Source organism: Cupriavidus sp. 96C5-1, assembly GCF_057798855.1.
In genome coordinates, this window is record NZ_JBYOJU010000039.1 from 56331 (window position 1) to 96927 (window position 40597).

General features: G+C 66.1%; 43 protein-coding genes and 2 rRNA genes (1 of these 45 running past the window's edge). 9 read left to right on the forward strand and 36 right to left on the reverse strand.

From position 1 onward, the window contains the following. Positions 1-95, reverse strand: the beginning of a protein-coding gene (locus AC3FOF_RS32760) for a tyrosinase family protein (RefSeq protein ID WP_488728981.1). Its footprint begins 1507 nt before the window's first position; 95 of the gene's 1602 nt are visible here — the first part of the coding sequence; its start codon is at positions 93-95; its stop codon lies off the left edge, out of view. 485 nt (positions 96-580) lie between these two features. On the opposite strand from AC3FOF_RS32760, the gene AC3FOF_RS32765 reads away from it, so the two are divergent. Continuing rightward, positions 581-1549, forward strand: coding sequence for an aliphatic sulfonate ABC transporter substrate-binding protein (locus tag AC3FOF_RS32765; protein ID WP_488728982.1), 969 nt, complete (start codon positions 581-583; stop codon positions 1547-1549). 105 nt (positions 1550-1654) lie between these two features. On the opposite strand, the gene AC3FOF_RS32770 is transcribed toward AC3FOF_RS32765, so the two are convergent. From AC3FOF_RS32770 to poxR, 16 genes are all read right to left on the reverse strand, one after another. Further along, positions 1655-2311, reverse strand: a complete 657-nt coding sequence (locus tag AC3FOF_RS32770; RefSeq protein ID WP_488728983.1) for a DUF1266 domain-containing protein — start codon at positions 2309-2311, stop codon at positions 1655-1657. Between the two features lie 16 nt (positions 2312-2327). Then, entirely contained in the window at positions 2328-3605 is a 1278-nt protein-coding gene (locus AC3FOF_RS32775; RefSeq protein ID WP_488728984.1) for a hypothetical protein, read from the reverse strand. Continuing rightward, positions 3602-5950: a hypothetical protein gene (locus AC3FOF_RS32780; RefSeq protein WP_488728985.1), complete on the reverse strand. Its 2349-nt coding sequence runs from the start codon at positions 5948-5950 to the stop codon at positions 3602-3604. Before AC3FOF_RS32780 ends, AC3FOF_RS32775 begins: the two co-directional genes overlap by 4 nt. A 368-nt stretch (positions 5951-6318) precedes the next feature. Further along, the gene (gene thmT, locus AC3FOF_RS32785) at positions 6319-6543 is read right to left on the reverse strand and encodes a 2-hydroxymuconate tautomerase (protein ID WP_276268043.1); all 225 of its coding nucleotides are present in this window, start codon (positions 6541-6543) and stop codon (positions 6319-6321) included. Positions 6544-6608: 65 nt separating this feature from the next. Beyond that, positions 6609-7397, reverse strand: coding sequence for a 2-oxo-3-hexenedioate decarboxylase (dmpH, locus tag AC3FOF_RS32790; protein ID WP_017227966.1), 789 nt, complete (start codon positions 7395-7397; stop codon positions 6609-6611). Positions 7398-7427: 30 nt separating this feature from the next. Then, positions 7428-8210 carry a 2-oxopent-4-enoate hydratase gene (gene dmpE / locus AC3FOF_RS32795; RefSeq protein ID WP_276268044.1) on the reverse strand — a complete coding sequence of 261 codons (783 nt, stop codon included), beginning with the start codon at positions 8208-8210 and terminating at the stop codon, positions 7428-7430. A gap of 8 nt (positions 8211-8218) precedes the next feature. After that, entirely contained in the window at positions 8219-9673 is a 1455-nt protein-coding gene (locus AC3FOF_RS32800) for a 2-hydroxymuconic semialdehyde dehydrogenase (protein ID WP_017227964.1), read from the reverse strand. A 127-nt stretch (positions 9674-9800) separates the two neighbouring features. Next, entirely contained in the window at positions 9801-10733 is a 933-nt protein-coding gene (locus tag AC3FOF_RS32805; protein ID WP_017227963.1) for a catechol 2,3-dioxygenase, read from the reverse strand. A gap of 99 nt (positions 10734-10832) precedes the next feature. Continuing rightward, positions 10833-11168: a 2Fe-2S iron-sulfur cluster binding domain-containing protein gene (locus AC3FOF_RS32810; RefSeq protein WP_017227962.1), complete on the reverse strand. Its 336-nt coding sequence runs from the start codon at positions 11166-11168 to the stop codon at positions 10833-10835. Between the two features lie 13 nt (positions 11169-11181). Beyond that, complete coding sequence (locus tag AC3FOF_RS32815; RefSeq protein ID WP_017227961.1) at positions 11182-12249, reverse strand: NADH:ubiquinone reductase (Na(+)-transporting) subunit F; 1068 nt, start codon at positions 12247-12249, stop codon at positions 11182-11184. A 56-nt stretch (positions 12250-12305) separates the two neighbouring features. Further along, complete coding sequence (locus AC3FOF_RS32820; protein ID WP_017227960.1) at positions 12306-12665, reverse strand: phenol hydroxylase subunit P4; 360 nt, start codon at positions 12663-12665, stop codon at positions 12306-12308. A 56-nt stretch (positions 12666-12721) separates the two neighbouring features. Then, positions 12722-14236 (reverse strand): aromatic/alkene/methane monooxygenase hydroxylase/oxygenase subunit alpha, encoded by a 1515-nt coding sequence (locus tag AC3FOF_RS32825; protein WP_276268046.1) that lies wholly within the window; start codon positions 14234-14236, stop codon positions 12722-12724. Positions 14237-14303: 67 nt separating this feature from the next. Beyond that, positions 14304-14588: an MmoB/DmpM family protein gene (locus AC3FOF_RS32830; protein WP_017227958.1), complete on the reverse strand. Its 285-nt coding sequence runs from the start codon at positions 14586-14588 to the stop codon at positions 14304-14306. A 10-nt stretch (positions 14589-14598) separates the two neighbouring features. Beyond that, positions 14599-15594, reverse strand: a complete 996-nt coding sequence (locus AC3FOF_RS32835) for an aromatic/alkene monooxygenase hydroxylase subunit beta (RefSeq protein ID WP_488728986.1) — start codon at positions 15592-15594, stop codon at positions 14599-14601. A gap of 72 nt (positions 15595-15666) precedes the next feature. Then, complete coding sequence (locus tag AC3FOF_RS32840) at positions 15667-15885, reverse strand: phenol hydroxylase subunit (protein ID WP_017227956.1); 219 nt, start codon at positions 15883-15885, stop codon at positions 15667-15669. Between the two features lie 456 nt (positions 15886-16341). After that, positions 16342-18057: a phenol degradation transcriptional regulator PoxR gene (gene poxR / locus AC3FOF_RS32845; protein ID WP_488728987.1), complete on the reverse strand. Its 1716-nt coding sequence runs from the start codon at positions 18055-18057 to the stop codon at positions 16342-16344. A gap of 176 nt (positions 18058-18233) precedes the next feature. Here poxR and AC3FOF_RS32850 point away from each other — a divergent pair, with 176 nt between their 5' ends. Both AC3FOF_RS32850 and AC3FOF_RS32855 read left to right on the forward strand, forming a co-directional pair. Next, positions 18234-19205, forward strand: coding sequence for a patatin-like phospholipase family protein (locus tag AC3FOF_RS32850; RefSeq protein ID WP_488728988.1), 972 nt, complete (start codon positions 18234-18236; stop codon positions 19203-19205). A gap of 82 nt (positions 19206-19287) precedes the next feature. After that, entirely contained in the window at positions 19288-20505 is a 1218-nt protein-coding gene (locus AC3FOF_RS32855) for a CaiB/BaiF CoA transferase family protein (protein ID WP_488728989.1), read from the forward strand. 224 nt (positions 20506-20729) lie between these two features. On the opposite strand, the gene AC3FOF_RS32860 is transcribed toward AC3FOF_RS32855, so the two are convergent. The 11 genes from AC3FOF_RS32860 to AC3FOF_RS32910 all read right to left on the reverse strand — a co-directional run bounded on the left by AC3FOF_RS32860 (position 20730) and on the right by AC3FOF_RS32910 (position 29754). Beyond that, positions 20730-21383, reverse strand: a complete 654-nt coding sequence (locus AC3FOF_RS32860; protein ID WP_488728990.1) for a peroxiredoxin — start codon at positions 21381-21383, stop codon at positions 20730-20732. Positions 21384-21593: 210 nt separating this feature from the next. Further along, complete coding sequence (locus AC3FOF_RS32865; protein WP_488728991.1) at positions 21594-22820, reverse strand: polyhydroxyalkanoate depolymerase; 1227 nt, start codon at positions 22818-22820, stop codon at positions 21594-21596. 115 nt (positions 22821-22935) lie between these two features. After that, on the reverse strand, positions 22936-23136 hold the full coding sequence (locus AC3FOF_RS32870) for a DUF2905 domain-containing protein (RefSeq protein WP_017227949.1): 201 nt from the start codon (positions 23134-23136) through the stop codon (positions 22936-22938). A 120-nt stretch (positions 23137-23256) separates the two neighbouring features. Continuing rightward, positions 23257-23577 (reverse strand): Rieske (2Fe-2S) protein, encoded by a 321-nt coding sequence (locus AC3FOF_RS32875; protein WP_017227948.1) that lies wholly within the window; start codon positions 23575-23577, stop codon positions 23257-23259. Position 23578: 1 nt separating this feature from the next. Next, a complete protein-coding gene (locus tag AC3FOF_RS32880; protein ID WP_017227947.1) occupies positions 23579-23947 on the reverse strand; it encodes an SUF system Fe-S cluster assembly protein in 369 nt (122 codons plus the stop codon). Positions 23948-23951: 4 nt separating this feature from the next. Continuing rightward, on the reverse strand, positions 23952-24395 hold the full coding sequence (gene sufU / locus AC3FOF_RS32885; protein WP_017227946.1) for a Fe-S cluster assembly sulfur transfer protein SufU: 444 nt from the start codon (positions 24393-24395) through the stop codon (positions 23952-23954). Next, positions 24395-25663 (reverse strand): cysteine desulfurase, encoded by a 1269-nt coding sequence (locus AC3FOF_RS32890; RefSeq protein ID WP_017227945.1) that lies wholly within the window; start codon positions 25661-25663, stop codon positions 24395-24397. Before AC3FOF_RS32890 ends, sufU begins: the two co-directional genes overlap by 1 nt. Continuing rightward, entirely contained in the window at positions 25660-26988 is a 1329-nt protein-coding gene (gene sufD / locus AC3FOF_RS32895) for a Fe-S cluster assembly protein SufD (protein WP_051078510.1), read from the reverse strand. The genes AC3FOF_RS32890 and sufD overlap by 4 nt, the downstream gene beginning before the upstream one ends. Continuing rightward, the gene (gene sufC / locus AC3FOF_RS32900; protein ID WP_017227943.1) at positions 26985-27755 is read right to left on the reverse strand and encodes a Fe-S cluster assembly ATPase SufC; all 771 of its coding nucleotides are present in this window, start codon (positions 27753-27755) and stop codon (positions 26985-26987) included. The genes sufD and sufC overlap by 4 nt, the downstream gene beginning before the upstream one ends. Positions 27756-27810: 55 nt before the next feature. Further along, positions 27811-29259, reverse strand: a complete 1449-nt coding sequence (gene sufB, locus AC3FOF_RS32905; RefSeq protein WP_017227942.1) for a Fe-S cluster assembly protein SufB — start codon at positions 29257-29259, stop codon at positions 27811-27813. Between the two features lie 24 nt (positions 29260-29283). Further along, positions 29284-29754 carry an SUF system Fe-S cluster assembly regulator gene (locus tag AC3FOF_RS32910; protein WP_017227941.1) on the reverse strand — a complete coding sequence of 157 codons (471 nt, stop codon included), beginning with the start codon at positions 29752-29754 and terminating at the stop codon, positions 29284-29286. A 368-nt stretch (positions 29755-30122) separates the two neighbouring features. Here AC3FOF_RS32910 and AC3FOF_RS32915 point away from each other — a divergent pair, with 368 nt between their 5' ends. The 3 genes from AC3FOF_RS32915 to AC3FOF_RS32925 are packed head-to-tail and all read left to right on the forward strand — an operon-like array spanning position 30123 to position 32305. Then, positions 30123-31181, forward strand: coding sequence for a D-alanyl-D-alanine carboxypeptidase family protein (locus AC3FOF_RS32915; protein WP_488728992.1), 1059 nt, complete (start codon positions 30123-30125; stop codon positions 31179-31181). 50 nt (positions 31182-31231) lie between these two features. Further along, entirely contained in the window at positions 31232-31579 is a 348-nt protein-coding gene (locus AC3FOF_RS32920) for a hypothetical protein (protein WP_017227939.1), read from the forward strand. Between the two features lie 15 nt (positions 31580-31594). Next, entirely contained in the window at positions 31595-32305 is a 711-nt protein-coding gene (locus tag AC3FOF_RS32925; protein WP_017227938.1) for an SDR family oxidoreductase, read from the forward strand. Positions 32306-32320: 15 nt separating this feature from the next. Here AC3FOF_RS32925 and AC3FOF_RS32930 read toward each other — a convergent pair whose 3' ends face one another. Next, positions 32321-33349 carry a ribonuclease Z gene (locus AC3FOF_RS32930; protein WP_488728993.1) on the reverse strand — a complete coding sequence of 343 codons (1029 nt, stop codon included), beginning with the start codon at positions 33347-33349 and terminating at the stop codon, positions 32321-32323. A gap of 6 nt (positions 33350-33355) precedes the next feature. Further along, entirely contained in the window at positions 33356-34537 is a 1182-nt protein-coding gene (locus AC3FOF_RS32935; protein ID WP_276265382.1) for an FIST signal transduction protein, read from the reverse strand. A 366-nt stretch (positions 34538-34903) separates the two neighbouring features. On the opposite strand from AC3FOF_RS32935, the gene AC3FOF_RS32940 reads away from it, so the two are divergent. Together AC3FOF_RS32940 and AC3FOF_RS32945 are read left to right on the forward strand one after the other, a co-directional pair. Further along, complete coding sequence (locus AC3FOF_RS32940) at positions 34904-35152, forward strand: hypothetical protein (protein ID WP_017227935.1); 249 nt, start codon at positions 34904-34906, stop codon at positions 35150-35152. A gap of 126 nt (positions 35153-35278) precedes the next feature. Then, positions 35279-35611, forward strand: a complete 333-nt coding sequence (locus AC3FOF_RS32945) for a hypothetical protein (protein WP_017227934.1) — start codon at positions 35279-35281, stop codon at positions 35609-35611. Here the strand turns inward: AC3FOF_RS32945 and AC3FOF_RS32950 are convergent. Further along, a complete protein-coding gene (locus AC3FOF_RS32950; protein ID WP_276265383.1) occupies positions 35608-36228 on the reverse strand; it encodes a tripartite tricarboxylate transporter substrate-binding protein in 621 nt (206 codons plus the stop codon). The genes AC3FOF_RS32945 and AC3FOF_RS32950 overlap by 4 nt on opposite strands. A gap of 181 nt (positions 36229-36409) precedes the next feature. Between AC3FOF_RS32950 and AC3FOF_RS32955 the strand changes: the two genes are divergently transcribed. After that, positions 36410-37225, forward strand: coding sequence for an MBL fold metallo-hydrolase (locus AC3FOF_RS32955; protein ID WP_488728994.1), 816 nt, complete (start codon positions 36410-36412; stop codon positions 37223-37225). Here the strand turns inward: AC3FOF_RS32955 and AC3FOF_RS32960 are convergent. From AC3FOF_RS32960 to AC3FOF_RS32980, 5 genes are all read right to left on the reverse strand, one after another. Further along, on the reverse strand, positions 37222-38196 hold the full coding sequence (locus AC3FOF_RS32960; protein WP_488728995.1) for a GlxA family transcriptional regulator: 975 nt from the start codon (positions 38194-38196) through the stop codon (positions 37222-37224). The genes AC3FOF_RS32955 and AC3FOF_RS32960 overlap by 4 nt on opposite strands. 159 nt (positions 38197-38355) lie before the next feature. Next, the gene (locus AC3FOF_RS32965; RefSeq protein WP_035813096.1) at positions 38356-39369 is read right to left on the reverse strand and encodes a CBASS cGAMP-activated phospholipase; all 1014 of its coding nucleotides are present in this window, start codon (positions 39367-39369) and stop codon (positions 38356-38358) included. Positions 39370-39635: 266 nt separating this feature from the next. After that, positions 39636-40019 carry an RNA chaperone Hfq gene (gene hfq, locus AC3FOF_RS32970; protein ID WP_017227929.1) on the reverse strand — a complete coding sequence of 128 codons (384 nt, stop codon included), beginning with the start codon at positions 40017-40019 and terminating at the stop codon, positions 39636-39638. 264 nt (positions 40020-40283) lie between these two features. Beyond that, positions 40284-40396 (reverse strand): 5S ribosomal RNA (rrf, locus tag AC3FOF_RS32975). Positions 40397-40509: 113 nt separating this feature from the next. Continuing rightward, positions 40510-40597: ribosomal RNA gene (locus tag AC3FOF_RS32980) — 23S ribosomal RNA — on the reverse strand; the annotation flags it as partial.

Consider the following 40597-nt stretch of genomic DNA (forward strand, 5'->3'; position numbering starts at 1 on the left):
ATCAGATCTTCCAGCGGCTTCTTGTCGCCCCGCATGTAGTCGTCCTGCAACGCCTCGAGCGAGCGGCGAACCTTGAGTCCCATTGCTTGCGCCATGATACGTCGTGCCTCCTTTGGGGGGGCGGAGCTTGCGGCCGGTGCGCCGGCTTCGATCGGCTCCGCGTTGATCATTATTTATGGTGTTGCAATAAATCCGTCCGCAAAAAAACTACCCGTCATTTAAATCGTATCTTTCAAATAAACGGCGACACCTCTCCGCGCGCCGTGCGATGGGTGCATCGATTAATCCCCTTGCTTGAAATACACGAGAAGACAGCGGCCCGGCATGCTTACCGTGAAACCGCACGCGGAAAAACGCAGATATTGATACACGATTCTACTTTTGGAACCAGAAACATCAAGGTAACGTTGCTAACATCAGAAGTAAGAAGCCATGCGCACCATGCGCACCATGCGTACTGGCGCGGCCAAGGCCAGACATCTCCCCGCATAAGCAAGCGCGAATTTCTTCCTTCCCGGCCGCCGTGAGCTGACCTACCCTGTGCGCTCATCGCACCTATGAATGCACTGGAGGAATGGCAATGGCGAAGGGCCTCGACAAGCGGCGGCGGCGAATCGTGGCGGGAGGCATGATCGCCACGGGCATGGCGGCGCTGCCGCTGCACGCGCAGACGGCAAGGCACACGCTGCGCATCGGCTTCCAGAAATCGTCGACGCTGATGATCCTGCTCAAGTCGCGCGAGACGCTGGAAAAGGCGCTGGCGCCGCTGGGCGCGTCGGTGCAATGGTATGAATTCACCTCCGGCCTGCCGCTGCTCGAATCCCTCAACATCGGCAATCTGGACCTGAGCGCCGACGTGGCCGACGCGGTGCCGCCCTTCGCGCTTGCCGCGGGCGCCAACCTGACCTACTACGCCATCGAGACGCCCTCGCCCGAGGCGCAGGCCATCGTCGTGCGGCAAGACTCCCCGATCAGGGAGATCGCGCAACTCAAGGGCCAGCGCATCGCCTTCGCCAAGGGCGCCGGCGCGCATTACCTGCTGCTCGAAGCGCTGGCCGGCGCCGGGCTGTCGATCCGCGACATCGAGCCCGCCTACCTGAGCCCGGCCGACGCGCGCGCCGCATTCGAGCGCGGCAGCGTGGCTGCCTGGGTGATCTGGGACCCTTTCCTGGCGGCGGTGCAGCGCCAGGCCAATGCGCGCATCCTGCGCGACGGCAAGGGGCTGTCCAGCTACCGGCGCTTCTACCTGGCCGCCACGCCCTATGCGCAGCGGCATGGCGCCGTGCTGGCGGCGGTCTACGACGAACTGCGGCGTGCCGGGGAATGGGTCAGGCAACATCCCGCTGCAGCCGCGCAATGGCACGCGCCGCTCATCGGGCTCGACGCGCCCACCGTGGAAGCGGCCAATCGCCGCCGCACCTACCAGGTGCAGACCGTGGACGCCGCTTCGCTCGACGAGCAGCAGCGTATTGCCGATGCCTTCGGCAGCCAGAAAATCCTGCCGCGCAGGGTGGTGGTGGCCGATTCGCCGGTGTGGCGGCGTACCTGAGGCTTGCCGGGAACGGCTGCGGACAAGGCCTGCTGGCGTTCGGAGCGCCGCCGCGGGCGATCCGTGGAGATGACGGCGGCGCAGGCCTGAGGGGCCGCGCCAGCCTCACAGCGGCTGCGGGCTGAATGCCGGCAGGACCGGCCATGCCAGCGTCGCCCAGACCCCTTTCGGCGGGGCCAGCAACTGGCGCAAGGCCGCCTCGTCGAAAGGCTTGCCCAAGGGGTCCGCCCGGAATGCCGCGACCCATTGCTGGCGGCCGGCGATAAAGGCATGCCCGAAGTCCTCCCAGCTGGCAAAGCAGTCCTGCGCGCGCTGGGCATTGAGCAACAGCACGCGCCATGCGGCCATGGGTTCGACCCACCCCATCAACATGACGTTGCGAGCGAAGAACGCCATCCGGACGCAGGCGAACGCCAGCGCGGCGCGAGGATCGTCGGTCGGCAACAGCGCATGCAGATCGGCGCGAAACCATCGCGACTCGAATACCTGGGCCAGATGCTGGCGCGCCTCGTCATCCGTTGCGTTGGCGCGGAATTCCATCTGGTGCAGCAATTGCACGCGGAAGAACTCGCGCGCATTGTCCGTCATATGGTCGGACGCAGGGTCGAAGAAGCCGGTCATGCCCGTGGCATCGACCATGGGCTGCGCCAGGGTCAATGCCCATTGCTTACGCGGGGTGAAAACGGCCGGACGCGAGGGGCGCAGGTAACGGTAGACCCGCCACAGCACAAAGCCCCCGAGAAGCAGGTAGAAGACGTTCATCAGCTTCGATGCTCCATTACCATCCCGGTTGCGAACCCCATTGCGAACCCGATTGCTGCCCCGCTTGCAATGCCATGATCTCCGCCGCCCGCGATAGCGACAGTTCCGGCCATGGCACGCCTTCGGTGGCGACTCCCGGGGCAATGCCATGCAGGCCGGGACCGTCTCCGTTCTTCATCAGCGCCTGCCTGGCGGCATAGCCGACCGCCGCCGCCCGTGGCGGACGCTCCGCCAGCAAGCCCGGCTGGCGCGCGGCGACCAGCCACTCCACCATCGGCGTCGGCGAGCGCAGCCTGACGAAGAGCTGCGGATGGCGCGCAACCAGGCGGGTCTGGGTTGCCGCATCGGTCACGTTTTCAATGCGCTCCCAGCCTGCCGGCGTGCGCACCACGCCGATGGCGATGCAGTCGGCCGGCGTTTCCTCGACGGTATCCAGCGCATTCAGGCAGGCCAGCACGTCTTCGACGTAGCGGTCGATGGGCGGCCGGTTCTGCTTGCCCTTGACCTGATCGATGGCGAGCGCGCCATTGGCCAGGACATCCACGCTGATCGTGATATGCGGCTGCCCGCCGGCATCGCGGAAACTCAGCAAGCGCATCCGCCGGTGCGCCACCGCTTCGGCATACCGCTCGCCGTAGCCACCGGCCAGCTCGCGCCGGTCGGCGAATTGTCCCAGGCAATGCCGCATGACATAGCTTTCGAAGGCCATTTCGGCACGCAGCGACGCGCTCTCCGGCAGGAACTCCACGAACACGCCATTCGGCGTCGGCAGCAAGGTGCGCAGCGCCTCGGGCTGGCTCTGGCGGTAGCCACGCTCGATACGCATGGCCATCTCGGCGTGTTCCCTGTCCCACAGCGCCAGTGCCTGCGGGCAGTTGATGCGGTCGAGCTTGCCGGCCAGGGCCGTGCCTTTGCGCGACATCAGGAATTCGACGAGCCGGGCTTCCAAGGCCAGCAGCTGCGGATCGGCGGGATCGACCCAGACCACGGGCGCCAGCGGAAGCGGCGTTGCCGCTGCGCCGCTGCCCGCCTTCGCCGAAGAAGCGAAACGGGCCACAACCCATTCCGGTATGGCCTCGGATCCCAAGGCCTGCCGTGCATCCGCGAGCGACTCCATCCTTCTTGCCGGCTCGAAGTTGGCAACGAGATGGCGATAGAAGTGGTTGAGCAGCCAGGCCCGCACAGCGGCATCGTCGCCGCGCGCCTGGCTGCGCGCGGCGATCCCCGATTTCAGCGCAGCGGCATTGAGCGCGTTGCGCGGCGCGTAGCCGACAGTCCGTGTGGCGGCGCTCATTTCCAGAATTTCCACCAGCCCTTGGCGGGAGCCTGTGCTTCGGCCCGGTAGCGCGCCAGCTTTTCCTCTATCGCCAGGGCGTCGGCGCGCTGGTCTTCGTTGCTGCGTGGATTGAGGACGAGTGTGCGCTCGTAGAGCACGATGGCCTCGGCCCGGCGCTGCAGCGCATCGAGCGTGGCGGCGCCCAGGCCGACAATCCAGGACGCCTGGCTGGCATTGACCTGCCGCTCAAGACGGCTCCACAAAGCCGAGGCTTGTTCCGGACTGCCATACGCCAGATTGAACGCCAATTGCAGACGTACGCCCAATGCGTCGGTGGACAGGTTGTCCTCGTCCAGGCCCTCGTCCCGCTGCCACTTCACCAGGCGCTCAAGCCAGATCGGGATCTCGCGGTCGCGATCGAGAGCGTATAGCGCCCGGGACACCGAGCCCAGGTACTCGTTGGGATCATGCCGGCTGTAGCCATGGTCGGCGGCGAAGTGCCAGAGCTGCTCGGCCGCGCTCACGGTGCCTTCCTGGTCGCCCATCTGGATCCGCACGTTCAGGACACCGGCATAGTGTTCGGCGAACGGGCTGGCCGCGATGCCCCGCAAATGCAGCTCGATGGCGTCCTGGTACCGCTGATCGTGGTAGCGATAGTTGATGGCCAGGTTGTTGCACAGCATGGAGTAGAGGTGCGCGCAGGCGTCGTACGGATGCCCGCTGCCGCTGGCGAAATAGCGCTCCATGCACCCCAGCGCCTGTTCGTAGGCAGCGGTCTGGAGCTTGATGAGATCGGCGTATGCCTCGTCCCGCGACCCCGCCGGGACACTGTCCAGGCCATCCTCCTCGAATGACCCGAACCAGACCCCGAGGTTGTAGCCCCACAACCCGCTCGGCAGGGAAGGGGGCGGCAGCTTCAGCGCCTGCACCGGCCCAAGCGACTGCACCCGTGCCATGAACAGCGAATAGGCCGTCCGGTTGTCCTCCATGCCGCCTTCCTGCGCCGCCGCATAGAGCAGGGCCGACTTCGTGGTGGCATCGATGCGTCCGGCATCGGCATCGTTCATGGCCGCCAGCCGCACGATCCACGGATGGCGTGGCGAACGCTGCTCGGCCAGCAAGCGCGCCGCGGCGAACACCGCTTGCAGGCCTTGCTCCTTGGCCCCCTCGCCAAAACCTTCAAAGGCGCCAAAGAGCGCCTCATGCACCGGCGAGAGGGCTCGCAGGTCCTGCCCGTTTTCCTGCGCCGCCGACACGAAGGCTTCCAGGGTCTCCGGCGTGTTGCAGGCCCGCATGACGCACAGGGGCCACCAGACGGAGTCGTCGGCCGCATCGGCCAGCCGCGCGTGCACCAGCCGCGCGGTGCCGTCCCACATCTCGGCTTCCAGCTGATAGATGTCGAAGAAGGCCCGGCGGCCCGCGTCTTCCGTACGCCGGTCCTCCATCAGCCACGGCAGTTCATATTCGATGAAGTCATCGCCGCCGTCCGAGGACAGGCTATAGCGCGCGGCGGCGCAGGCGCCCAGCGCGCCCGGCAGGTCTCCCTGCGCATACAGGGCGCGCGCCGCAAGCCTGGCCAGGCGCACTTCGATTTCGCGGCGCTGCGGCAAGGACCGCTCCGCCGTCAGCGCCGTTACGGCCTGCTGGAAGACCGCAAGACGCTCGGGCACGATCTCGATCAGGGTGCTGCCCAGGCGCAGCCAGTCGTCATCGTCGACATCCTGATCCGCATCGGTGGTCTGCAAGGCCTCGATTGCCGCGCCCGCCGCTGCGCGCGCCTCGTCGCGGCAGCCATTGCGCGAGAAGGCCCAGGCGCGCCGCCGCTGGTAATCGGCGTGGTCCCACGCACGGAAGGCAGCACGCTGCGCGACGGCCCCGTTCAATGCATTGCGCAACTCGACCGTCGCCAGCGCAATGTCCAGCTTGCCCAGCCCCAGGCTATCGAACAGACGGAGCTGCCGATATTCGTCTGCGTCCAGGTCCGGCATTTCCGCAACGATGGCGCGCATCTCCCCGAGCGCCAGCAGGGTGGCCTCGTCCTCGTCGAGATAGTTGGCGATCTGGAGGCGATAGAGTGCCAGGCGCATCCTGAGTTCGGCCCGCGCCTCGCGCGGCGCGGCTTCCAGCACGGCGGCGCCATCGTCATTGACCACCGCCCGCGCTGCCGCCGAATCTCCCGCGCGCATCCACAGCGCGTGCAGCCGGCCGATGGTGTCGAGCGAATCCGCCCGCAAAGGCCTGGCGCGCAACCTGGCCAGCAAATCGGACGCTTCGGTTGCATTGCCTTCTTCCAGATCGGCGTCGAGGCGGTCCAGCAATTGTTCAAGCTGAACACCTGTCAGCGCGTTGTCATTGAGATCCATATTCTTTTGCATTGTCCAGGGATTGCCTGAATAACCACGCGCTGGCCTTCCCTCTTCACGGCGTTTCCTCAATGCCGGCGCTTCGCTGCAGACGCCATAGAACGCCAGCTACGGGCGTTGCGGCGAATCCCCAGGGTTTCCTCTTACCTTCCCGGGCGCGGCTCGAAACGTCCCGGCCCGGGAAATCCGCCAGTCCAGCGCCAGCGACCCTAGCGGGGAATACCCTGTCAGGGCCCCCGCGGAGAGCATTCTACTGCACAAACGCCATGTTGGTGCTCGCTGGCAACCGATTGGCAAGGCAAGATCCGACCGCCGCTGGACAGCGGCCGCGCATCCGGTTGCGCATCCAGCGGCGCTGGCCGGCCTCCTCAGCGGCCGAGCGCTTTCGCCGTCTTGCCGGCGATGCCGAACTGCGTCTTGGGCACCTCGGTGATCATCACCCGCACCGATTCGATGGGCGCGCCGATCGATTCCACCGCCGCCTCGGTCAGCGCGCTGATCAGCCGGGCTTTCTGTTCTTCCGTCCTGCCTTCGATCAAGAAGACTTGCATGATGGGCATGGCATCGCTCCTGTTCCTGTTGTGTAAAGTCATTCCGGGACCGCTCCCGCGCCGCAGGCGCGGCCCGGAACAAAGCGGCCCCGAGCCACGGATGGCGGTCAGACGAAGCGCATCGACACCGTACCCAGATGCTGATAGCGCACCGTAACGCTGTCGCCCGCCGCCACCGCGATCGCCTCCGTCACCCCGCCGGTCATGATGAACGTGCCCGCCGGCAGCTCCCGCCCGCGTGCACCCAGCATATTGGCCAGCATGGCCACGCTGCTGGCCGGATGGCCCAGCACCGCCGCGCCGGCCGCGGTGGCGACCACCTCGCCGTTCTTCTCCAGCACCACGCCGAGATTCTTCAGGTCGAGCCCCTCGGCGCCGCGATGGGTGCCGCCGACCACGAAGCGCGCCGACGAGGTGTTGTCCGCGATCACGCTCTTCAGGTCGAAGCGGAAGTTCTCGTAGCGCGAATCGATCACCTCCACCGCCGGCAGCACGAAGTCGGTGGCCGCCAGCACGTCGCCGATATGGCAGCCGGGGCCCTTGAGCGGGTGCTTGAGCACGAAGGCGATCTCCGCCTCCACCTTGGGATGGATCAGCGCGGCGGTATCGATGGCGCCGCCGTCCATGCAGGCGCCGTAGTCGGTCAGGAAGCCGTAGACCGGATCGGTCACGCCCATCTGCCGCATCTTGGCAAAGGACGTCAGCCCCATCTTCAGGCCGGCGATGCGGGTACCCCGCGCTTGCTTGCGAGCCCGGATCGCGTCCTGGATGGCATAGGCGTCGTCCCAGTCCATCTCCGGATGGGTGTCGGTGATCTTGCGCACCGGCTCCCGCCTGAGTTCGGCGTTCTCCAGGTGCTCGGCAAGCTGCTCGATGGTGTCTTGGGTAAGGTTCATGGCAATGTCCCGCGCAACGCGGTAAAGAAATCAAATGAAGCGCACGCCGGCCGAGCCGATGCCGCCCAGGCTGATGCGCAGCTGGTCGCCGGCCTTGACCGGCACCATCGCGGCCAGCGAGCCCGACAGGATCACCTCGCCTTTCTTCAGCCCGATGCCAAGGCGCCCCAGCGTATTGGCCAGCCACGCCACCGCGTTGGCCGGATGGCCGAGCGCGGCGGCGCCGGCGCCGGTGGCGACGATCTCGCCGTTCTTCTCCAGCGTCATGCCGACCGTGCCGAGATCGAGCCCGCGCGGGTCGACCGCGGCATCGCCCAGCACGAACACGCCGGAGGACGCGTTGTCCGCCACCGTGTCCTGGATGCGGATCTTCCAGTCGCGGATGCGCGAGTCGACGATCTCGAAGCACGGCAGCACATAGGCGGTGGCGCGCAGCACATCGGCGTTGGTCACGCCCGGCCCCTCCAGGTCGTCCTTCAGCACGAAGGCGATCTCGCCCTCGGCCTTGGGCGCGATCAGCGTATCGGCGGCAATGGCGGCGCCATCGCCATGCACCATGCCGGACAGCAGGTGCCCGAAATCCGGCTGGCGTACGTCGAGCATGTCCATCACCACCCGGCTGGTGACGCCGATCTTCTTGCCGATGACGCGCTCCCCGGCATCCAGCCGGTGCTGCACCATGGCCAGCTGGATGCGGTAGGCGTCGTCGATGGAAAGCTCAGGCCAAGTCTCGGTCAGTGGCCCCAGCGGCTGGCGCGCGGACAGCGCCCGATGCAGGCTCGCGCCGATTTCGCGGATTTGTTCGGTGTGCATGGCCGGCCTCACAGTTTCACGCAGACGTTGCGCAGTTCGGTATAGAACTCCAGCGAATGCACCCCGCCCTCGCGGCCGATGCCGGATTGCTTGGCGCCGCCGAAGGCGGTGCGCAGGTCACGCAGGAACCAGGCGTTGATCCAGCAGATGCCGACCTCCAGCGCGCGGCCCATGCGATGGGCGGTGCCGAGATCGGACGTCCACACCGTGGCGGCCAGGCCATATGGCGTGTCGTTGGCGAGCCGGATCGCCTCTTCCTCCGTATCGAAGGGGGCGATATGGCAGCAGGGGCCGAAGATCTCCTCGCGGATCACGGCCGAATCCTCCGGCAATCCGGTCCAGATGGTGGGCTGCACCCATGCGCCTTCGGCCAGCGTGCCGGGCATGTCCGGCACGCCGCCGCCGGTGACTACCGTCGCGCCCGCTTCCGCCGCCTTGCGGTAGTAGGACAGCACCTTGGCGCGATGCTCCAGCGACACCAGCGGCCCCATGTTCACGCCCGCATCGCCGGGGCGGCCCAGCCGCAGGCCCTCGGCCTTGGCCTTGAGCGCCGCGACGAAACGCTCGAAGATCGGCCGCTGCACGTAGACGCGCTCCGTGCCCAGGCAAACCTGCCCGCTATTCTCGAAGGCCGAGCGGGTGATGCCGGCGACGGCCTTGTCGAAATCGGCATCGGCAAACACGATGCCGGCATTCTTGCCGCCCAGCTCGAACGAAACCGGGCGCACGCCATTGGCGGCGGCCTTCATGATGGCCTCGCCGGTGCGCGTCTCGCCGGTGAAGGTGATGCCGTCCACGTCCGGGTGCGCGGTCAGGAAAGCGCCAGCGGAATCCGGGCCGAATCCGTGGACCACGTTGTAGACGCCCGGCGGCACGCCGGCCTCGTTCATCACCTCGCCCAGCAGCGTGGCGGTGGCCGGGGTCTCCTCGGACGGCTTGACCACCACCGTATTGCCGCAGGCCAGCGCCGGGCCGACCTTCCATGTCATCAGCAGCAGCGGCAGGTTCCACGGGCACACCACGCCGATCACGCCGCGCGGCGAGCGCACCGCATAGTTGATGGCCTCGCCGCCGTCCGGCGTGGCCATGGCGAAGCTCTCGGTGGGCACGTTCTTGATCAGGTCGGCAAACACCTTGAAGTTGGCCGCGCCGCGCGGGATATCGACGTGGCTGGCCAGCGAGTGCGGCTTGCCGGTGTCGGCGATCTCGGCTTGCAGGAAGTCGTCGAAGCGGCGGTTGATGCCGTCGGCCACGGCGTGCAGCAATTCGACCCGCTGCGCCACGCTCATCTTGCCCCAGGGGCCGTCCAGGGCCTGCCTGGCCGCCGCCACGGCGGCATCGACCTCGGCCTGCCCGGCCTCGTGCACGCGCGCGATCAGGCTGTTGTCGACCGGGTTGCGGTCGTCGAAGTGGCGATTGGTGGCCACCCATTCGCCGTTGATGAAGTTCTTGAAGTCTTTCATGTTGTCTCGCTGGTTGCGGCAAGGGTCTGCCGCGTTGCGTTGCCTGATTGCCTTGCCGCCGGTTTGCGCCCCGCTCCCGCGCAGTGGGAGACGGGCGCAGACAATCGGGATCGGTTCTCTCCCGCGCTCAGGTCAGCACGCTCAGGAACGCATCATTCAGTTTGCGGTCGTGATAGAAGATCGCCCGTCCAAGTTCGTTGTCGGTCCAGGTGATGGTGGGCTTGTCCGGATAGTGGATATAGCCGCCGGAGAACACCTCGTTGCGGTTGCCCGAGGGATCGAAGAAATAGATGGTGGCGCCGCGCGTGATGCCGTGCCGGGTAGGCCCGATGTCGAGCGACACATCCTTCTTGGAGATGATGTCGGCGGCCTTCAGCACCTCGCCCCAGTTGTCGAGATTGAACGAGGCATGATGGAACTTGTTCTTCTCGGCGTGCCGGATAAAGGCGATGTCATGCGCCTTGTTGGAGCAGGTCAGGAACGCGCCGATCATCATCTTGTCGGGGCCCGCCACCACCTCCTCGGCCAGCGTGAAGCCGAGCACATCACGGAACAGCCTGACCGTGCCATCCAGGTCGTCGCCGTACAGCAGGCAATGATCGAAGCGGCTCGGCGCCATGCCGCGCAGGTCGTCCGGCCACGGGTCCGGGTTGCTGTCGCCCGTCATGCAGCCGAGCTTGTCCTTGTCGGCAAAGAGCTCTATGGCATGGCCGGTGGGAATGGTGAAACGGAAGCGCACGCCGGTACGCAGATGCTCGCCGGCGGGGATCCACTGGCAGTCCGATGCCAGCCCGGACTGCTCCACCGCCTGCGCCAGCCGCTCCAGCGTGCTTCCGCTATCGACGCGGAAGCCCATATAGTCCATGCCCGGGCTGTCGGCCTCGCGCAGCACCACGCTGTGGTGGTCATGCTCGTCCCACGCCTTCAGGTACACGCGGCCCTTGTCGTCGCGCGCGGTTTCGATCAGCCCGAGTACGTCGATGTAGTGTTTCAGCGCCGGTTCGAGTTCCAGCACGCGCAATGCCACGTGCCCCGGGCGCAATACGCCTGTCAATGCCATGACGGTCTCCTTGATGATGGGGTTATCGGTCCATCTTTTTGTTGCTGCTCTTATTGCTGCTCTTTATTGCTGCTCTTATTGCTGCCTTTGTTCCTGCCGTTATTCCTGTCCGCCGCTGGCCGCCTGCCGCGCCCGCTGCCGGTCCAGGCAGCGCTGCAGCAGCGCCACCGGCCGCAGGCGGATATCGCCGTCGGGATACGTCTTGCAGGCCAGCACCAGGCCTTCGCCCTCCTCCGCCTCGGACAGGCAGGCGCGGCTCATCTTGCCGGTGCGGTAGCGGCCGGCTTCGATGCGCACCTTGCAAACCCCGCAGCCGCCGCCGCGGCAGCCGGCGGGAATGCCGCGCTGGCCCAGCGCTTCCATGGCGCGCAACAGGTTCTGCTCCGGCGCGCAGGGGTAGCACTGGCCGCTTCCCGCGATCTCCACGGTATGCATGCCGCGCCCTCCTTCAGATCTTGAACAGCGGGCTGCGCGCGCTGTTCTGCGCATCGCCCGCCGAGATGAACTTCTCGGTATGGATATCCTCTTCGAACAGCCGCCCCTGCATCAGCGTGCGGATGCACGCCTCGATCATCGGCGGCGGCCCGCACAGATAGGCCTTGTGGCCACGAAAGTCGGCAGCGGCGCCGTTGGCATAGAGCCCATGCAGGACCTCATGCACATAGCCGCGCGCGCCATCCCAGCCGCTGTCGGCGGGCTCGTCGGACAAGGCCGGCACATAGCGGAAATTCGGGTGCGCCTGGGCCAGTGCGCGAAACGCTGCATCGTAGTAAAGCTCCGTGCGATTGCGGGCCCCTTGCACCAGCGTGATCGGCAAGGTCTCGCCTGCCGCCAGCAGGTCCAGGATCATGGCGCGCGGGCTGGACAAACCCGATCCGCCCGCCAGGAAAAGCATCGGCACCCGAGCGGACTTGCGCACGAAGAAACGGCCATAGGGCGCGGAGAAACGCAGCGCGTCGCCCACGGCAAGCCGCTCGTGCAGGTAGCCGGTGGCCTGCCCGCCCTCGACGCGCCGCACGTGCAGCTCCACCAGGTCGTCGCCCGGCCGGTTGGCCAGCGAGAAGGCGCGCGGCTGATCGCAGCCCGGCACCTGCAGGTTGAGGTACTGGCCGGCCTGGAAGGCCGCGGCGGCGGCGCCCTCCACGCGCAGCCAGATGCCGCGGATGGTCGGCGTCAGGTCCCGCGTCTCCACCACTTCGGCGCGATAGTCCGCCAGCGGCAGGCCAAGGGCGTCGGCATCTTCCTCGATGTCGGCCTCGATCACCATGTCGGACTGCGCGGTGGCGCAGCAGGCCAGGCACTGCCCGCCGTCTCGCTCGAAATCCATCAGCGCGAAGCTGGAGGCCTCGCCATGCTCGAATTCGCCCTCCACCACCTGCACCTTGCAGGTGGCGCACAGCCCGTGGCAGCAAGCGTGAGGCAGCCACACACCATTGCGCAGGCAGGCATCCAGCACGGTCTGGCCCGGCGCGATCGGGATGGTCTGTCCGATCGGTTCAATGGTCAGGGAATACATCTTGGTCTCCTTCTGGTCCTTCTGGTCCTTCTGGTCGTTCCAGCCGCGGCGGCGGATCAGCTGCAGCTGCCCGCGATGCCATCCAGCCCCGGCGTGCGGAAGCGGATCACCGCCTTGTGGCCCAGGCCGTTCTCCTCCAGCGTGCGATCGAGGTCCGGCTGCCAGGGCTCGCTGCCGCGCAGCCATTCCACGCGGCTCCAGTCGATGCGGGCAAAGTCGGGGTGGTAGCCATAGACGCCGGGCAGCACGTTCTCCACCACGTCGCGCATGCGCATCGCCGGAGGAAAGGGGAAGCAATGCGGCGCGCAGAACAGTAGGTGGCGGTCCCAGCCGATATAGAGCAAGCGGTTGCCGTGGAATGCGGATTCACGGTCCGCCGCCTCGAACGCGTAGGGGCCAATGGATACGACTGACATGGTTGTCTCCTTATCTCTTGTTTCGTCTTGTCTTTTATTTCCGGCCTGCCCGCCGCTCAGGCGGCGGTGCCCGGCACGCCTTTCCACGCATTCCAGTTCTTCTGGTCCTGCGAGCCCTCGAAGTCGAGGTTGTCCGCGCCGGGGTTGAGGCGGTACCACTTGAGCACGTCCTCCAGCGAGGCGCCGCCGCAGTTGCCCTGGTAGATCTGGTGCACGGGCAGCCAGGCCTGGGCGTACTTCTCCGGCTCGCCGTCGAAGATGTCCTTGCAGCCGTCCGAGCAGAAGTGGAACTTCATGCCGTGGTAGCTGCTCTCGCGGTAGCAGGTCTGGGTGGGGTCGTCGGGCTCCGAGAACACCATCGGGATCTGGCAGGTCTGGCAGAGCATCGGCAGCGTACCGTTGTAGAACCGCTCGCCGGCCTGCTGGCGCTCCTGCCAGTAATCGAGCCGCGGCTTGTAGTAGCGCGCGAAGGTGTCGGGATACTTCTCGGTGAGCCATGCCATCTCGTCGGCCTTGGGCACCCAGGTATGGAAGCCGGCCGCGCCGGCATAGTTGTAGAAGGTGCCCCACGCTTCGTGCGTGATGCGGTCCTTGGTCTTGGTCGCCGTCTCGTGGTACTTGGGCATGCGCAGGCCGTAGCGCTCCAGGTCCTTGAACAGCGCCCCGCCGGCCTGCTCGAAGTACATCTCCCAGGCCTCGGCCCACGACATCACGCGCTTGGGCAGCATGTAGTCCATCATCATGCCGACCAGGGTGAGCAGGCGGAAGCCGCGCCAGAACCATTTGTCCAGCCATTTCTGCAGGATGGGGATATTGTCCGGGTCCTGCTGGCAAAGGAACTTCACCACCTCCAGGCCCAGCGTCATGTGGCGCGATTCGTCGGACTGCGCGGAGAAGCCGAAAGTCACCGTGGCCATGTCGCCGTTGTAGGCCGCGCCGGACATGAAGGGCATGAACAGCAGGTTGGTCAGCACATATTCGAAGGAGAACGAGATCGCGGTAATGAACTCGAACGGCCCCGCGCTCATGGCGTCCTCGAAGTAGGACTTGGGCACCGACAGGTACCAGACCCGGTCGTGCATGTGCTGCCACTCGCCGAAGCCGTGGAAATACTTGTTGTAGACCGACAGCGTGTGCATCTGCGTCTGGGCATGGCGCAGCTCGTCGATCGACTGCATCTGCGCCGCCACGCGCGCGCCGGCGCCGCGGAAGTGCCGCCCGAGGTGGGCATAACCGCGGTGCGCCGCGTACTCGAGCGGGGTCACGCCGGTCAGGAACAGGCGCAGCGCGTTCAGGTAGCGCGGGTCCGAGACATTGAGGTGGCCGTTGTTCTGCACGAAGGAGTCGATGATCGCGTACAGCTTGCGCTCCTTCTCCGACTGGTACTTCCAGTAGGCATCCATGGTCATGCGGAACGGGTCTTCCCATTTGTCCCAGTCATGGATCTTGATGCCTTCGTACTTGTCGTAGGGGAAGACCTTGTCCATCGGTTCGTAGGTGGTCTCCCAGCCGAGATCGCGCGTCATCGTCGCGTACTTCTCGCGCAGGTTGAGTTTCTTGCGTGCGTCCATGATGTCTCCGTTGTCTTTGCCGGGGCCGCCGGCGGGCGGTTTTGCCGGGCTGTGTGGTCGGGCTGTCTCAGGCGTTCCAGTGCAGGGTGAAGGCGTCGTCGTCTTCGTCGATGTTTCCCGACAGCGAGATCAGGTTCAGGTGGATCTCCTGCAGGTCCCACTCGCGTCCGAGCTTTTCCGAGACCAGGCCGCGCACGATGGTCAGGTGCCCCGGCGCGTCGATCTTCACCATGGCGGGAAACTGCGACACCACGGCGTGCGGGTTGGCCTCGGTGATGGCTTCGATGATGGGACGGGTGTCGTCGTTGCTCTGCAGGGCGATATAGACGTTGGCAATGGCGTTTGCGGTCATGGCGGGCTCCTCAGGCGGCAAGGCCAAGCTTGTGCAGGCGCACGTCGAACTGCTCCAGGCACAGCGCGACCATCTGCTCGCCGCCCTCGCCCAGCAGCGTGTCGGCCACCGGCACCAGCGCCTGGCCCACTTGCGTGCGCGCGGCGCGGGCCCAGCCCGACAGCAGCGCGCGGTTGGCGTCGGATTCGGCGGCGGCGGTCTGGATCACCGAGTCGACCCAGCGTGCGTGTTCCTCCCGCCAGTCGTTCATGAACTCGGTCAGTACCGCCAGCCCGGTGCCGCAGGCACGCACGATGGCGGCGTCGGCGTGCTGGTAGACCAGCGGGTACAGCAGGCCGTCAAGCACCAGGTTCTGGGCGACGAAGGTCTCGAACCAGTCTTCGATCACAAAGCTGTGCTCGACAAAGCGGCGCAGCGGCTGCCAGGCGGCACTCTCCATCCAGGCCACCTTGGCGCGTTCCAGCGCCACGCCGGTATTGCCGTCCAGCAGCATGCCGATGCGCGACAGGTATTGGGCAATGCCCAGGCGGTCCATCGCGCAGTAGGTGCAGGCCTGGGTAATGGCCGTGCCCCAGCCATAGTCCGCGCAATAGAAATTGTTCATGTTGGCGCCCCACTCCACATGGCGCAGCGGCAGCAGGCCGTCGGCCAGGCGGTCCTGCCATTCGGCCGGCAGCGCCTGCAGCAGGCCGCGCTTTTCCACGAAGGCGAAGCTCTTCTCGGTGGCATCCTGCTGGCGGCCGCGCGCGGTCACATAGGCGCCGTAGAAGTACTGGCGCGGGTCCTTCAGCGCGTACCAGTCTTCCATCACGACAGCGGTGCGGCGCTTGTCGTAGATCGCGTAGCGCGGGTCCCAGGTGGGGCGGTAGTGGAAGTTGACTTCCGATTGCACATCGTAGGTCGCCTCCTGGTAGCGCGAGGCCGGCTTGTCGCCGAAACGGCGCGCCACGTGGCCGTAGGTCTGGCGCAGCGGCTGGATCTGCTGGGTCTTGATATCGACTTGCATCGCTTGGTCTCCTGGTTCGTGCTGTTTTTCTATGTGGGGGGTATGCCGGATGGCGGCGCTCGCGGCCCGCGCTCAGTCGTCCTGTTCGAGCGCCGGTATCTCCGGCGGCAGGAAGCGCACGTGGTTGACGCTGCAGAAGGCCTCGAACATCGGCTCGGGCATGATCAGCTCGACGTTGAGCTCGGGGTCCGCCACGCTGAACGCGAACTGCACGAAGCCCTCGGGCGTGCGGCCGTCGACGCGTACATACCTGGGCGTGGATTCGAACAAGGGGACCGACTGGTTGATCATGGCGCGCTCCTTCGCATGGCTTGTAGGCGTTCTATTGCGAAGAGCGTGCCAGCAGCCGCAATCAACGGCGGCACAAGGAGAGCGGGACATGGAGCGGCGTTGGCTTGCGCGTTTACCCGAAGCGATCCCGGCGCCGCGTGTCCATCAATTGATGAACCTGCGGGCAGCACTTGATCAAATGATCAAAAGCCGCGCCAGGCGGCGGTTTGCGGTCAGCACGCCAGGATCCGGAACGTCTTCCGCGCCGCAGCAGCACAGGCGCCGTGGCAACGCCGGCGCCAATGGATTGCGGGGATGGCGCGCGCATGCGGCGCAGCATGCGGGGATAGCCGCCTGCCGGGCGCGCCGACACCCCCTTCATCAAATGATCAAACCGGCGAACAGGCGGCCTGGCCACGCGCGCGCAAAGAAAACGGCGCGCCCGAAGGCGCGCCGCATGGCGATCCATGTGCCGCGTCAGGACTCGCCTGTACTCCGCACGCCGCGCGTCTTCCAGCGATAGGCAAGCTGCGGCCGCGTGATGCCGAGCAGCCGCGCCGCCTGGCTCATGTTGCCGCTGGCGCGCTGCATCGCGGCTTCCATCAGCACCGTCTCGACATCGCCCAGCGCGAGTTGCTGCTCGGCCATATGATCGAGCAAGCCGTGCACCGCGGCCTCGCGCAGTTCCGGCAAGGTGCCTCCGGCGCCCAGGCGTGGCGCGGTGTCCATGGCGGGCGGCGCGCTGGTGGGAAGGAACAGGTGGTCCGCGGAGATCTGGCCGCCGTTGCAGGCCAGGATCACCCCGCGCTCGATCACGTTCTCCAGTTCGCGCACATTGCCCGGCCAGTCGTAGCGGCGCAGTTCGGCCAGCGCGCGGTCGGTGATGCCGACGATCTTCTTGCCGTGGCGCGCGCCGTAGCGGGCGACGAAGCGTTCCACCAGCAGGCGGATGTCGTCGAGCCGTTCGCGCAGCGGCGGGATGGTGACGGGATAGACGTTGAGCCGGTAGTACAGGTCCTTGCGGAAGGTGCCCTGCCTGACCGCCTCGGCCAGGTCCACATTGGTGGCGGCCACCAGCCGCACATCCACCCTGCGCGGCTGCGTGCCGCCCACGCGCTCCACCTCGCCTTCCTGCAGCACGCGCAGCAGCTTGGACTGTGCCTGCGCCGACAGCTCGCCCAGTTCATCCAGGAACAGGGTGCCGCCATGCGCCCGCTCGAAGCGGCCCGGACGCGACTGGTGCGCACCGGTAAAGGCACCCTTCTCCACGCCGAACAGTTCGGCCTCGATCAGCTCATCGGGGATCGCCGCGCAATTGACCGCGACAAAGGGCTTGTCAGCGCGCGCGCTCACACCGTGCAGCGCCTGCGCGAAGCGCTCCTTGCCGACGCCCGTCTCGCCCAGCAGCAAGACCGTGACGTTGCTCCCGGCGGCGCGCTGCAGCAGGCCCCAGGCGGCACGGAATTCGGCCGAGCAGCCCACCAGGTCCACCGGCTTGTCGGGACTGCGTTGCAGTGCGCGCAGGTGCTCGACCTCGCTCTGCAGCTGCAGGATGGTCTCGATCACCGGATCGGGCCGGTACAGCGCCAGCGCTTGGGCACCGTCTTCCCATTCTTCCAGCGGCTTGCCGACGATACGGCAGTGATCGTGGCCGCAGGCTATGCACTCCACCTCGCGGTAGAGGATGGTGCGGCCCATCAGCGCCGAGGTGTAGCCGGTGGCGTAGCCGATCTGCATCCAGCAGGCCGGCGCATCGACGATGCCGAAAAGCTGGCGGTGCACATCGCCTTCGAAGGAATCTTCCCAGAGGAATTCGCCATCGTAGATGCCGGCGGCGATATCGATATCCACCTTGACCGGCGTCACCCGCACCACGCCCTCGATGGTATGCAGGCAGGGCCCGATCTCCAGCAAGCCGAAATCGCTCTGCCCCGGGCGCAGCTTCTTGGCCAGTTCCGCATCGCGCATGCCGGAATGAAAACCCATGCGGGTAAACAAACCCCGCGCGCGCTCCATCCCGAGGGTATCCACCAATTCCTTGCGCAAGGCGCCCAGTGCCGCCGTGTGGATCAGGATCATGCGCTGCTCGTCCAGCCAGATGGAGCCCTCCTCCATGGCAAAGCGCAGGCGCCGTGCGAGATTGGCAAGGCCATCGCGCATGGTGGCCGAGAACTTGTCGGTAGAACTACTCATCGTCTCCTCTCTTGGCGGCGGAAAGCCTCCGCTCGCTCGTGCTTTTTCTAGCACTGCATGCACATTATGTGCCATCGGCGCCGCGCCACCGCACAGATGCCTGTCAAGCCGGTGCAATGTCGCCTATGCTTTTCTTTGCAGGATTACTGCGCGCATTTTGCATTGCACCACGAACCATGGAAAAAACCGCCTTTGTCTTTGCCGGCGGCGGCAGCCTCGGCGCCATCGAGGCCGGCATGCTGCGCGAACTGGTGGCCTGGGGCATCAGGCCGGATATGGTGATCGGCGCGTCCGCCGGCGCCATCAACGGCGCCTACTATGCCTGCAACCCGCATGCTGCCGGCACGGCCAGGCTGGAGACGCTCTGGCGCGGCCTGCGCCGCGCCGAGGTGATGCCATGGTCGTGGCGCAGCCTGTTCGGCATGCTGCGCGGGCAACGCGCGCACCTGGTGGAGTCCGCCGCGCTGCAGCGCCTGCTGTCCCGCCATTTCGGCGATATGGCGATGGAGCGCGCGGAGTTGCCGCTCTATGTGGTCGCCACCGACATGCAGACCGGCGCGGAGGTGGTGCTGTCCTCCGGCAGCCTGGTCCAGGCGGTGCTGGCCAGTGCGGCCATCCCCGGCGTATTTCCGCCCGTCATGCTGGGCGGGCGTACCCTGATCGACGGGGGCGTGGCCAACAACACGCCAATCTCCACCGCCATCGGCCTGGGCGCCACCCGCGTGGTGGTACTGCCCGCCGGTTTCGCCTGCGCCCGGCGGCGCGAACCGCGCGGCCCCATCGACCATGCCTTCAACGCGCTGTCGCTGCTGGTGGCGCGCCAGCTGGTGCAGGACCTGGAGCGCTGGGCCGACCATGCGCATATCGCCGTGGTACCGCCACTGTGCCCGCTGGACGTCTCCCCCTACGACTACACCCAGTGCGGCACGCTCATCGACCGGGCCGCCGCCGCCACGCGGGCCTGGCTGAATGCCGACGGCCTCAGCAGCAGGCACATACCCGGCGCGCTGCACCCGCACTCGCACGACGAGGCCAGCCCCAGTTGCGATTTCGATCCAAGCCAGGCGCCACATATACACAACCCGGACGCGTCGCGCGATCCCCATCAACCCCAAGCCGGCCACACGCACGCTTCCGCCCGGCAGTAAGCCGGCTTCCACATCGGCGAATTGCGTGAGCGCCCGATCCGGCCAATGATGCCGGATCTCTCTTTCTCCGGGTGGCAAGCTCATGAGCGCAATTCTCGAAGGCATCAAGGTACTCGACCTGACGCGCGTGGTGGCAGGCCCGTGGGCCACGCAGAACCTGGCCGACATGGGCGCCACCGTCTACAAGATCGAGAAGCCCGGCGACGGCGACGATACCCGCAAGATGGGACCGTTCCTGACCGATGCCGATGGCGCGCAGACCAACGACTCGGCCTTCTATCTCGCCTGCAACCGCGGCAAGCAGTCGGTCACCATCGACATCTCCAGGCCGCAAGGCGCGGAACTGGTGCGGCAGCTGGCCGCCCGCTGCGACGTGGTGGTGGAAAACTACAAGGCCGGCAGCCTGAAAAAATACGGCCTGGACTACGAATCCATCCGCGCGCTGCGCCCGGACGTGATCTATTGCTCGGTCACCGGCTTCGGCCCCGACGGCCCCTACGCCGCCCGCCCGGCCTATGACTTCATCCTGCAGGGCATGGCCGGCCTGATGAGCACCTGCGGCCAGCCCGACGGGACGCCCGGCGGCGAGCCGATGCGCACCGCCATCCCCATCACCGACATCCTGACCGGCCTTTACGCCACCATCGCCCTGCTGGGCGCGCTCTACCACCGCCAGGCCACCGGCGAAGGCCAGTACATCGACGCCGCCATGCTCGACGCCTCGGTGGCCGTCAACGGCCACCTGGCGCTCGGCTACCAGATGACCGGCAAGCTGCCGCGGCGCGCCGGCAACACCAATCCGGTGGCGGCCCCCTCCGAAGTCTTCGCCTGCCGCGACGGCCACCTGATCGTCGCCGCCGGCAACAACGGCCAGTTCGCCGCGCTCTGCAAGCTGCTCGGCTGCCCCGAGCTGGCCACCGATGCCCGCTTCGTGCAGAACCTCGGCCGGGTGACCCATCGCGACGCGCTGCGCGACGCCATCGGGTCGCGCATTGCCGGCTGGAGCACCGCCGAACTGCTGGCAGCGCTGGAGCACGCCGGCGTGCCCGGCGGGCCGATCAACCGGCTCGACGAGGTGTTCGAAGACGCACAGGTCAGTCATCGGGATTTGCTGATGCACCTGCCGCACGGGCGCGGCGTTGCCGCGCCGAGCTTGCGGAGTCCCCTGCGGTTTTCGGCCACGCCGGTACGGATGAAGTGTCCGCCGATGCTGGGGGAACACACGGCGCAGGCCCTTGGGGCTGAGCTGGGGTTGCGGGAAGAGGATATTGCAGCGTTGCGGGAGAAAGGCATTCTGTAGCTGGCCCGGCCCCGGCGACTGCACAGTCGACTACCCAGGCATGACTGGTTGCGGGCCTCGAACGCCGCCACTGCAAAAGCTCGAGTCCAGCGGCAGGCCGCCGCCCCTGGGGGCGGCGGCCCAAGTCCCGGGCTGGCCGGGAAAGCGGGCAAGGGACCGCGCCGGCCCACGGCCGGCGGTGCACGCCCCCGTCCCGCCGCCCTCCCCGGCGTTCGGCCCGCGCCTTACTTCGGCTGCGATACCACCCGCAGGTATGGCTTGAGGGTCTTGAAGCCCTGCGGATACTTCTTCCTGGCGTCTTCGTCGGATACCGAGGTGGGGATGATCACGTCTTCGCCCGGCTTCCAGTTCACCGGCGTGGCTACCGTGTGCTTCGCGTTCAGTTGCAGCGAATCCAGCAGGCGCAGCACCTCGTCGAAATTACGGCCGGCGCTCATCGGATAGACCAGCATCGCCTTGACCTTCTTGTCCGGCCCGATGAGGAACACGGAGCGCACCGTGGCATTGTCCACGGCAGTGCGCGGCCCGCCACTCGCGTTCGGATGGATCATGTCATAGAGCTTCGCGACCGTGAGGTCGACGTCACCGATCATCGGATAGTTGATGGCGTGGCCCTGCGTTTCCTCGATGTCCTTGACCCAGGCCTGGTGGTCGCTTACCGGGTCCACGCTGAGTCCGATGATCTTGGTGTTGCGCCGGTCGAATTCCGGCTTGAGCCCAGCCATATAGCCCAGTTCGGTGGTGCAGACCGGGGTGAAATCCTTGGGATGGGAAAACAGGATCGCCCATTGGTCCCCGATCCACTCGTGAAAACGAATCTTCCCCTCCGTGGTGTCGGCAGTGAAATCAGGCGCCTCGTCACCGATGCGAATCGACATATTCAACCTCCATAAGGTGAGCGGATGCGAGTCGCGGGAAGTCCGGCATGATCGTGGCTGCATCCCCAGCTACTCCCGGCTGGGAGCATCTAGGTCAGTATAGTGATCGGCGACAGGCTCGAGGCATTTATACAGGTGGCGCAAGCGCTACACCGCATGGACTGCCGGCGGATCGCAGCGAGCGTGCCGGTCCATGCATGCCATGCGCCCTCAGGCATATTGCCGGAACAGGTCGCGCACGGCGGGATAAACCACGGTTCGCCACAATGGCCCGGAGAACAGATCATAGTGGCCGCACTGGCGAACCGTGACGTGGCGCTTGCGGCGCGCGGCGATGCCGCGGCACAGGTCGTGCGCCGCCTGGGTCTGCCCGCGGCCGGAGATGTCGTCCAGTTCTCCCTCCACGGTGAGCAGCGCCGTGTCGCGGATGTCCTGTGGCCGCACAGCCTGCCCCTGCACGCTCCAGTTGCCGCGCGCCAGCCGAAACTGGTGGAACACGACGCGGATGGTGTCCAGGTAAAACTCGGCCGCCATGTCGAGCACCGCGTTGTACTCGTCGCAAGCGCGCCGGTGTACCGGCGCGCGCTCGGCGTCGCCCTGCAGCAGATCGAGATAATAGTCCCACTGCGAACCCACGATGCGGGCCGGATGCGCCATCATCAGGCCGGCATGCTGCAGGAAGCTCGGGTACACCCTGCGGCCCGCGCCGGGATAGTGGTCCGGCACCGCGTAGATCAGGTTGGACTGAAACCACGCCAGCGGATGGCGGGCCGCCAGGCGGTCGACCGCGGTCGGGTTGCGGCGGGCGTCGATCGGACCGCCCATCAGGACCAGGCTTCTCGGCGTCGGCTCGCCGGCGCTGGCGAGCAGCGAAACCGCCGCCAGTACCGGCACGGTGGCCTGGCAGACGGCGAGCACATGCAGGCGTTGGCCGCCGATATGGCGGATAAACGACTGTATCAGGCCGACATAGTCGTCCAGGTGGAATGCCCCCTCGGCCAGGGGCACATAGCGCGCGTCGCTCCAATCCGTCACATAGACCTCATGCGCGGGCAGCAGGCTTTCCACCACTTCACGCAACAGCACGGCATGATGGCCCGCCAGCGGCGCGCACACCAGCACCGCCGGCCTCGGCCCGGGCGCGGTGGCCGGACCGTGCGCGAATCGCAGCAGACGACAGAATGGCCCCTCCAGCACCACCTGCTCGTCCACCGGCACGATGCGGCCCACGGGGTCGACGGCGGCGACGCCGAAGGCAGGCTTGCCATAGGTCTTGCCTAGCCGGTGAAGCCAGTCATAGCCCGCGGCAAGGCAGGACGCCCCGGGAACATGGGCAAAGGGACTGCCGGGATCGGCAAAGGCGTGCGTGGCCTGCGCCGCCCAGGCGGACCACGGCGCGAGCAGCGAGCGCTGGTACTCGATGAACTTGTACAGCATATGGGACATCCGGAAGATCGCGCTGGGCGGACTTTCAATATATGCCGGAGCGGCGCCGGGACAAAGCCCAGGCAACGCCGCGGCCCGCGTCCCGGCGACGGGCCAGCCGCCCGCATCACCGGCCGATCAGCCAGACGATCAACGATGCCACCGCGCTAACGAGCAGCGACGATGTGATCGGAAAGTACAGGTGGAGGTGCTGACGATGAATCACGATATCCCCGGGCAAGTGACCGAGTCCGAGCCTGGATAGCCATGGCCAGAGGAGTCCGCCCGCCACCAGGATCAGGCCAAGGACGATCAGCGTGCGCGACATGACAAGCCTCCGCGGATGGGTTGGTGCCCGAGACGATAGTCCGTTGCCGGGAACGCAGGGGGTATCCATCGGAATACGAATCGGAATCGGAATCGGAATCGGGGAAATGCATGGCGCGGCCTAATCCCAGCGATCGTCCCTCACCTGCACCTTGCCGCCCTCGACCCGGACCGGGAAAATCGCCACCGGTTCGCAGGCCGGCGGAGACAGCGCCTCGCCGGTGATGAGCGAGAAATGCGCGCCGTGACGCGGACAGACGACTTCCTCGCCCTCCACGTCGCCGCCGCAAAGCGGCTCCGCTTCGTGGGAACACATGTCCTCGACGGCACGATAGCTGCCGCCCACATTGAAAACCGCGACCTGCACCCCGTCGACATCGACGGTACGGCTGGTCCCGGGCGCAAACGCGTCAGCCGGCGCAACGTCGACCCAATCGCTCATCTCACAACAACCCGAGCGCCAGCCGCGCTGCCTCGCTCATCCGCTCTCGCGACCAGGGCGGATCCCACACCAGCTCGACCTCGGCTTCGTCCACGCCGCTGACTTCCATCACAGCGCCCTCCACCACGCCGGGGAAGGCCTGCGCCACCGGACAACCTGGCGCAGTCAGCGTCATGCGGATGCCGACCTTGCCGGCGGCTTCGTCCACGGACAGGCTGTAGACCAGGCCCAGGTCGTAGATATTGACCGGTATTTCGGGGTCATAAACGGTACGCAGCGCCTCTATCACCCGCCCCTCCAGCGTGTCCAGGTCCGGCTCGGGCCTGTCTTCATGCGCCTCGGCCTTGCGCAGCCAATCGATCATGCTCATCGCTTCACTCCGTTGAAACCGGCTCGGCGCTGCCGTGCAAGGCGGCCTGCATGGTATGCCAGGCCAGCGTTGCGCACTTCACACGCGCCGGAAACTCGCGTACGCCGCCCAGCACCTCCAGTTTGCCCAGCGGCACGCCGGCCGGGGCCGATCCGGTCACCAAGGCATGAAAGCTGGAGAACAGCGCTTGCGCCTGCGCTTCGCTCTTACCCTTCAGCGCCTCGGTCATCAGCGATGCCGAGGCGGTGGAGATGGCACAGCCGGCGCCGTCAAAGCTGGCATCCTCGATCACACCATGGCTGACTTTCAGGTACAGCGTCAGCCGGTCGCCGCACAGCGGGTTGAACCCCTCGGCCCTGCGGTTCGCTCCCGCCAGCCGCCCGCGATTGCGCGGCGAGCGGCTGTGGTCGACGACGACTTCCCGGTAGAGATCGAGCAGATCGGACATCAGGCAAATACCTCCTGCGCCTTGCGCACCGCACCGAACAGCGCATCCACTTCTTCTCGCGTGTTGTATAGCGCGAAGGACGCGCGCAGCGTGGCGGGCACGCCGAACCGCGCCATCACGGGCATGGCGCAATGGTGCCCCGCGCGCACCGCCACGCCTTCCAGGTCGAGGATGGTGCCGGCATCATGGGGATGCACGCCATCCAGGACGAAGGAGAGGATGCTCGCCTTGTCCGCGGCCGTCCCGATGATGCGCAGGCCGGCTATCTGCGCAGCCTGCCTGGTGGCGTACGCCAGCAGCGCGTGTTCGTGGGCCGCGATGGCGGCCAGGCCGGCCGCGCTCACATAGCCGATCGCTGCGCCCAGGCCGATCACGCCGGCGATATTGGGCGTGCCGGCCTCGAATTTGAAGGGCAGCGCGTTGTAGGTGGTCTTGCGGAAGGTGACCTCGCGGATCATGTCGCCCCCGCCCTGGTAAGGCGGCATGGCATCGAGCAGCGCGGCCTTGCCGTAGAGCACGCCGACGCCGGTGGGGCCATAGAGCTTATGTCCCGAGAAGGCATAGAAATCGCAATCGAGCGCCTGCACATCCACCTGGAAGTGCGGCACGGCCTGGGCGCCGTCGACCAGCACCGGAATGCCCCTGGCATGCGCCAGCTCGACGAGTTGCCGCACCGGGTTGACCGTGCCGAGCGCGTTGGAGAGATGCGTCAGCGCGACCAGCCTGGTCCGGGGGCCAAGCAGGCGTTCGAATTCTTCCAGCAGCAGCTCGCCTGCGTCGTTGATCGGCGCCACCCGCAGGCTGGCGCCCGTGCGCTCGCATGCCAGCTGCCACGGGACGATGTTGGAGTGATGCTCCATGGCGGTGACCAGGATCTCGTCGCCGGGCCGCAAGCGCTGCCCGTAACTCGCCGCCACCAGGTTGATCGCCTCGGTGGTGCCGCGCACGAACACGATCTCCTCGCGGCGGGCGGCGTTGATCAGGCCTTGCACGGCGTCGCGCGCCGCCTCGTAGGCATCGGTCGCGCGCTGGCTCAGGGTATGGACGCCGCGGTGGATATTGGCATTGAGCGCCGCATAGTAATGCGCTTCGCAGTCGATCACGCTTTGTGGCTTCTGGCTGGTGGCGGCGTTGTCCAGGTAGACCAGCGGCTTGCCGTTGACCGTCTGCCGGAGGATCGGGAAATCCTGCCGCAGCCGCATGACGTCCAGGCCGGCGGCCGGGACCACGCGTCCCAAAGCGCTGCGTTCGTCGGCGGCCGTGTTCATGGCAGCGCCCTCACCGGCGCAGGCAGGTGCCCGCGCAAAAGTGTCTCCAGCCTCGCCTGCAAGGAAGCCAGGCCAAGCCGCTTGACCATCTCCCCGGCGAAGGCGAAGGTCAGCAGCGCCCGGGCCGAGGCATCGTCCACCCCGCGCGAACGCAGGTAGTAGATCTGCTCGGGATCGAGCTGGCCCACAGTGGCGCCGTGGCTGCATTTGACGTCGTCGGCATAGATCTCCAGCTGCGGCTTGGTATCGATCTCGGCATCCGCGGACAGCAGCAGATTGCGGTTGGACTGGTGCGCATCGGTGTGCTGGGCATCGGCATGCACCACCACCTTGCCGTTGAAGACAGCGCGCGAGGCGCCTCCCAGCACGCCCTTGTAGAACTCGCGGCTTTTTCCGTCCGGGCTGGCATGGTCGATGCGGGTGTGGTGGTCGATATGCTGCCGGCCGCCGGTCATGTACAGCCCGTCGAGCGAGCAGTCGGCGCGCGCGGCATTCAGCCCGACCTGGATATCGACCCGCGCCAGCCCGCCGCCCAGGGCGAAGGCACTGGAGGTGAAGCGGCTGCCGTGCCGCTGGTCCACGTTCACGCCGGCGACGTGGAACGCCTTGAGGCTCTCCTGCTGCAGCTTGTGGTGTTCGACCTGCGCATCGCGCGCGGCCGCGATATCGGTGATGCTATTGGTCAGGTAGCCAAGGCCGTCCATGCCCACGTGATGCTCCACGATGCAGACTTGGCTCCCCGCTTCCGCCGTCACGAAATTGCGCGTATGGATGGCCAGTTCCGGCTCCGTGGCGAGAAACAGCAGGTGGATCGGCCGCTCGGGAGCAGCGCCCGCCGCCAGGCGGATACAGGCGCCGTCGGCCATGAAGGCCGCGTTCAAGGCGGCGAAACCGGACGGGTAGCCGCCGGCGCTGCCGCAAAGCAGCGCTTCCACGCGCTCCGGCGCGCACTCCAGCACGGCGGCGAGGCTGACCAGTTCCACTCCGGCCGGCAGCGCGCCGATGCGCGACCATTGCGGCTGGTAGCGGCCGTCGACGAATACCATCAGATGCGCGTCGGGCAAGGCAAGCGACGCGATCCGCGCGGCCAGGGCGGTGTCCGGCTTGCCGGACTGCCCCGGCTGCGCGGCAAAACGGCTGCGCTCGATGGCGGCCACGCTGGTGTACTTCCAGTCCTCGTGGCGCAGCGTCGGAAACCCGGTCTGCGCGAAGTGTTCCAGCGCCTGCTGGCGCGCGCGTGCAAGCCAGGGCAATCGCCGGCCGGGCAAGGCGGCCGCGACGCGGGCAAATTCGGCCATATAGTGTTCCACGCCGCTTATACTCATGCCTGCGACTCCGTGGCGGCGAAGGCCTGTGTCTCCGCCCCCCCATAGCCATGGCGCTCCAGCTCGAGCGCCAGCTCGGGCCCGCCGGACCTGGCAATTCGGCCCTGCGCCAGCACATGGACGCGGTCCGGCACGATGTAGTTGAGCAGCCGCTGGTAATGGGTAACCAGCACGATGGCGCGTTGCGGGCCGCGCATGGCGCCGATGCCGCTGGCGACGATCCTGAGCGCGTCGATGTCGAGGCCGGAGTCGGTCTCGTCGAGAATGGCGAGCCTGGGCTCCAGCACCGCCATCTGGAGGATCTCGTTGCGTTTCTTTTCGCCGCCGGAGAAGCCCTCGTTCACCGAGCGGTAAAGCAGGCCCGGGTCCATCTCCATGAGCCTGAGCTTGTCCTTGACCAGCGCGAGAAAATCCATGGCGTCCAGCTCCGGCTCGCCGCGGTGCTTGCGCACAGCGTTGAGCGCGGCCTTGAGCAGATAGATGTTCGAGACGCCGGGGATCTCCACCGGATACTGGAAGGCCAGGAAAATGCCAGCGCGCGCGCGCTCTTCGGGCGGCATGCCCAGCAGGTTCGCGCCGTCGTAGAGGACTTCGCCCGCACTCACGACATAGCGGTCCCGTCCAGCCAGCACATGGGCAAGGGTACTCTTGCCGGAGCCGTTGGGACCCATGATGGCATGCACCTCTCCTTCCTTCACGGCAAGGTCGATGCCGCGCAGGATAGGCTTGTCGTCGACGCTGACGTGCAGGTTGCGGATTTCAAGCATGGCCGTGTCTATGCTCCGATGCGGCTGCAGCGGGGCGCCGCCTTGCGCGCTCCCCTCAGCCGATGCTGCCCTCCAGGCTGACGCCCAGCAGCTTCTGTGCTTCCACCGCGAATTCCATCGGCAGCTCCTTGAACACTTCCTTGCAAAAGCCGTTCACGATCATCGATACCGCATCCTCGGGGCCGATGCCGCGGCTTTGGCAATAGAACAGCTGGTCCTCGCCGATGCGCGAGGTGGAGGCCTCGTGCTCGACGCGGGCCGTGGGATTCTTCACTTCGATATAGGGAAAGGTATGGGCCGCGCATTTGTCGCCCAGCAGCAGCGAATCGCACTGCGAATAGTTGCGTGCGCCGATCGCGCTCCTCGCCATCTTCACCAGCCCGCGGTAAGCGTTGCTGCCGTGGCCGGCCGAGATACCCTTGGAAAGTATCGTGCTCCTGGTGTTCCTGCCGAGGTGGGTCATCTTGGTGCCGGTATCGGCCTGCTGGTAGTGGTTGGTCAGCGCCACCGAATAGAACTCCCCGACCGAGTCGTCGCCCCGCAGGATCACGCTCGGATACTTCCAGGTAATAGCCGAGCCGGTCTCCACCTGGGTCCACGAGATCTTCGAGCGGGCGCCGCGGCAGTCGCCGCGCTTGGTCACGAAGTTATAGATGCCGCCCTTGCCTTCCTTGTCGCCCGGATACCAGTTCTGCACCGTCGCGTAGCGGATCTGCGCGTCTTCCAGCGCGATCAGTTCCACCACCGCGGCATGCAGCTGGTTCTCATCGCGCATCGGCGCGGTGCAGCCTTCCAGATAGCTGACGTAAGCGCCCTCGTCAGCAATGATCAGGGTACGCTCGAACTGCCCTGTCTTCTGCGCATTGATGCGAAAGTACGTGGACAACTCCATCGGGCAGCGCACGCCGGACGGGATGTAGCAGAAAGAGCCATCGCTGAACACCGCCGAGTTGAGCGCGGCGAAGTAGTTGTCGGTGTAGGGCACGACCGAGCCGAGGTATTGCTGCACCAGCCCGGGGTGCTCCCGCACCGCCTCCGAGAAAGAGCAGAAAACGATGCCAAGCTCACCCAGCTTGCGCTTGAAGGTGGTCGCCACCGACACACTGTCGAACACAGCGTCCACGGCAACGCCCGCAAGCAGCTCGCGTTCCTGCAGGGGCACGCCCAGTTTCTCGTAGGTGCGCAGCAACTCCGGATCGACCTCCTCCAGCGTCATGGGACCGGCCTTCCGGGAGCGCGGCGCGGAGTAGTAGGCGATCGCCTGGTAGTCGATGGGCGGGTGCCTGACCGTCGCCCAGTGCGGTTCGGACATCGTCAGCCAGTGACGATAGGCTTTGAGGCGCCACTCCAGCATGAATTCCGGCTCGCCTTTTATGGCCGAGATCATGCGGATCACGTCCTCGCTCAGGCCGCACGGCACCGTGTCCGTTGCCACGGGCGTGTAGAAGCCATGCCGATAGCCTTGGCCGATCAGTGTGTCGAGCGTGTGCGCCGGGGTTGCCATGGTCTGCCTTTTGGTTGCCGTGTGTCACTCGAATGCCTGCTTGCGCCCGGCCGCCTTCCAGGCGTGCAGCATGCCGATGTCCACCGGGTGGCATGTCGGTTGCGTCATGTCCGCCAGCGTCACGCCATCCAGGGCATGAAAGATGGCCAGGCTGATGCGCTGCCAGTTGGCGCGGATGGCGCAGGAATCTTCCTGGGCGCATAGGCCGGCTGCGATGCTGCATTCGGTCAGGCCGGCAGGGCCTTCCATGGCATCGATGACCTGGGCGATCGAGATATCCCGCGGCGCCCGCGCCAGCAGGTAGCCGCCCTTCGCACCGCGCAGCGAATGCAACAGGTCCTGCCGGGCGAGCATCTTCAGGATCTTGCTCGCGGTCGGCACCGCCACACCGATCTCGGCGGCGATTTCGGCGGCACTATGGATCCGGCCCGGATCGCGCGCCATGTGCGTCATGATCACCGTGCCATAGTCGGTCAGTTTGCTTAGTCTGAGCATCGCCTCCACCCGTACCCGCGATTGCGCGATTGCGCGATTGCCAACTAGAACCAGTTTAGTCCTCTTTTCTCCGGAGCGCGGCGGCCCTTGCAAGGCGGCCGGCAGTGCCCCTCCGATGGATCGCGATAGTCACAGGGGGCACGCCCGCGACGTCATCGGCATCCGCGCCGATATCCGCATGGACAGTCCACGAGCATGTCGTTCTGGAAATCCGGGCGCCACGCCATATCGTTCGATTCCGCACTGTATTCACGGCCGGGTCTCCAATAATATAAAGGCGTAGGCCCTGCGCGTGCCGGGCCTGTCCTCGTGCTGCAGCGAAGCGGTGGTGATTCATGGCGTCAACTGGCCTGCCCCGGGAACCAGGGATGGCTTTCTCCGCTTTTCCGCGCTGCCGGAATCCGGCTGTCCGCCTGCTGCCCCAATGGCTGGAGAAAACAAGAGCATTCGCCGCCTGCCTGCTCCTTGGCATCGCGTCGCTGAATGCGGGCGCGCAGGCGCCATTCCTGTATTCGCGCAGCGCGGTCGTGTACGACGTGGCGCATGGCCAGGCATTGCTGGAGAAGAACCCCGACGAACCCGCGCCGCTGGCCTCGCTGACCAAGCTGATGACCTCGATGGTGGTACTGGACCAGCATCCGGCACTGGACGAAGCGCTCACCGTCGACGCCGGCGACATCGACCGGCTCAAGCACTCGTCGTCCCGCATCCCGGTCGGCACGACCCTGGCGCGCATGGAGATGCTACGCCTGGCTCTGATGTCGTCGGAGAACCGCTCGGCCTCGGCGCTGTCGCGCGGCATGGCAGGCGGCCACTCTGCCTTTGTCGGGACGATGAACGGGAAGGCCAGCGCGCTGGGCATGACGGGCACCCACTTTGAAGATGCCACCGGACTGTCGCCGCAAAATATCTCCACCGCGCGCGATGTCGCACGCATGGCCGAGGCGGCGTCGCGCTATCCGCTGATCCACGAATTCACCACGCTTTCGGGATACGGGGTGGAGGTGAACGGACGGATGCTGCACTACCACAATAGCTCGCCGGTACTTGGCCGGCCCGGCTGGGACGTCCTGCTGTCGAAAACCGGCTTCATCAACGAAGCCGGCTACTGCATCGCGCTGGAGGTGAACGTGCAGAACAGTCCGGTGATCATTGTGCTGATGGGCGCCACGTCTCACCGCCGGCGCATGGCCGATCTGGTCTCGATCCGGAGTTGGCTGCAAGGCGAACCTGCGCCATCGGCCGCCCTGCTGCAGGCTGCGTACTACCCGGGAAGGCCGTTTCATCATCATCGGGCCAGGGCCGTGCCGCATCATGGCAGGTTCCGGCTCGCATCGTATCCGGCGAAGCCGGCAGCGAAGATCCACGGCCCTGGTGCCAGGCACAAGGCGGGCAGGCGAAATGAAGGGCGCGTTTTACGAAGCTGACGACGCCGCCGGTTTGCCCGGTCGCCGCCAGCGTTCTGGTGGAGCCAAGTATGCGCTTCGAAGCATTTTCCTTTGGGACCCTGTGTATTGATGGGGTGACTTACCGGTACGATGTCGTCATCGATCGCGGGCAGGTCCGCAAACGCAAGAAGAGGCCATCCAGGCAGTTCCGCGACGCCTATGGACATACACCGCTGTCGGTCATGGAAGACATACCCTGGAATTGCAGCCGGCTGGTGATCGGCACCGGCACCGGGGCGCTGCCCGTCATGGAAGACGTGAGGCGAGAGGCCAGGCATCGCCACGTCGAACTGGTCATCCTGCCGACCGCCGAAGCCATCGCGAAGCTGGAAGCCCACCCTCGCCATGCCAATGCGATCCTGCATCTCACCTGCTAGTGTCTAGCGTCCAGCATGGCCAGCCAGCCCGTCACCGTCATCACCGGCGCGAGCCGCGGTCTCGGCCGCGCCGCCGCGCGCCACCTGGCTGCGGTGGAAGGCCACCTGGTCGTAGCCACGGCACGCCAGGCGCAGGATCTCGAAGCGTTGCGGCTCGAACCCGATCTGGCCGGCTGCCCGATCGCCTGCCACCCGCTCGACGTCACGGACGATCATTCGGTAGCCGCCCTTGGCGAGTGGCTGGCCGAACGCTTCGGCCGCGTGGACGTGCTCATCAACAACGCCGGCGTCTCGCTAGACCGCTACAGCACCAGCCTGTTGACGCTGCCGCTCGATACCTTGCGCCGCACCCTGGAGACGAATCTCTTCGGCGCGCTGCGGGTCACGCAGGCGCTGGCGCCGCTGCTGCGCGCCAGCCACGCCGGCCGGGTGGTCAACCTGTCCTCGGGCATGGGGCAACTTGCGGAGATGGCCAGCGGTGTGCCGGCCTACCGTATATCGAAGACGGCGCTGAATGCCGTCACCCGCATCCTGGCCGCCGAGCTGGCCGCCAGCGGCGTCAAGGTCAACGCGGTATGCCCTGGCTGGTGCCGCACCGGCCTCGGCGGCCCCGATGCGCCGCGTTCGCCCGAGCAGGGCATCGACACCGTGGTCTGGCTGGCGACGTTGCCGGACGACGGACCCAGCGGCGGCTTCTTCCGCGATCGCCAGCCGATTCCCTGGTAGCGCATCAGCGCATCGCTATCCCTGTACCGTGCCCGGCGCGCCGGACCATGCCGCCTGCACCTCGGCAATCAATGCGGCCGACCGCCCCTGGTAGCGCGGCGAGAAGTGAAAAGGCACGACCGCCCGCGCGCCGAGGCGGCGCGCGATCAGGCCGGCCTGAGCCGCCGTCAGGTGGTTCTTGCGCACGCCGTGCGCCTTATCCTCGTCCAGGAAGACGCTCTCGATGAACAGCAGGTCCACGCCCTGCATCAGTTCGGCCAGGGTCCGCACGTTCGCGTCCGTATAGCGCAAGTCGGTCACGTAGCCGATGCGCTGCCCGGGTATGGCGTCGAGGACGAGATGGCTCAGCTCGCCGACTTGCCGGGTCAGGGCGTGCTCGCCACCCCGGTCGCGCCACCGCACCAGGATCGGCGAGTCGTCCGCGGCGCCGTTCAGTACCGCGTGCTTCAGCTCTCGCAGCCAGGCGCCAGTGGTCAGCCCCAGCGCCGCCAGCCGGTCCTTGTCGACGCCGAGGCGAGCCTTCTCCTCGATCAGATAGGCCACGCAAGGCGTCTCGTGATCGACGAAGCGGGCGCGTACGCGGAAGGTGGTCTCGTCGTGCGCCACATCGCTGGTGCGGGCGATGGGCGGGGCAGGCTCGCGCGCAAAGCGGCGGCGGCTGGAAAAACGCGCGCACTGCGTCTGTCCTTGCAGCCGCAGTTCACGCGCCTCGATGACCAGCTCGACCGCATAGCGATGGACCACGTTCCAGGTGTAGGCGCGCAGCTTGTGCTCGACCTGCGCCAGGAAACCGGGCCCGCCGTACAGCACGATGCCGGCCTTGCGCCCGAGCAGCACCCGCAGCAAATGGTCGAAGCCCGAAAAATGGTCCATATGCGTGTGGCTGACGAACACATGCGACAGACGCATCAGCTGGCCCGGCATCAGCCCGGTGATGTCGCCAAGGTCGAACAGCAGCGCTCGCCGCTCGTCGCGAAAGTCCACGAACAGGCCCGGGTCGCCGAAGGCGTCATTGACGAGCCGTGGTTCGAACAGCGCGCGCATGCCTGCTCAGCGCTCCGTGAAGACCGTCAACACCCCGGTGTAGCCATAAAGGTGATCCCTTGCGATCTCGCCGCCGGCGAAGAATCCCGCCAGCGGCACATCGCCCAGCGCATTGCGCACCGTTTGCAGCTCTGCATGCGGCGCGCCGAAGTGCGGTCCGCCCCGGCCCGAGCAACTGATATAGAGCGCGCCCAAAGCCTGGCCAGCCACACCGCTCTCGAGTTCGGCGCGGATCTCGGTGGCGATGCGCACCAGGTCCACCCGCGCCGCCGCGGGATTGCGCCTGCAGAAGGCCACCCGCATGCCGGGCTCGGCCACGTCCGCCAGCGCCAGTACCCGGTGCTGCACGTCCACGCCGAGCAGATGCCGCACCACGGTATCCGTGCCGAAGCTGCCAGGCAGCCCGGGCGCATCGTCGGCGCTCGTGTTCAGGCCCACCAGCGTGGCGGACAGCATACGCGACAAGGTCTCGTCGGGCACATCGCGTTCGAGTCCGAGATCTCGCAAGACGCAGTCGAGCGCGGGCTCGCCGTCCAGTTCGAACAGCAGGTTATGCGTGGCATGGGTAACGGCGCGCGCCGGCCCGATCGGCTGGCATCCTTGCGTCACGCGGGAGATCAATCCGATCTCGGGGCCGAACAGCACACCCGACAGGCCACCGGAGAAAACGCCATCGGCGATGTGCAGCGTGCGGTCGCGCGCCGACGAGAGGCCACCAAACAGGTAGCCCGTGGCAGTACGCATGCTCAGCTCGCGCAGCAGGTCCTGGACATCCGGCGTGCTGCCTTCGGCATGCACCAGCGCGGTATGGGGCACGAAGCTGGAGGATGCCGGAGGCAACGGCTGGCGCCCGGAAAACAGCCGGAACGCGGTGCGCGGCAATGCCGCCAACATGAGCGCCACGGCAGGCTCGTCGATAAACTCGACGCCGTTGGCGCAGACGCCCACGCCTGCCGTACCTACCCAGGCCACGCCCGGCCAGCGCTTCTGCAGCGCAGCGAGCATGGCCTCCGCCGCCGGCGCGTAATAGTCGCTCAGGTAGCACCAGCCGAGCGTGAATGGCGCGGCCCCGCCTGGCTTTGCCTGGCGCGCCGCCGTCTGCGCGTCAAGCTGCCGCTGGCACTCGGCCAGGGCCACCTTCCAGTCGCCATGGGCTGCGTGAGCATGCACGAAGGAAGCGTCAGACATGGCCACTCGGTTGAGGTGAGGAACGAGGTGGAGGTGGTGAAGGTGGTGACTCGCTGTGTTCGTCCATATGGTTGACTATAGAAGGTGGGAGGCAGGTCGAGCAGGTCAACCGCGATGCCAGGCAGGCAAGCCGTGCCAGGGCGGCGCGTACCGCATCCGGCGCAGCAGGGCGATGCCGCTGCCCGCCAGGACGGTTCGCGTCCGTTCGATTCCCTCAGGGCCGGGCGAGCGCTTCATGCTTCACAGCGCTGGCAGATACCCGGCAGGACGGCTGCGGGCACGCGCCTGAACGCGCGCGCGCTCGCTGCGACGCCGGCCCGTGTGCTATCTTGGAAACGTCAAGCGTTCAACATCGGGGGACGCCAAATGTCAGTGATCGCACCGGACGAAAAGGCGGATTTCGTCGCCATCCTGCACCGCCACCAGCTTGCCGAGGCCGACTTCCTGCTGCAGGAAACCGACACGACGGATGTCGTGGACGAGGTCTATCCTCTCCAGGGCTATGTCACCGTCGTTCGCAGGTCGACGCTCAAGGAAAGGGAATACCGGATCGGACATGGCACCGCATGGACCACCGCCTTCGAGAAAGACCTGGCGCAGGGTACGTTCGGATGAACCGAATCCCCCTTGCCGCGTAATCAGGCGGCAGGCGCCGCACGTGCCGGACCAGGCTGAAAATTGACGCGCCATGGGATCGGGTGCATCCTTTCAACATACTCGTCCCCAGAAGCGGAGCAGGCGATGACCTCAAACGAATTCGCATCGTTCAAGGCGCACTTGGCTATGTTGCTGCGCGATCTGCCGGCCGGGACCACGGCGGATCTGACCGACGTGGCGGTGGCTTATTGGGACGGCACCCGCGTGGTCGGCACCTACCTGCGCGACGGCGGGCGGCTGGACGAGGAATTCGACTTCGACGAGAACGCCTGGGAGAACTGGCGCGACGAGTTCGTCTACTGGCTGGCCGCGCCCACCTTCACTGAACGCGATGAGCTGAGGACCTACCTGCTAGGCGCTGTCCCGGGCTCAGGCCCGCCCCTCGCGCGCAGCGCCGGGTACGCCGGTCGGCGCTAGGGAAGCGCGCCTTGCCGCCGCCAACAGCCACCGGCGGACTGCTGGCGCCACGCCGCTTGATTATCCGTATCGTTATTCGGCCTTGATTCCCCCTTTGCGGACCACGGCCCCCATCTCACCGCTTCCTCCTGGATAAACGACTGGAACTGCCCGGCCGATCCCCCGACCGGATCGATCCCATATTCGATCAGCCTCGCCTTCACCTCCGGCTGATGCAGCACCGCATCCATCTCGCCAGACAGCTTCCCCACCACGTCCTTCGGCGTCCTGGCCGGCGCCAGCAATCCGATCCAGCTGCTGGCCGTCACCGCCGGATAGCCGGCCTGCGCCATGGTCGGCACCTCGGGCGCCGCCGGCCAGCGCGCCGGGCTCGTAATGGCCAATGCCTTGAGCTTGCCCGCCCTCACCTGCGGCATCATGGTCTGCACCGAGTCGAAGATGATCGCCACCTGCCCCGAGAAGAGGTCCGGCAAGGCCGGCGAGACGCCCTTGTAGGGCACGTGGGTCATCTTCATGCCCACCGCCTGCGAGAACAGCTCGCCGGCAAGATGGGCCCCGGAGCCATTGCCGCTGGCGGGCGAGGCCGCGATCAGCATTGTTTCCACGGCTTCACGCATGCCGGTGGTCCGTCGGCATGAGATCGGGGAAATGATCCGGCAAGCGTTTGGATAGGCTTGGATGGATTGGGATCGCCGGCACTTGGCAGCAACTGACGCAATCTTGTCATTTTGCATTTCGCGCCGGCATTGCATCATGGTTTCCATCGTAACCCGATCCCCGATCCGATAAAGGACTCCGATGGAACTGCAACTCATCCGAAATGCCACGCTACGCCTGCGCTATGGCGGACTGACCCTGCTGGTGGATCCGATGCTGGCCCGGACGGCCGCCCTGGGCCCGCTTCCCGAATACATCGGCGCGGTCCACATGCGCGAAGCCGGGCACACACAAGGCTTCCCGCTAACGCCGTTGCCGGTCACGGTGGCCGCCGTCGTCGCGGACCTGGACGGCCTGCTGCTGACCCACGCTCACGAAGACCACTGGGATGCCGCTGCCCGCGCCAGTCTGCCGCGCGCGCTGCCGGTCTTTTGCCAGCCCGGCGACGCCGCGACGCTGGAAGCACAGGGCTTCCTGCACGTCGTGCCGGTCGCGCACGGCCTGCGCCACCGTGGCGTCGAGATCGAGCGCACCGGCGGCCGCCACGGCCATGGCGATATCGAATCCATCATGGGCGGCGTTTCGGGCTTCGTATTGAGGGCGGAAGGCGAGCCCACGCTGTATATCGCTGGCGACACCGTCCATTGCGACGAAGTCGACCAGGCGCTGGACCGGCACCAGCCCGATGTCATCGTGGTCAACGCCGGCGCGGCGCAGTTTGCGCAGGGACCCGCCGTAACGATGACCGCGCAGGACGTGCTCGAAGTGGCCAGGCGCGCACCGCGCAGCCGCATCGTGGCCGTACATTTCGAGGCGCTCCCCTGGGCGCGCCTCACGCGCCCGGGCATGCGCCAGGTATTGGCGCAACACGGCCTGGGCGAGCGCGTGGCGGTTCCGGACGACGGGCAATGGCTGCGCTATGCGGGGCAAGCCGTCATACCAGCCGTTTCTCGCTAGCCGTTGCGCTGACGATAGCCGCCTGGCGGCAATCCCACCTGCCTGACGAAAGCCCGGCGCAGCGCATTGGCGTTGAGAAACCCGCATTGGCTCGCCACATCCTGCAGGGGCATTCTTTCGTCGAGCAGCCCGCGCGCCAGTTCCACCCGCGCCCGCTCGACGAACAGCCCCGGCGTGTGTCCGGTTTCGCGCAGGAACACACGGGCAAAATTGCGCGGACTCATATGCACGCGCTCCGCCAGCCGCTCCACCGCCAGATCCTCGCGCAGGTTGTCGCAAATCCATAGCTGCAATTGCTGGATCGCCGGCATCTCGGCGAACTGCGCTGCCAGGCGGCTGCTGAGCTGCGGCTGGCCGCCGCTGCGCCTGGCGTACAGGATCATGTCGTGGGCCACACGCAGGGCGGCCGTGCGGCCGCAGTCGGCTTCGACCATCGCCAGCGCCGCATCCACGCTGGCCGACATGCCCGCCGAAGTCCACATCGGGCCGTCCTCGACAAACACCGCATCGGCGTCAAGCCGGACCGCGGGATAACGCGCGGCGAACTGATCCGCCATCTGCCAGTGCGTGGTTGCGCGGCGCCCATCGAGGCAGCCCGCCTCGGCCAGCACAAAACTGGCCGTGCAACTGGCAGCGACCCGCCGGCAATCCGGTACCAACCGGCGAAGCCAGTCCAGTACGGCCGCGTCCGAGACCAGGGGGGACATGCCGGGGAAACCTGCGACCCACAGGGTATCGACCGGTCCATCCCATGCCGACACGCAGCTGCCGGGCTGCACGACAATGCCCGAACTGAGGCGGCATGGCCCTTCATCCACGCTGATCAGATCCACCCGATATGCCGGTGCGCGATTGGCATAGCGCGCGGCGGAACAAAATACCTCGGCAATGGACACCACGTCCGAAGCCTGGCTGCCTGGCCCAATGAGAACCAGGATCTGGCGGGCCGGCCCAGCCCCTCTCTCTTGCATCAGCGCACTCCAGGAATCAACACGATCGACACACGTCCGGCCCCAACGGCCGTACCGGCGGAATCTGCCCCGCAGGCGGGGTAACCGCAGCGCACTTTACACGCATATGCGAATATGCGCGCCGCCATGCGCGGAGCCGCTTGCGCCCCCTGGCGGTGCTTAGCTTGCTTGATTGGTGTGTGCGCCATAGTAGAACGTTGGCGCGCCAGCCCTATGGCTCAGGAAGGATCGGCAATCTTCGTTGCCGATGCAGATCTTGGAACGTTCCGTGGCGGCGCCAAGCAATACTTCCTTCGCCGCGCTATCGGCCCTATCCAGCGCAACCGCGCGCGCACGCTGATCGGTAAGATCGTCGTCGACCAGAAAATAGCGATTGGAAAGCAGATGCGCAAGCATGAAATCGCTAAGTGCCTCTTGTACCGATATCGACAAACCAAACACCCTCTTTGGCATGTTTGCCGGGTTGACGCCGCCCCAGTCATAGGTCCCGCCCTCCCGGTTCCGGCGCGGGTTGACGGTGAACTTGGAGGACATGGTGCCGACTGCCATCACGTGGATATGGTCTGTCGATTGCCCCAGGGATGCCTGTGCTTCGTGAACCGCGAGCATGCCGGGCGCATTGGCATAGAGGCCACCGTCAACATACTGGTTGTTGTTGAACGTATAGCGCGGAAAGTAGGCGGGGGCTGCGCTTGTCGCCATGGCCACGTCCACCAGCCGGCATTTGTGATCCCGCTTGAAATCCGGGTGATGCGGGGTCTTGAAGATCTGCGGCCTGCCGGTCGAGTAATTGATCACCGGGATAATGACCGGATGCTTGCATGAGCCGAGGAGCTGATCGCCGAATATCTTGTCGTCGCCGAGTAGCGCCTGCAACGGCACTGAAGAAAATGGCGCGCGGCATATCCCTGCCAGCGACCAGCGCCGCTTGAAAATCTCTCCACCACGGTTAGCGAGAAGTTCGACGATGCGCTGCGCCGGAATCTCCATCGCAATGGCCAGTGCCAGGATGCCACCAATCGAAGTGCCCGTAACAAGGTCAAACCGGGTGGCGATGGGCGCACCGATCTCGTCCTCGAAGTCAGCCAGCAATTTGGCCGTATACAGCCCACGATAGCCCCCGCCCGACAGCGCCAAGATCTGAAATCGTTGAGAGGCTGCTGCAGTTGTCATCTGGACCTCCTCGGATGGGATTCAATGACATGTCTCGCTCATGCTGCGGGACGGTGCAGTGAAAAGCATAGCAGTGATTCATCAAGACCACTAAATGTAAAACGTGAGTCACTTTTCAAGCAAAGTGGGAGAACGCGTCAGTGCGGGCCGCTGCGTCTCTGGGCTCCCCCCTCAACGCTTCCCCCACAATTTGGCGAACAAGAAAAAGCCCGCCGCGGCATGGCCGGGCGGGCTCTTTGCTTCTTTTGGTTCGGTGCCGGATGGATTTACTCGTCTCCACCATCGGTAGCGATGGAACGGCGTTTCCGTTTGACCACCACAGGTATCCTGGACTCGGTCGCCATCCTGGGCTGGGGCGCTACCGCGGGCTCATTGGGCAGCCTGGACTCATTATCCCGGATCGGGCGAGACTCCCGATGCACTCCTGGGGCCGGCTGGCGTGCGCCGGTCGCCAGTTGAATGGTCGATATCGCTCGCTTGTAAATGGTCTGCACGCCGCCGGGTGCATTCAGCATCACGACAAACTGGTCGAACGACTCGATGGAACCGATCAGCTTGATGCCATTCACCAGGTAGACTTCGACGCGCTTTCGCTCCTTGCGTGCGGCGTTCAGGAAATCGCTTTGCGGGTAAGTGAGGTCAGCTTGCATCGGATGGGTAAAGGGAGTGGCGTACGAGGAGAAGGTGACAACGCGTTAAGGATAGTGAAGGGATAAGGGGCAGGAAAGGTTCCGCCCGGCTCGGTTCTTGAGCGTTTCCCCGTAAAAGCGCACCTTGCGCTACGTATTGTGCCGCAGATTCGACTGGCACCGGCATGTCCACGGGCTGGATAGAGGCGTAATTCAGATAGCCCTGTGCCGGCGGCAAATAGCAAAACCCCCCAGTACTATCGTACTGGGGGGTTTCAAGGGAGAGCCTGGCGATTACCTACTTTCACACGGGTATCCGCACTATCATCGGCGTGGAGTCGTTTCACGGTCCTGTTCGGGATGGGAAGGGGTGGTTCCAACTCGCTATGGTCACCAGGCATAAACGGTGTGCCGCGCTGACTCGGTCAACGCAGCGAATAGGGATGTAGTTGGGGTTGTGCGTATCGGCCAATGGCACGCGATACTCAACCAGGAGAAACACACTGGTTATAGGATCAAGCCTTACGGGCAATTAGTACTGGTTAGCTTAACGCATTACTGCGCTTCCACACCCAGCCTATCAACGTCCTGGTCTCGAA

Bases quoted from the DNA above. Each gene is read 5' to 3' on its own strand.
- AC3FOF_RS32765 (WP_488728982.1), top strand. From the start codon at position 581: ATGGCGAAGGGCCTCGACAAGCGGCGGCGGCGAATCGTGGCGGGAGGC.
- AC3FOF_RS32770 (WP_488728983.1), bottom strand. From the start codon at position 2,311: ATGAACGTCTTCTACCTGCTTCTCGGGGGCTTTGTGCTGTGGCGGGTC.
- AC3FOF_RS32775 (WP_488728984.1), bottom strand. From the start codon at position 3,605: ATGAGCGCCGCCACACGGACTGTCGGCTACGCGCCGCGCAACGCGCTC.
- AC3FOF_RS32780 (WP_488728985.1), bottom strand. From the start codon at position 5,950: ATGGATCTCAATGACAACGCGCTGACAGGTGTTCAGCTTGAACAATTG.
- thmT (WP_276268043.1), bottom strand. From the start codon at position 6,543: ATGACTTTACACAACAGGAACAGGAGCGATGCCATGCCCATCATGCAA.
- dmpH (WP_017227966.1), bottom strand. From the start codon at position 7,397: ATGAACCTTACCCAAGACACCATCGAGCAGCTTGCCGAGCACCTGGAG.
- dmpE (WP_276268044.1), bottom strand. From the start codon at position 8,210: ATGCACACCGAACAAATCCGCGAAATCGGCGCGAGCCTGCATCGGGCG.
- AC3FOF_RS32800 (WP_017227964.1), bottom strand. From the start codon at position 9,673: ATGAAAGACTTCAAGAACTTCATCAACGGCGAATGGGTGGCCACCAAT.
- AC3FOF_RS32805 (WP_017227963.1), bottom strand. From the start codon at position 10,733: ATGGCATTGACAGGCGTATTGCGCCCGGGGCACGTGGCATTGCGCGTG.
- AC3FOF_RS32810 (WP_017227962.1), bottom strand. From the start codon at position 11,168: ATGCATACCGTGGAGATCGCGGGAAGCGGCCAGTGCTACCCCTGCGCG.
- AC3FOF_RS32815 (WP_017227961.1), bottom strand. From the start codon at position 12,249: ATGTATTCCCTGACCATTGAACCGATCGGACAGACCATCCCGATCGCG.
- AC3FOF_RS32820 (WP_017227960.1), bottom strand. From the start codon at position 12,665: ATGTCAGTCGTATCCATTGGCCCCTACGCGTTCGAGGCGGCGGACCGT.
- AC3FOF_RS32825 (WP_276268046.1), bottom strand. From the start codon at position 14,236: ATGGACGCACGCAAGAAACTCAACCTGCGCGAGAAGTACGCGACGATG.
- AC3FOF_RS32830 (WP_017227958.1), bottom strand. From the start codon at position 14,588: ATGACCGCAAACGCCATTGCCAACGTCTATATCGCCCTGCAGAGCAAC.
- AC3FOF_RS32835 (WP_488728986.1), bottom strand. From the start codon at position 15,594: ATGCAAGTCGATATCAAGACCCAGCAGATCCAGCCGCTGCGCCAGACC.
- AC3FOF_RS32840 (WP_017227956.1), bottom strand. From the start codon at position 15,885: ATGATCAACCAGTCGGTCCCCTTGTTCGAATCCACGCCCAGGTATGTA.
- poxR (WP_488728987.1), bottom strand. From the start codon at position 18,057: ATGAGTAGTTCTACCGACAAGTTCTCGGCCACCATGCGCGATGGCCTT.
- AC3FOF_RS32850 (WP_488728988.1), top strand. From the start codon at position 18,234: ATGGAAAAAACCGCCTTTGTCTTTGCCGGCGGCGGCAGCCTCGGCGCC.
- AC3FOF_RS32855 (WP_488728989.1), top strand. From the start codon at position 19,288: ATGAGCGCAATTCTCGAAGGCATCAAGGTACTCGACCTGACGCGCGTG.
- AC3FOF_RS32860 (WP_488728990.1), bottom strand. From the start codon at position 21,383: ATGTCGATTCGCATCGGTGACGAGGCGCCTGATTTCACTGCCGACACC.
- AC3FOF_RS32865 (WP_488728991.1), bottom strand. From the start codon at position 22,820: ATGCTGTACAAGTTCATCGAGTACCAGCGCTCGCTGCTCGCGCCGTGG.
- AC3FOF_RS32870 (WP_017227949.1), bottom strand. From the start codon at position 23,136: ATGTCGCGCACGCTGATCGTCCTTGGCCTGATCCTGGTGGCGGGCGGA.
- AC3FOF_RS32875 (WP_017227948.1), bottom strand. From the start codon at position 23,577: ATGAGCGATTGGGTCGACGTTGCGCCGGCTGACGCGTTTGCGCCCGGG.
- AC3FOF_RS32880 (WP_017227947.1), bottom strand. From the start codon at position 23,947: ATGAGCATGATCGATTGGCTGCGCAAGGCCGAGGCGCATGAAGACAGG.
- sufU (WP_017227946.1), bottom strand. From the start codon at position 24,395: ATGTCCGATCTGCTCGATCTCTACCGGGAAGTCGTCGTCGACCACAGC.
- AC3FOF_RS32890 (WP_017227945.1), bottom strand. From the start codon at position 25,663: ATGAACACGGCCGCCGACGAACGCAGCGCTTTGGGACGCGTGGTCCCG.
- sufD (WP_051078510.1), bottom strand. From the start codon at position 26,988: ATGAGTATAAGCGGCGTGGAACACTATATGGCCGAATTTGCCCGCGTC.
- sufC (WP_017227943.1), bottom strand. From the start codon at position 27,755: ATGCTTGAAATCCGCAACCTGCACGTCAGCGTCGACGACAAGCCTATC.
- sufB (WP_017227942.1), bottom strand. From the start codon at position 29,259: ATGGCAACCCCGGCGCACACGCTCGACACACTGATCGGCCAAGGCTAT.
- AC3FOF_RS32910 (WP_017227941.1), bottom strand. From the start codon at position 29,754: ATGCTCAGACTAAGCAAACTGACCGACTATGGCACGGTGATCATGACG.
- AC3FOF_RS32915 (WP_488728992.1), top strand. From the start codon at position 30,123: ATGGCTTTCTCCGCTTTTCCGCGCTGCCGGAATCCGGCTGTCCGCCTG.
- AC3FOF_RS32920 (WP_017227939.1), top strand. From the start codon at position 31,232: ATGCGCTTCGAAGCATTTTCCTTTGGGACCCTGTGTATTGATGGGGTG.
- AC3FOF_RS32925 (WP_017227938.1), top strand. From the start codon at position 31,595: ATGGCCAGCCAGCCCGTCACCGTCATCACCGGCGCGAGCCGCGGTCTC.
- AC3FOF_RS32930 (WP_488728993.1), bottom strand. From the start codon at position 33,349: ATGCGCGCGCTGTTCGAACCACGGCTCGTCAATGACGCCTTCGGCGAC.
- AC3FOF_RS32935 (WP_276265382.1), bottom strand. From the start codon at position 34,537: ATGTCTGACGCTTCCTTCGTGCATGCTCACGCAGCCCATGGCGACTGG.
- AC3FOF_RS32940 (WP_017227935.1), top strand. From the start codon at position 34,904: ATGTCAGTGATCGCACCGGACGAAAAGGCGGATTTCGTCGCCATCCTG.
- AC3FOF_RS32945 (WP_017227934.1), top strand. From the start codon at position 35,279: ATGACCTCAAACGAATTCGCATCGTTCAAGGCGCACTTGGCTATGTTG.
- AC3FOF_RS32950 (WP_276265383.1), bottom strand. From the start codon at position 36,228: ATGCGTGAAGCCGTGGAAACAATGCTGATCGCGGCCTCGCCCGCCAGC.
- AC3FOF_RS32955 (WP_488728994.1), top strand. From the start codon at position 36,410: ATGGAACTGCAACTCATCCGAAATGCCACGCTACGCCTGCGCTATGGC.
- AC3FOF_RS32960 (WP_488728995.1), bottom strand. From the start codon at position 38,196: ATGCAAGAGAGAGGGGCTGGGCCGGCCCGCCAGATCCTGGTTCTCATT.
- AC3FOF_RS32965 (WP_035813096.1), bottom strand. From the start codon at position 39,369: ATGACAACTGCAGCAGCCTCTCAACGATTTCAGATCTTGGCGCTGTCG.
- hfq (WP_017227929.1), bottom strand. From the start codon at position 40,019: ATGCAAGCTGACCTCACTTACCCGCAAAGCGATTTCCTGAACGCCGCA.